The 57671-nt window shown below is 47.5% G+C and carries 43 protein-coding genes (1 of these 43 running past the window's edge); 16 read left to right on the top strand and 27 right to left on the bottom strand.

The annotated features are described in order from the left end of the window. Both HW447_RS15310 and HW447_RS15305 read left to right on the top strand, forming a co-directional pair. A protein-coding gene (locus HW447_RS15310; protein ID WP_176256002.1) for a neutral/alkaline non-lysosomal ceramidase N-terminal domain-containing protein crosses the window boundary here: on the top strand, positions 1-828 show its 3' portion. The gene continues 396 nt to the left of window position 1, outside the view; the window shows 828 of its 1224 coding nt (coding positions 397-1224); its start codon lies off the left edge, out of view; the stop codon is at positions 826-828. A gap of 10 nt (positions 829-838) precedes the next feature. Further along, positions 839-1246: a PTS sugar transporter subunit IIA gene (locus HW447_RS15305; protein WP_176256001.1), complete on the top strand. Its 408-nt coding sequence runs from the start codon at positions 839-841 to the stop codon at positions 1244-1246. 79 nt (positions 1247-1325) lie between these two features. Here the strand turns inward: HW447_RS15305 and HW447_RS15300 are convergent, their stop codons facing one another. The 4 genes from HW447_RS15300 to HW447_RS15285 all read right to left on the bottom strand — a co-directional run bounded on the left by HW447_RS15300 (position 1326) and on the right by HW447_RS15285 (position 5076). Beyond that, positions 1326-2027 carry a response regulator gene (locus HW447_RS15300; RefSeq protein WP_176256000.1) on the bottom strand — a complete coding sequence of 234 codons (702 nt, stop codon included), beginning with the start codon at positions 2025-2027 and terminating at the stop codon, positions 1326-1328. 60 nt (positions 2028-2087) lie between these two features. After that, positions 2088-2735 carry a potassium channel family protein gene (locus HW447_RS15295; protein WP_176255999.1) on the bottom strand — a complete coding sequence of 216 codons (648 nt, stop codon included), beginning with the start codon at positions 2733-2735 and terminating at the stop codon, positions 2088-2090. Positions 2736-2753: 18 nt separating this feature from the next. After that, positions 2754-4097, bottom strand: coding sequence for a TrkH family potassium uptake protein (locus tag HW447_RS15290; protein WP_176255998.1), 1344 nt, complete (start codon positions 4095-4097; stop codon positions 2754-2756). A 148-nt stretch (positions 4098-4245) separates the two neighbouring features. Continuing rightward, complete coding sequence (locus tag HW447_RS15285) at positions 4246-5076, bottom strand: helix-turn-helix transcriptional regulator (RefSeq protein ID WP_176255997.1); 831 nt, start codon at positions 5074-5076, stop codon at positions 4246-4248. A 448-nt stretch (positions 5077-5524) separates the two neighbouring features. Here HW447_RS15285 and HW447_RS15280 point away from each other — a divergent pair, with 448 nt between their 5' ends. From HW447_RS15280 to HW447_RS15270, 3 genes are read left to right on the top strand one after another with little or no spacing between them, the layout of a single operon-like run. Continuing rightward, positions 5525-5743 carry a spore coat associated protein CotJA gene (locus HW447_RS15280; RefSeq protein WP_176255996.1) on the top strand — a complete coding sequence of 73 codons (219 nt, stop codon included), beginning with the start codon at positions 5525-5527 and terminating at the stop codon, positions 5741-5743. Next, positions 5736-6038 carry a spore coat protein CotJB gene (locus tag HW447_RS15275; RefSeq protein ID WP_176255995.1) on the top strand — a complete coding sequence of 101 codons (303 nt, stop codon included), beginning with the start codon at positions 5736-5738 and terminating at the stop codon, positions 6036-6038. Before HW447_RS15280 ends, HW447_RS15275 begins: the two co-directional genes overlap by 8 nt. Next, positions 6038-6655 (top strand): manganese catalase family protein, encoded by a 618-nt coding sequence (locus HW447_RS15270; RefSeq protein ID WP_176255994.1) that lies wholly within the window; start codon positions 6038-6040, stop codon positions 6653-6655. The genes HW447_RS15275 and HW447_RS15270 overlap by 1 nt, the downstream gene beginning before the upstream one ends. A 91-nt stretch (positions 6656-6746) precedes the next feature. Here the strand turns inward: HW447_RS15270 and HW447_RS15265 are convergent, their stop codons facing one another. From HW447_RS15265 to HW447_RS15175, 19 genes are all read right to left on the bottom strand, one after another. Next, the gene (locus HW447_RS15265) at positions 6747-7760 is read right to left on the bottom strand and encodes a hypothetical protein (protein WP_176255993.1); all 1014 of its coding nucleotides are present in this window, start codon (positions 7758-7760) and stop codon (positions 6747-6749) included. 24 nt (positions 7761-7784) lie between these two features. Further along, positions 7785-13205 (bottom strand): fibronectin type III domain-containing protein, encoded by a 5421-nt coding sequence (locus HW447_RS15260; RefSeq protein ID WP_176255992.1) that lies wholly within the window; start codon positions 13203-13205, stop codon positions 7785-7787. A gap of 275 nt (positions 13206-13480) precedes the next feature. Next, the gene (locus HW447_RS15255) at positions 13481-14692 is read right to left on the bottom strand and encodes a phosphopentomutase (protein ID WP_308464094.1); all 1212 of its coding nucleotides are present in this window, start codon (positions 14690-14692) and stop codon (positions 13481-13483) included. Continuing rightward, positions 14692-15855, bottom strand: a complete 1164-nt coding sequence (locus HW447_RS15250; RefSeq protein ID WP_176255991.1) for a YhfX family PLP-dependent enzyme — start codon at positions 15853-15855, stop codon at positions 14692-14694. The genes HW447_RS15255 and HW447_RS15250 overlap by 1 nt, the downstream gene beginning before the upstream one ends. Next, positions 15856-16950 (bottom strand): aminotransferase class V-fold PLP-dependent enzyme, encoded by a 1095-nt coding sequence (locus HW447_RS15245; protein WP_176255990.1) that lies wholly within the window; start codon positions 16948-16950, stop codon positions 15856-15858. Between the two features lie 16 nt (positions 16951-16966). After that, the gene (locus tag HW447_RS15240; RefSeq protein WP_176255989.1) at positions 16967-17857 is read right to left on the bottom strand and encodes a phosphotriesterase family protein; all 891 of its coding nucleotides are present in this window, start codon (positions 17855-17857) and stop codon (positions 16967-16969) included. Positions 17858-17887: 30 nt separating this feature from the next. Further along, positions 17888-18940 (bottom strand): amidase family protein, encoded by a 1053-nt coding sequence (locus HW447_RS15235; RefSeq protein ID WP_176255988.1) that lies wholly within the window; start codon positions 18938-18940, stop codon positions 17888-17890. Then, on the bottom strand, positions 18937-19293 hold the full coding sequence (locus HW447_RS15230; RefSeq protein WP_176255987.1) for a DUF2620 domain-containing protein: 357 nt from the start codon (positions 19291-19293) through the stop codon (positions 18937-18939). Before HW447_RS15230 ends, HW447_RS15235 begins: the two co-directional genes overlap by 4 nt. Positions 19294-19304: 11 nt before the next feature. Continuing rightward, on the bottom strand, positions 19305-20624 hold the full coding sequence (locus tag HW447_RS15225; protein ID WP_176255986.1) for a YhfT family protein: 1320 nt from the start codon (positions 20622-20624) through the stop codon (positions 19305-19307). A gap of 64 nt (positions 20625-20688) precedes the next feature. Then, positions 20689-21000 (bottom strand): PRD domain-containing protein, encoded by a 312-nt coding sequence (locus HW447_RS15220; RefSeq protein ID WP_176255985.1) that lies wholly within the window; start codon positions 20998-21000, stop codon positions 20689-20691. A 154-nt stretch (positions 21001-21154) separates the two neighbouring features. Next, positions 21155-22087, bottom strand: a complete 933-nt coding sequence (yhfZ, locus tag HW447_RS15215; RefSeq protein ID WP_176255984.1) for a GntR family transcriptional regulator YhfZ — start codon at positions 22085-22087, stop codon at positions 21155-21157. A gap of 357 nt (positions 22088-22444) precedes the next feature. Further along, complete coding sequence (gene gdhA, locus HW447_RS15210) at positions 22445-23779, bottom strand: NADP-specific glutamate dehydrogenase (protein WP_176255983.1); 1335 nt, start codon at positions 23777-23779, stop codon at positions 22445-22447. A gap of 155 nt (positions 23780-23934) precedes the next feature. Further along, positions 23935-26994, bottom strand: coding sequence for a glycoside hydrolase family 2 TIM barrel-domain containing protein (locus HW447_RS15205; RefSeq protein WP_176255982.1), 3060 nt, complete (start codon positions 26992-26994; stop codon positions 23935-23937). Positions 26995-26999: 5 nt separating this feature from the next. After that, the gene (locus tag HW447_RS15200) at positions 27000-28787 is read right to left on the bottom strand and encodes a phospho-sugar mutase (RefSeq protein ID WP_176255981.1); all 1788 of its coding nucleotides are present in this window, start codon (positions 28785-28787) and stop codon (positions 27000-27002) included. Positions 28788-28808: 21 nt separating this feature from the next. Continuing rightward, positions 28809-30803, bottom strand: a complete 1995-nt coding sequence (locus tag HW447_RS15195) for a glycosyl hydrolase family 28 protein (RefSeq protein WP_176255980.1) — start codon at positions 30801-30803, stop codon at positions 28809-28811. Positions 30804-30848: 45 nt separating this feature from the next. Beyond that, positions 30849-33287, bottom strand: a complete 2439-nt coding sequence (locus tag HW447_RS15190; RefSeq protein WP_176255979.1) for a hypothetical protein — start codon at positions 33285-33287, stop codon at positions 30849-30851. 75 nt (positions 33288-33362) lie between these two features. Continuing rightward, the gene (locus HW447_RS15185; protein ID WP_176255978.1) at positions 33363-34229 is read right to left on the bottom strand and encodes a carbohydrate ABC transporter permease; all 867 of its coding nucleotides are present in this window, start codon (positions 34227-34229) and stop codon (positions 33363-33365) included. A 10-nt stretch (positions 34230-34239) separates the two neighbouring features. After that, positions 34240-35154 (bottom strand): carbohydrate ABC transporter permease, encoded by a 915-nt coding sequence (locus HW447_RS15180; protein ID WP_176255977.1) that lies wholly within the window; start codon positions 35152-35154, stop codon positions 34240-34242. A gap of 114 nt (positions 35155-35268) precedes the next feature. After that, a complete protein-coding gene (locus tag HW447_RS15175) occupies positions 35269-36675 on the bottom strand; it encodes an ABC transporter substrate-binding protein (RefSeq protein WP_176255976.1) in 1407 nt (468 codons plus the stop codon). Between the two features lie 254 nt (positions 36676-36929). On the opposite strand from HW447_RS15175, the gene HW447_RS15170 reads away from it, so the two are divergent. From HW447_RS15170 to arfA, 5 genes are all read left to right on the top strand, one after another. Continuing rightward, entirely contained in the window at positions 36930-38534 is a 1605-nt protein-coding gene (locus HW447_RS15170; protein ID WP_176255975.1) for a response regulator transcription factor, read from the top strand. A gap of 20 nt (positions 38535-38554) precedes the next feature. Next, positions 38555-40360, top strand: a complete 1806-nt coding sequence (locus HW447_RS15165; RefSeq protein WP_176255974.1) for a sensor histidine kinase — start codon at positions 38555-38557, stop codon at positions 40358-40360. Positions 40361-40486: 126 nt separating this feature from the next. Then, a complete protein-coding gene (locus tag HW447_RS15160; RefSeq protein WP_176255973.1) occupies positions 40487-40720 on the top strand; it encodes a NifU family protein in 234 nt (77 codons plus the stop codon). A 66-nt stretch (positions 40721-40786) separates the two neighbouring features. Next, complete coding sequence (locus HW447_RS15155; protein WP_176255972.1) at positions 40787-43765, top strand: alpha-mannosidase; 2979 nt, start codon at positions 40787-40789, stop codon at positions 43763-43765. A gap of 1 nt (position 43766) precedes the next feature. Beyond that, complete coding sequence (gene arfA, locus HW447_RS15150) at positions 43767-45260, top strand: arabinosylfuranosidase ArfA (RefSeq protein ID WP_176255971.1); 1494 nt, start codon at positions 43767-43769, stop codon at positions 45258-45260. A gap of 32 nt (positions 45261-45292) precedes the next feature. On the opposite strand, the gene HW447_RS15145 is transcribed toward arfA, so the two are convergent. Continuing rightward, complete coding sequence (locus HW447_RS15145; RefSeq protein ID WP_176255970.1) at positions 45293-46528, bottom strand: RtcB family protein; 1236 nt, start codon at positions 46526-46528, stop codon at positions 45293-45295. A 120-nt stretch (positions 46529-46648) separates the two neighbouring features. On the opposite strand from HW447_RS15145, the gene HW447_RS15140 reads away from it, so the two are divergent. Further along, positions 46649-47914 (top strand): WYL domain-containing protein, encoded by a 1266-nt coding sequence (locus HW447_RS15140; RefSeq protein WP_176255969.1) that lies wholly within the window; start codon positions 46649-46651, stop codon positions 47912-47914. After that, on the top strand, positions 47901-48908 hold the full coding sequence (locus HW447_RS15135; protein ID WP_176255968.1) for a WYL domain-containing protein: 1008 nt from the start codon (positions 47901-47903) through the stop codon (positions 48906-48908). The genes HW447_RS15140 and HW447_RS15135 overlap by 14 nt, the downstream gene beginning before the upstream one ends. Positions 48909-49004: 96 nt before the next feature. On the opposite strand, the gene adhE is transcribed toward HW447_RS15135, so the two are convergent. Both adhE and HW447_RS15125 read right to left on the bottom strand, forming a co-directional pair. Then, on the bottom strand, positions 49005-51617 hold the full coding sequence (adhE, locus tag HW447_RS15130; protein ID WP_176255967.1) for a bifunctional acetaldehyde-CoA/alcohol dehydrogenase: 2613 nt from the start codon (positions 51615-51617) through the stop codon (positions 49005-49007). A 186-nt stretch (positions 51618-51803) separates the two neighbouring features. After that, positions 51804-52463, bottom strand: coding sequence for a Crp/Fnr family transcriptional regulator (locus HW447_RS15125; protein ID WP_176255966.1), 660 nt, complete (start codon positions 52461-52463; stop codon positions 51804-51806). 195 nt (positions 52464-52658) lie between these two features. Between HW447_RS15125 and HW447_RS15120 the strand changes: the two genes are divergently transcribed. The 3 genes from HW447_RS15120 to HW447_RS15110 are packed head-to-tail and all read left to right on the top strand — an operon-like array spanning position 52659 to position 55035. Continuing rightward, positions 52659-53372: a GTP-binding protein gene (locus tag HW447_RS15120; RefSeq protein ID WP_176255965.1), complete on the top strand. Its 714-nt coding sequence runs from the start codon at positions 52659-52661 to the stop codon at positions 53370-53372. After that, positions 53360-54103 carry an ATP-binding cassette domain-containing protein gene (locus HW447_RS15115; protein ID WP_176255964.1) on the top strand — a complete coding sequence of 248 codons (744 nt, stop codon included), beginning with the start codon at positions 53360-53362 and terminating at the stop codon, positions 54101-54103. Before HW447_RS15120 ends, HW447_RS15115 begins: the two co-directional genes overlap by 13 nt. Further along, positions 54100-55035 carry an ABC transporter substrate-binding protein gene (locus HW447_RS15110; RefSeq protein ID WP_176255963.1) on the top strand — a complete coding sequence of 312 codons (936 nt, stop codon included), beginning with the start codon at positions 54100-54102 and terminating at the stop codon, positions 55033-55035. Before HW447_RS15115 ends, HW447_RS15110 begins: the two co-directional genes overlap by 4 nt. Here the strand turns inward: HW447_RS15110 and HW447_RS15105 are convergent. Continuing rightward, the gene (locus tag HW447_RS15105; RefSeq protein WP_176255962.1) at positions 55022-55834 is read right to left on the bottom strand and encodes a MerR family transcriptional regulator; all 813 of its coding nucleotides are present in this window, start codon (positions 55832-55834) and stop codon (positions 55022-55024) included. The genes HW447_RS15110 and HW447_RS15105 overlap by 14 nt on opposite strands. Before the next feature lie 221 nt (positions 55835-56055). Here HW447_RS15105 and HW447_RS15100 point away from each other — a divergent pair, with 221 nt between their 5' ends. Further along, on the top strand, positions 56056-57498 hold the full coding sequence (locus HW447_RS15100; protein WP_176255961.1) for a cell wall-binding protein: 1443 nt from the start codon (positions 56056-56058) through the stop codon (positions 57496-57498). The last annotated feature ends 173 nt before the right edge of the window (positions 57499-57671 follow it).

Below are 57671 nucleotides of genomic sequence, written 5' to 3'. Positions count from 1 at the left end.
TTAGAGGTCACCCCTTACATGGTAAAGGGAACCATCAAGGATGTCTACGGTAACCGCAATTATAAGGACAAACCCAGCGATAAAGAGATCAATATGATTCTTTTCTGCAGTGACAATCATGTAGCAGCTGGTATATTTCAGTTTACCTGTCATCCTACCGTCCTTGGCATCCACAATATGAAAATCAGTTCTGATCTTCTAGGAAATATTGGAAAATCATTGGACGATAAATACAACTCAGTTTTTATCACCATCCAGGGTGCCTGCGGAGATATGGGAAACAGGCAGTACCGCAAGGGGAATGACGAAAAAGAGCTCTGGAAAGTGCGGGATGAAATTATGAGTCAGATATCTGTTTTCGAGAAAACCCGTGTTCCCATAAAGCTTAAGACAGAGAGCATAAAAACAAGCGAGTACACCATTTGCGGGTCTTACGATCTTAATTCATTAAAGCAGCAGCTGGCGCAGGACGAGAAAAAACTGGCATCCGCCACAACGGAAGATGAAAAAAAGCTTCTTTGGTCCGGGATACGCCATTTAAAGAAAAAGCTGGTCTGTGGCGGGGTAAACACTGCTTTAAAGTCTGTAATCTACCATCTGGGCGATCTGGAAATTGTCACAATCCCTGGCGAACTTTTCTCCACTTTTGGAATGGAGATTAAAAGCCATTTAAAAGCACCTGTGAGGATGATCTGGGGATATGCAAACTACAGCGCCGGCTATATTGTGGAAAAGAATGAGTTTGGAAAAGGCTATGAAAGTATGCAGACACCTTTTCCTAAAGGCGAAGCAGAGCTTTACGTCAGCCATTTAATCCAGGATCTATAAGGAGATTACCATGAGAAGATATATCATTGCATCCCACCATCTGATGGCTCACGGCCTTGCAGACACCCTGCGTTTTCTGACCTCCAGAGAAGACATCATCGATATCAGCGCCTATATAGATGACTCTGACCTTGAAACGATGATCCGAACCGCTTTTGAAAGCTTTGATCCTGAGGATGAGGTGGTTATTATGACCGATATGCTGGGCGGAAGCGTTAATCAGCAATTCTGCCCCTATGTAACGGAACGGCATCATCTGATCTGCGGAGTCAATCTTCCCTGCGCTTTAAGCCTGATGCTGCAGCCTGAGAACATCCCTCTGACCGCCGATACCGTACGCAATATCGTAGAAGAATCCAGGCAGCATCTGATCTATGTAAATGAATACTCTGACGGAGTAAACAGCGACGATGAGTAGCAAATACTCTTAGCGTTCCGATTTCTGAGCATACAAAAGACGAGAACATACCTGTAAAGGGCATTGTCCTCGTCTTTTTTTACTCCACCTTCATCATCCGATACCCCACTCCAATGTGAGTCTGGATATACTGGGGGGAATCGGGCTCGCTTTCCAGTTTCTTGCGCAGGGTTGCCATAAATACACGCAGGGAAGCAATATCATTATCCCAGCTGCTCCCCCAGACCTTCTGGGTGATGTACGTATGGGTGAGAACCTTTCCTACGTTTTGTGCCATCAGGCAAAGCAGCTTATATTCAATGGGCGTCAGGTGCAGTTCCTTATCTCCAAGGTACGCGCAGCCGGCGCCGTAGTCGATACGCAGCTTTCCGTTGGTGAAAACCGATTCTCTCCCCGTCATATCACCGTTCATTGCCGCCAGACGCCTCTGGGTCACTCTCAGCCTCGCAAGAAGCTCTTCCACAGAGAACGGTTTTGTCAGGTAATCGTCGGCTCCTGCATCAAGGGCGTCGATCTTGTCTGAGTCCTCGCTTCGTGCGCTGATTACAATGATGGGCACATTGGACCAGGAACGGATGCGCTGAATCACCTCAATCCCGTCCATATCCGGCAGACCCAGATCCAAAAGAATAATATCAGGATTCTGTGAAGCGGTAGTCAGAACTCCGGCTTCTCCGGCCGCGGCTGTCTGGAACCGATAGTCGTGCGCTTTTAATGTTGTGGTAATCAGGTTGCGAACCGGCGCGTCATCCTCTACCACTAAAATCAACGGTTTATTCATGCAGTGTTACCTCCTTGCAGTCAGTGTAATTGTACATCTATCCCCTTTAGAGTCCTTAAATCAGATCTTAAAACATTTCTGAATGTCCTTGCTTTCTCCCAGCACCAGCATGGTTACATCCCGATCCAGCATGGTATCCGGCCGGATAGCCATATCCAGACTCCCTTTGCGTTTGAGCGCCATGATATTGATGTTGAATTTCTTTCGTATATCCACCTGCCCGATGGTCTTTCCCACCCAGTTGTCCGGTATTTCAATCTCAAAAATAGCGTGGGTTTCGCTTAACTGCACATAATCAAAAATGTGCTCCGAGCTGTAGCGGATAGCCGTCCAGTTTGCCACCTGTTTCTCCGGATAAACAATCTCGTCCGCTCCATTTCTGAGCAGAAAACGGGCGTGTACATCTCTGGATGCCCGTGAGACAACCATTTTTGCGCCAAGATCTTTTAAGTAGGCTGTCGTCTCAAGAGAACTCTGAAAGTCGCTTGCGATTGCTACAATGCACACATCAAAGTTGCTTACGCCCAGGCTCTCCAAAAACTCCATATTCGTGCTGTCACCGATCTGACCGTTGGTAACATACGGAAGAACAGCTTCTACCCTGTCCTCCATCTTGTCTACTGCCATCACCTGATGGTTCAGCTCATATAATTTCTCCGCCACATGACGGCCGAAGCGTCCAAGACCGATCAGTAAAATTGATTTCATAATTCCTTCCCCTTTCATTTATCCCACAGTTATCTTTTCCTGAGGCAGCCGCGATACATGGGGCTTTACCCCTGAGATGGCCGCATACACCAGCGTCAGGCCGCCCACTCTTCCGCAGTACATCAAAAGAATCAGTATTATATGTGAAACTGGCCCAAGTCCCGGCGTAACACCTAAGGTCAGACCCACGGTAGCGATTGCGGAAGCGGTTTCATAAATACAGGTCAGCATGGGAAGTCCCTCCACATAGCTGATGATGATCGCACCGCCTACACACAGGGTCAGATACATGATCATCACCACCGCCGCATAGCGCACCGTTTCCTCAGAAATGCGCCTTCCATAGCACTGGGCATCTCCCTTACGGCAAAACACGCCCCAGGCTGAAAGCAGGATCACTGCCAGCGTAGTGGTTTTCATACCGCCGGCCGTAGATCCCGGCGAACCGCCAATCAGCATCAGGATCGCCATTAAAAGCTGTCCCGGTTCGCTCATAGATGCAAGATCCACCGTATTGAAACCGGCTGTCCTTGGTGTGACAGACTGAAACAGGGAGGCCAGGATCCGCGTTCCGTGATTCTGCCACTGAGGGCCGTTAAACTCACAAAAGTAAAAAATTACAGCCGGTATAATAATTAAAAGAACCGTGGTCGTAAGGATCACCTTGCTCTGCATCCTGTATTTTCTCCAGCACAGCTTATTGGTCCGAATATCCTCCCAGGTCAGAAATCCCAGGCCACCTACCACAATGAGCATCATAATGGTAAAATTGATTACCGGATTCCCCACATAGGAAGTCAGGGATGAGAACGGCTCCCGCACTCCCATCAAGTCAAATCCCGCATTGCAGAAGGCGGAAATCGAATGGAATACAGCATACCATATTCCCTTTAAAAATCCGAAATCCCTGATAAACCAAGGCGCCATCAGCACAGCGCCGGTCAGCTCCACCAAAAAAGTACCTTTCAGAATAAATCCGGTAAACCGGACAATCCCTCCCACTTTGGGGGCCGAAATAGCGTCCTGCATGGTGCTTCGCTCCTTAAGGCCAATCTTCTTGCCGGACACCATGGCTATCGCCACCGCCACCGTCACTACCCCCATTCCTCCTACCTGAATCAGGGCAATGATCACGACCTGGCCAAAGGCAGTCCAGTAAGTAGCGGTATCATGAACAATAAGGCCCGTTACACAAACGGCAGATGTGGATGTAAATAATGCGTCTAAAAACGATGTTCCCCCCGGCCCTTTGGAAGCAATCGGCAGCATTAAAAGAAACGCACCGAACAGGATCACCGCCATAAAGCCAAATATAATGATCTGAGCGGACGTCAGCTGTTTTTTTCTGCCCTGAACATTCATACTACATACCTCCGGTTTTTACACAATACAAGACTCTATCATCTTTATGCTGTCTTTATATTGTCTCTGTAATTGTTAATTATGACATACAATTTAAAAAGATTGCGTTAAAAAGAAAAACGTCTGTATAAAGATTATATTAAGACATTTAAAAGTCTCCGCTCTTATCCATGTCCGGAAGCTCCATAGCCGATTTATCCGTAGGCGCGCAGCCGAACATTTTCCGATATGCCCTGAAAAAGGTGGAGTAATCTCCGAACCCGGCTCTGGACGCCGCCTCTGCCGCCGGCGTTCCCAAATCCAGCTCCTTCCTTGCAATTACCATGCGCTTATAAAGGATGTAACGGGCCACCGTAGTCCCTGTTGCCTGGCGGAACAGAGCCGTCAGATGGTTCTTGCTCATAAAAAACCGCTCTGCAAGGCCCTCTAAGGTCAGTGTCTCCCCCAGATGGCCGTTAATATATCGGATCACTTCCTGAGCCTGGCTTTCTGCCCCATACGTTCTTCTGGGGTCTTTTAAATATATTGCAGAAATACAGGCCAAAAGAGACAGGATTCGTGCGCGGATTGCAATATCCTGTAAATCTTTTCCATAGCTCCCGCAATCCTCGATGGCATGAAAATACCATTCCAGAGCAAACTGTTCTTCCAGACAACCCCAGCTTTTCCCAAATGGCTGCAGAAGCAGCTCCCGCTCCCTGTCGCTTAAGATCTCTCCTGCAAAGTGAAGGCGAATCCGGTGATATTCATTTCCATCTAATACCCGCAGACCGTGAAAGCAGCCGGGAGCAATCACCAGAAGGCTTCCCGGCCTTGGGCGGTACGGCCTTCCCTCAAGAAGATACTCTACATTTCCTGTAATCATATAGTAGATCTCATAGCTGTTGTGGCAATGCATCTTGTACTCCATATCCGCCTCATCGCTGCGGGTATGGGCGTAGACTACCTGCTCTGTCTTAAAACTGGCTTCCTGGTACACCTCATTCCCTCCTGTCTGCCGTGCGCCATTGTGGTGTTTTATGGGGCCGCACATTTTCACTGTTTATAAGTTTATCAGAGTTTGGGCGATTTGCAATATTTCTTTTTCGTTTCACAATGGAAATCTCATTTTTGATATACTATAATATCTCATGTAAGCAGAAAACAGTTCACACAGTTAAAACCGTGAATCGTTAAGCGCTGATTGCAAAAATCGAAAGGGCCCTCCCCCTTTCATACATTTTATCCCCCCTTTATACACATAGAAAAGACCAGGTATCCCCAGTACCTGGTCTTTTGCTGTACAAAAATTAAAATATTTCCATCCAGATTATTCTCAAACCCGGACATACTAACTGTAACGCACGTTTTCTATGCGCCAGGCAATAAACATGGTATGCATATGTCTTCTATTGCCGTCCATCAAAAGAAAGCGAGGTGCCATAACTATGAATTTATGCAGCTGTGATACCAAACCCGCCGCTCCAGTCTGCGGCTGCAAAAACCAGCTCCCGGCTCCCGGTCCCGGGCTTTCCCTGGCCATTGCCACTATTCCTGTGCAGCCCTGGGAAACCCCCTCTGAGCCTGCTGCGGGACTGAAACAGGGAAGCATCTTTCCCAGCCTGATTCTTCCATTTTATAAGGAAGGGGGAAAGGAAAATGTCTGACCGAAACGCAATACTAAAAGAAATCACTGAGATAAGCTTCACTGCCGACGATCTGACCCTGTATCTGGACACTCACCCTCTGGATGCTTCCGCTCTGGAAGCATTCAGCCAGGCAAATGCCAGACGAAAATCCCTACTGGAACACTACGCCAATGAATTTGAGCCTTTGACACGAAACTGTGTCTGCCCTGACACCAACAACCAAACCAATAGCCATACCAAATACCCCGGACAGAAACATTTCACATGGAATGACGGGCCTCTGCCCTGGGACCAGCAAGGAGGTGCTCTCTGATGTGGACCTATGAAAAACGGCTTCAATACCCTGTAAATATCAAAAAAACCTGCCCTAAGACTGCATCTCTTATTATCAGCCAGTTCGGCGGGCCTGACGGAGAGCTGGCCGCTTCCATGCGCTACCTCTCCCAGCGCTACACCATGCCATGTAAGGAGGCCGCCGGACTGCTGACGGACATCGGCACAGAGGAACTGGCTCATCTGGAAATCATCTGCGCTATGGTCTTTCAGCTCACCAGGGATCTGACCCAGGAGCAGGCCAAAACTGCTGGTTTTGATGCTTATTATATTGACCACACTACCGGTCTGTGGCCTGCCGCGGCTGCCGGAATCCCTTTTAACGCCTGTGAATTTCAGTCCAAGGGCGACGCTATCACGGATCTCCACGAAAACCTGGCTGCGGAACAAAAAGCCCGGAGCACTTACGAAAATCTCATACGCGTGATTGACGACCCGGATGTTCTGAACCCTTTACGGTTTTTAAGGGCCAGGGAGGTGGTTCATTTCCAGCGGTTCGGAGAAGCCCTGGAAAAAATAAAGGATACTCTGGACCGCAGGAATTTTTACTACTTTAATCCTGAGTTTGATAAACAGGTTGCAGCCGGGAAGAAATAGGCCGCTTCTCCTGTTTATAAAAAAGCAGTCCCAGGCCAATTCCCCTCAACGGGCTGGTCTGGGACTGCCTTTCTGTCATTGATACGCTGGATTATGATGCCGTCTGTTCTCTTACCTGTACGCTTCCATCTACGGTCCATTCTCCATTTTCATTCACCGTATAACCGTCCGGCGTGGTTCCATTTTTCATCATGGAACCGGCAGGCCGGGCAGCGTCAGGCGTATCCTGGAAATAGTAGCATTTGCCGCCGATCCAGTGCCAGCCGGTGTACATTGCGCCGGCCTGGCTGTCGTTCTGATCATGGAGGAAGTAGGTGTTTCCGTCACGATCCGTAAACCATCCGCTGTTCATATAGCCGTCAGCATTGAAGTAGTACCAGGCTTTAAATCCGTTCCAGGAGCACTCATACCAGGTATCTGCAGGGCAGGTTCCATCCAGGGCGGCAAACCGCCAGCCCTTTTCATCCTGCATCCACTGGCCGTTTGGCTCGGGCGCTTCCTCTGTCTTAAGCTGGTTCTCATACTCATAGTCGTCGTCGTCACTGTCCTCGCGAGAGGCCGGAGCGGCTGTTTCCGGAGCAGCGGTTTCTGCCTCCTTTTTGAGAATCATTTCATATGGCTCATAATCGCCAAATTCTGTGATCTGTCCCTTCTCGTGGAAACGGTCTACCGTCTGAAAATCGCTCTGATCCACGGAAACAGTCACATTCTCATCCGACTGTATCTTAATGGTTCCAAGAAGAACCCTTTTTCCCTTTTCAATAACGGGATTTCTGCCGGCTACATACAGGGTCATGGTCTGAGCATCCCCGTCATATCGCTCCTGACGGACAGATACGTTCTTACTGTTAAAATCCGTTCCGAATTTAAAGACCGGTTCTTCTGGAAGATTCTCTTTACTGTCAAAATTCAGCTTCAGGCTAAATGCAGTAATATCTTGTACAGACTCGTTTTCCTGAAGCTCCAGATACATATTTACAACGTTTTTGCTCTTCTTCTCCCAAGTGATCAGGCTATACTTTTCCGCCCGTGTGAGCATGGGCGGAAGCAGTATCAGAAGAAGGCAGATTGTAGCCAGACAGCTAAAAATCGCTTTTTTCTTCATGTTTCTATCTTTTTCTCCATTATTTTATGGTTGGCTGGTAATTGTAATCTCAGGAAGTGATTCGGGAACGGAAATCAGCTTCGTGTCGCTGACCAGACGGTCTTTGTCATTGGTCTGGGCATCCTGTGTGCGGTATAACTCTGCCCGTACTTTGTCCGGCAGAGTCAGGCTGTTCTGATCCTCTGGACGGATATAGTAGATCCAGGTTCCCTCTGTGATCTCTCCCAGCTGTCCGTCTTTTGGATCAGGAGCCAGGATCAGTTGATCCGCTACAATGGCTCCTGTGCTGTCCTTTCCGCCTACTGCGCTGCCGGACGCATCATAGAGAAGAACCATATTATAGGCCGGATTTCCTTTATAGCGGCCGGTAAATACGATGGATTTTTCAGGAATTATGGTTTTTCCGCTTTCCGTATCGCCGCTGCTGTTATTTCCAGAGTGTTCAAACACCGCGTCCTCTGCCAGGATTCCGATCTGATCCAGCTCTACCTTGTCTCCTACCGGAGCCAGCAGATCCAGTTCTGCCGCCGCAAAGCGGTCTGAGCCGTCAGCCGTAAGCCTTACATAGGCTGCATCGTAGACATTGTACCGGCTGTCGTTTTCCTTATCAAAGTAAACTGTGGCCGTTCCATTTTCCAGGCGGAAGGTTCCAGATTTTATCTCTGTCCAGTCGCTGCCGTCATCACTGATGGATATGGTGTACTTTTCAATAGGAGAATCTCCCTCATATGTATATTTCAGGCCTGCAATGGTTTCCGTCCTGCCAAGGGAGATCACAGCCTGGGCGTCCTCCGTCCTGGAGGCGTCTGCGTCCTCTGTCTTTCTCACTGTTCCGTCATAAACAGTACTCCGGTCATTGTCAATCATGGTCTTTGCGCTGCTGATGGTATCAGAGCAGGAAAGATTGCCCTCATCCTCTCCGGTCACTTCCTCATCCTCTTTTGACCAGGTATTTACTGTGATCTTCCAGCCAGACTTATCCATACTTCCGTCATGTGAAATCTGAATCTCATCTTCCAGACGGCCGGGCTTTGTGGGTTCCATACACCAGTCAATTCCTCTTACCTCATAGCCGACCACCCGGTTATTCACGGAACCGATCACATCGGTAAATGTGTCTGTCTGTGTAAAGCCAACTACCTGGCGCTCTTCCTTGCCATAACGGCGCTGGATACGGGTGATCTCATAACCGAACAGATCCTTTCCAATATCCGATCCGTCCTCAGCGCTGGCCTCCATGGTCAGCGTCACACGGTTGGGCTCTTTTTCATCCTGTTTTGCCGTCACGCTTACCTTAACAGAATCCGCAATGCTGGTTCCGTCTGTTACACGGTACTCTCTGGCTGCGTCATTGATATAGTAAATGGCTCTCTCTTCTTTATTAAACTGAGCTGCGTACTCCTTTGTTTTTGCATCCGGAGTCATTCCCCAGCGGACAAAAAATTCAAGGATATTCTTTTCTGCCGCCGCGCAGGCCAGACGCATCAGCTTATTGTCTTTATCGGCTCCGTCTAAGGTCAGCTTCACGCCGCCCGGTGCCGGGGCGCGGCTTATGTCTCTTGCGTAGGAATCAATTCTCGCATAGATCAGGTTCTGTCTCTGATCCTCATAATTCTCATAGGTTTTAAAGTTAAATCCATTGTCATACGCCAGATGAAGCTGCCAGTACATTCCCAGCTGGTCGCTGCTTCCTCCCTTTGTGCCGGAGGTTACCTTCCTGTAGGCATCCTCATAGCTGAAGCGGACGGAATCGTTGGTGTCCTTTGCCTGAGCAAGGATGGCATAATAGTTATTCGTTACCTCTGCCACTGCATACGCGCCCTCATTGATGATATGGCCGATCTCGTGAGCGATTCCCCAGCCAAAATAACGTCCGCTCTGATACTTGCCGTCTGCATCTGCCTCAACAGGCACAGAACCGCCAACCAGCCCTACGGAATCCCATTCAATGCCAATGTGAAGGCCGCCTGCATACATAAACGCTCCGTCAAACATTCTCTGATAACGGATGTTTAACCGGCTGACCGGCAACCGGTCTTTCTCATATGTAGTATCGCCTGCCACAGGATTATCGCTTAATCCCTTGTGCTGATAGAACAGGTGAACCATTCCGTCCATGGCAGCAAGAGACTGATAAAGCCGTTCTGCGGCCTCCTCCTGTGTTTCACCATTCTTTGTCAGTTCCTCGTACAACGGCTGAATGGCAACGGAATACATCACCTGATCCAGAACAATATCCGTTGCTCCCAGGATACAGTTTTTCTCATCATATGGCAGCCCGCAGATGCGGCTGTGAGAGGTTTCGCTGTCCGCGTCTGCGTTGTGCAGCTCCTCGATCCGGCTTACGTATTCCGCCATCTCCGCCACATAAGCATCCACCAGCGCTCTGCGCTCATCCTCTGTGGCAGCCTTTGTTACGTCTAAAATCGGGTATTGAGATCCGCCGCTCACACGAACTCCGTAGGACTCTCCGGGATCATTTCCCGTATATTCCACATAGAGAGCGCCTCCCTTTTCCGTATCCAGGCTGGAAACCTTTGGAATCGTAATCTCGTTGATTCCCACCTTTAAGTCTGCCGCCTTGGTCTGGAAATGGCTGTATTCCCCATGGTACTGAGTAGCATAAAGATCCAGGTTTGTGTCGTCTCCGGGCTGTTTTCCGGGAGCGCCTACATAGATGATCACCTTTTCACCTGCCAGCGCCGCTGTGCCCAAAGGCTGCCATGCGTTCAGTCCGCTGCTGAATGTGATGTGACTGTCATATTTTTTGGAAACAGAAGTGTCTATTGAGATGACCTTCTGAACGGTGCCATCCTTTAGTATCTGTTCCGCTGTATCAAGTTCCTTTAAGATCAGATCTCTCTTGGGAGTGGTTTCCCCGCTGATCTCATCCACCTCATCTGCGCGCGCCCGCAGCGCATTGATGGTGTCCATGGTAACACCGTTTTGAAGGGTCAGGTGAAGATCATCCGTATACAGTGCAAATACGTCATTTAAGAGGACATCATACTCATAAAAACGCAGCTCTGCTATGCTCATATAATTATTATTGCTTGGCACTGACAGATTGATCTGAACCTTGTCTGCCGTAAACGGCTTATTTGCAATAAATTCGTAGTAATTTTTTCCGTTTTTATCAAGACTTGGCTGAAGGGACAGACGGCCTTTTATAATCTGCGGTTCGCTTCCCTCCCCATCCCAGGCTCTGATGCAGTATTCCCTAAAGTTCGCTTTCTGATTGGGGCCTGCAATAAAGGCGATGGTGTCCATTGTATAGGACTGATCCAGGGTTACAATGGGGCCGCGGTAGTTTTTATAAACACCGCCGGAATCCCAGTCATTGAACTCCCAGCAGGAATAAGGATCCCCGTCTACAAGATCTCCGGCCGCATTTGTCACAGATCCGGCTACAATGGATACCTCTTTAATATGATCCGTCATAGACTGGCCTTCTTTCGGCCCCACATTGATCAGCCGGTATGCAGGCATCTTTGCCGCCTCTACCGTAATCGTGCTGCCGCAATACATTGCCGAATGGGGGCTGTCTCCCAGAGGATTGTGACCGATCATATAAATCTCATACTGCGCCTTATCCTCCAGACCGCTTATGGTCGTACTGGTTCCCGTCAGGTCATCCACCGCTTTAAACTCTTCGGTTCCTGCCTGGCGGTAGAAAAGACTGTATGTCTTTGTATCATCCATCTTCTTCCATGATACATGAAGGCTCTTATAACCGCCCTCAATGGAGATATTCTCCGGTGCAGGCGGCGGACCGTCAGGCTCAGGCATAACGGAGATCTGCGCGCTGTAGCTGCTCTTCCAGTTTCCGTTGACAGACCGTACTTTTACCAGATACGTCTCATAATTTATAAGCTCTTTTTCGTTAAATCCGTTTACTGTCAGCGTATTTTCTGACGTTTCCAGAATCTCCGTACGGCCTCCATTTGTAATGGAAACCTCGTAGCCGGTGACATTTACCTCTTTTTTCCAGGTAAGCGTAAATTCTCTGCTTCCAATCTGTGCGCTTACATTCTCAGGAATATTCTGCACTGGCGGCGGAATCCGATCCTTCATATCGCCCAGAAATTCTACCTGGCTGATCTCTGCCAGATTTCCTTCCGATACGGTTCCTGTTATCCGAATCCGTACCTTTTTCACTGGTTTCTGATCCTTTAAGGTAATCAGAATGGAACCGTCAGAATCTATCACCGCTTCAGCGGCAGCAGATCGAACCGAACGGCTCTTTTTACCATTTGCGTACCGAGTGATCTTGGCAGTGATCACCGATCCGTCGGTGGTCTCCACCTCTACCTCTCCAGTACTGATGGCTCCCTCAGAATCCTCCGGCGACTGGATCACAAGTCCTCCGGCCGTAACGGGTCTGGCCGACAGATCCAGTTCCAGTTCCACGGGATACTCCTCAGAAATAGGCTGATCCGTATCCTCCCGCTCCAGAGTGACAGAAGTGTCATTTTCCTTATTAAAAAGGTCGTCTACCGAACCTTCTACCCGTACGGCATCACTGGAAGATGCAAGCTTTACATCTCCCTCCTGAATCGTGATGGAACGCTCTATCGTAGATGCGGGATATTTATTATCACTTCCCTCTTTTCCGGTATACAGGCTGGCAAAATACTGAAGATCCGTAAGATCCACTTCGCCATCCCGGTTTAAGTCCATGCCTTCCTCATCCATACCTGTGATTCCGCCTTCATAAACGGCGTCCACCAGATCATCCAGATCGTCTTTGTCGATGACGCCGCTTCCATTTACATCTCCCATACGAATCATTCCAGGATGGGCGGAGGAAGAATACTCATAGTCGCCATAGTCATTTAAAAGCATGATCTTGCAGGTATCATCCTTTACCTCTATGGTCTGCTCATAGGGCAGATATCCTTCGGCTGTTACCGACAGCTCATAGGTTCCGGCAGGAAGATTCTCAAATGTGCCTTTTCCTATCTCTGACTCTTCTGAGTCTTCCTGGGGCAGCAGGCTGATCTGCGCCGACTCCTGAAAGACTTCCGAATCTTCACTGGATCTTGCCTTTCTGGATACTTTTTCGTTCAGTTCAATCTCAAAATCCACAGCGGATTTCACCGGAAGAATAGTGCGGATCTCTACTGTTACTGCGCCCCTGTGCTCATTTTGAGGCTTTGTGGGCTGACTGGGGCTGGCGATCGGAACAATGTCTGTGTCGGATGCGTCCTCTTCGTCCTCCTGACGGTGGGCCTCCGATGAAGTAGCGGTAAAATGCTCCTCTCCAGAACCTTCTGCCGAATCTTCTTCTTTGGTCTGGTTCCCATCCTGAGACAGGTCATTTTCCGCCTGTGTTTCCATCTGTTGTGCAGATTCCGGCAGCTGCGCTCCGTAGGCGTTTAATGCGCCAAGCGGAAGCTGCAGGCCGATCCAGGCAGCCAGCAAACATACTAGTTGTCGTTTCATTTCTGCTTTTTTCTCCTTTTTTGTATCGCATTTGTAACCAAAAACAATTTAGTATATCAGGAATTTTTTTTGTTTTCAATTTATTTTTTTAATAAATGGGGATTTTTTACTGAACCTGTTATCTAACCTGTGTAACCGATCAGGAAAAGAAGATTTTCACATCATCTGCCAATGTGTGTGTAAAAACAGAAAATAAAATCGGCGGCCATCTCTGACCACCGACAAAACTTTCTTCTTCCATTTTTTAGTAAAGGCAGAATCTGCAAAACTGATTTTTATTTAAGCAGGCAGTCCATAAAGGAACAGCCATTTTGGGGCGCTCTTACACCAAAATAATCACATACACTTGCTCCTACATCCGAAAGTGTTTTTCTGACTCCCAGACGCTTTCCGCTGATTCCCTTTTTGTATACAAGCAGGGGCACACACTCTCGTGTATGCTTACTATGTCCTATGTCTGGATCATTTCCATGATCCGCCATAACTACAAGGATATCGTTATCTGTAAAATTTGAAATCAGTTCCCCGATTCCCCGATCCGCCGTTTCCAAGATCTCTTTATATTTTCCTGATGATTGGGAATGGCCCGCCAGATCTGTTTCCTGTATATTTGTGCAGATAAATCCTGTTTCCATACTTTTAAATTCTTCCAGAGTATATCTGATACACTCTTTTGTGGGAACACATGAGATACGTTTACCGCCTGCATTTTGCACAATGTCGGCTACTTTTCCGATTAACGTAACAGCTATCCCCATATCTGTAAGACATACAGGAACCTGTACCGATTCATCAACCCCATACCCCATATGGATACATTGGTATCCTCTCTCATATGATCTTGATTTTGCTGAAGCTATTCCAATAAACTGACCATTTCTAATCTCTTCCGCATTCCACAGATCTGCCATTGTATTTCCAATCCCACCAAATACAATCACGCGTCCTACTGTCACAACCTCCCGCACCAGCCTCCCAATCTCACATTCCCTTTCAAACGATATAAAATCTAAAGGCGCTGTTACGTTGTAACACATTCCCAAATCCGCTTCCAGATTATCGGCTATTGTCACATAGTCATCACAAAGCACATATCTCAAACCCTGTTTTTCAATGATGTTTACTTTATGCCCATATTCCCTCAGATGGGCCGCTACAATATCTGCACTCTCCTGAAAAGGATGAATCGCTGGCTTTCTAGGCTGTGTACCCATAATTTCCTGATGCCCCATAAACGTGTCTGCGCCAAAATGCATCAGCTCTGCCTTTCCAAAATTGGCTCCATCCGACCTTTTCATTTGGCTGCTTTCTTTTCCGTAGGCATTCATAAGTCCGAGCCGTTCCAGATTTGGGAGGTTCATCTGCGGAAAGTCCTTCAAAATACTCCCCAATGTGTCTGCCCTCTCGTCTCCCGGCCTCGTTTCTGCCGTATCCTTCATTGCCCCTATTCCAAATCCATCCAGAACCAGTACAACAAACCTCTTCACTATAGATCCTTCCTTCTTCCCTGGCTATCATAAATGCCGACAATTACAGGATTTCCTTCCTGTATCCCCTTTACTAATGCCACATCGCTTCTTGTAACAAATATCTGGAACCGGAATGCCATAACTGCCGTATCCCCTACTGCACACTTGTCCGTTATGCCGAAATGATAGTCAATACTCTCATCAGACGGCGGTATTACGGTAAGTTCTCTGCTGTTTTCAAGCCCGGTCCCTACCAGCACCTTTTTTACATGGGAGCGCCTGTAATGTCCGCCTCCAAAGCAATATGCATTTCCCATAAAATTATGTGAAATCTCACTGACATATACAACCGCCGGCTTTTCTTCCATCTCCTTTCGGGAATGCATCGGTGTTGTTCCGCTTAGCCCGTGTCCAGGCTCCCCGCAATTCCCGCCAAATTTTAACATCTGGTCAATGGTATGGCAGCAGGTAGCAGACGGAGTATTAACGAACGATATTTCCGCCCCGCAAACCTTAAGTATTTCTGCCGCACGCTTCACTGTTTCCAGATTGGGGGTCGGAAGTATTTTCGCTTCCGCTTCATTGTAAAGATAACAGGGAAAGGAGGTTACGCCTTTTATGTCAAGGTGAGGGCATTCTTTCCTGATCCAGGCGGCCGTTTCCTTTAGTTCATCCAGCTGGAATCCTGCCGTCTGTCCGGAATATACCATATCATGATCACTATATACCCGCAGCATTAGGGCTTGTCGGCATTGAAGCTCTGATGCTGCATTTTCAATCTGACGAATCTTTTCACGTGAATATACAGTTATTACCTCTGGCCCATACTCCAGTAGTTTTTTAACCATTGCCCTGGGAACCTGTACCAGATGGCCTGCATTTCCTATGGGAATATGATGCTGCATCATTACCATAGCTTCTCTAAAGTCCACAGTTACTGCACCTGGGTAACCCATTTCTATCAATGCCTTTGCAAGATAAGGATTTCTACCCATCTGTTTTAACATAAAATACAGCCTGATATGATTTTTTTCTGCCTTTTGAAGCAGCCTGCGCGCATTTTCCAAAAACATATCCACATCTACTACATATGTGTCTGGAAGTATATGACCGCCCTGATGAAGGAGAAATGCCGTTTCCACCAATTTACTATTTGTACGGATTGTCTGGTCAAGAAACATTTACTTCACCCTTTCTACAGATTCCTTTATAATTCTTAAAATTGTATCCGCTCCCGCGCGCATGGGATTAACCCGTATCATACGACGCTCCAGTCCAGGATCAATTTTTCGGACAGTACCCGACACCCGATAAAACATGGGCGCTATTTCATATTTAGACTCTGCTCCCACCGGATTTGGAGCCGCGCCGAGTTTTTCTGCCTCCAACAGCACCCGTTCTGCAATATCTTCCTTAAATTCAATTAAAAGTACCTTTGACTGGGCATTTGCCAAATATACGTCTTTTACCTGCGGGATCTCTCCGCCTTTAAGCCTTTTTACACATTCCTCATTCACCTGGGCCTGGACTGCCAGCGCCACTGGCGCATATGTCAGCCCATAAAGCACGTCCAGCGCCTCATGCCCCTGGGTCTGCATTCCTCCAGAATAATTTTCTTCCACCAGAAGTTTTATGTACTTCTCTTTTCCTACAATAATCCCTATTCCTTCCGGCCCTAACAGTTTAAATGATGAAAAGCAGGATAGATCTGCACCGCACTGCACGCCAATATACCTAACCTTCATTGCTGCATAATTATCATCGGTTAAAATCGGAATATCTCGAATCCTCTTGATAGTCCGTACCACCTCCTCCATATCGTAACTGTCATCCAGTTTCTGTCTGGTGTACTGCACCAAAGCCCCCTTGATATCCGGATTATCCTTTAAAACTTCCCCAAGCTGAGACAAATCATTAAAATCCGCTTCTACCTGTATCAGGCCCAGCATTTCAAAGGAAGTCCTGGTTGTGCTGTATACAGGAGCTTTGTGTATTAGGATCTTATCTCCACATTTTAAAATAGAATGCAGTCCGAGCCGTATGGCTCCACTGCCGGCTCCTCTAACCAGCATACACGCCTCTGCATCAAAAATACGCGCAATTACCTTTTCTGCCCGATTGGTAGTAATCGGCTTATTCAGTCCGGGAACTACCCCCATATCTCCCCTGTTCAGAATTTCATGTCCTTTAAATTCTCTTGTTATACAATCCGTCACTCTGAACTGAAGTTTTACAGCTTCTTCAAGAGACAGACTGCTTAATGGATACGTCTGCATATATGCCCCTCCCTTTTTATGGTGTAAGAAGAATCCGTCTGGGATTTTCTTTTAAAAGCATATCGATCTGTGCCTGTGTGAACCCTTCCTTTAATAAAAGCGGAATAAATTTCTCAAACAGATAGGAGTATCCAATTCCGCCCCTGTATGACAGATGAGACTTTCTGGTTATATCCATAGAAAGGACTACCTGTGAAAGCATTTCCTTTTTCGCAATCTGTCTCAGCGCCTCCGCCCGGAATGCATCCGGGCAATAGTTTGTTTTTCCGATGGTGTCAAACCCTATATTAACTCCCTTTTTCAAAACGGAAAAAATTATATCCATATTCTGTGACAGATCCATATGGCCTATAATAATATTTTCCGGTTTTACTCCGTGAGAGATCAGATAGTCCGCCTGCTCTTCTCCAAACGTTCCCAGGGTAGTATGAGTGGTGACTCGCGCTCCCGTTTTCTTCGCTGCGATTGCCGCTGCATCAAATACCTTTTTTTCCGTGGGTGTCATGCGATTTTTGCCTGTTCCAAATTCGCCGATTACAGCTGCATGGATATCGCAGCCTGTGGCCTCTTTTAATCCCGCGTTCAGTTCCATTTCCATAATCTGCGCCAGTTCCTGCACCGACTTCGTATACACATAATCAGGGAAAAACGGTTCCTTGTAAAATCCTGTAGCAGTAAGAATATGGATCCCTGTTTTTTCTGAAACCTTCCTGACATATTCTACATTCCTTCCCATTCCCAGATTGGTCACATCTAATATGTTTCTTACTCCAAATGCATACAGACGTCTAAATTCCTCTATTGTTTCATCCAGGCAGTCAAGGCGGCAATCCTCATCTCCCTTTACACCAGACAAATCAATTGTTACGTGCTCATGCATCAATGTATAGCCATCTGTCAGTCTCATCCTCACTCCGTCACTTTATGATGTTTTTATTCATTCTCCCAAAAGGCCTTCCTCCAATGCGCCGTATGAAAAATACACATCTGCATTTCTGAAATACCGATCTGCTAATTCATCCCTTACCATTGGGAATTTCTCTGCTATTTGAAACAGCTTTTCAATTTTTTCTGTTTTTGATTCACATATCAGCACATAGCCGCTTGCAAGAGCCGTATCAGGAATACACAGAGCAGTTGCCCCTGCCATATTGACTGCCCGAACGAAAAACTTTCCGCTTTTTAACTGCATAGCCTGAGTTTCTTCATCGAAATGGCCGAAAATGCTGTCTCCCATTCCATTGACATCGATTTTTTTCTCATAACCTATCAGAACGTCACATTTTGGCAGGTTCTTCCTGAGAAAATCGATCATTGGATCCCTCCTGTTATCAAAATCCGGGAATACAAGGGAGTCTGCCTTTATATCTGCCTTTTCAGCCGTCTGTCCCAATTGTTTCAGTTTCTCTTTTATTGTTTTCTGGTATAAAATTTGAACAGGCGCATTATTTTCCTTCAGGTTCAGGCAAATTTCAGCCGCCTTCTTTATTACGCTTAAATCCCTGGAAATAAATCCCAAGGACGGTGTAAAACAAAGGCCGTCCGTTGAATCCCTCTTATACTTTTTCATATGTTCCTGCTCAAGCTTCGGACTGATAAATCCATAACATTGTAGGCTCATTGCCGGAGCAAGAACAGATCCTCCCCCATCCGTTCCAATTCCCAGATCATTGATTCCCAGAAAAACGTTAATAGCTGTACCGCTGCTTGATCCCGTCATCGGGTTCCCCGTGATTGGATTGCGCAGCTGCATATCGATGGCTCTTCCATTGATACTGCACCTGTCTATAGTATGCAATTCATATCCGTGAACCTTTAATTTTCTAATCAGTTCTATCGGGATCTGAACCACATTTTTTATACCCACATAATAAACCTTTTCTTTATTTTCCACCGTATGGATTGCCTGGGGATAAACCCGTTCTACCGAATGATATGGATTTTTCATTGCGAGAAATGTTTGCTGCGCGTGTCTAATGATCTCATTCATTTCAGTATTCCTTTCATTATTACAGGGATCACGCCTGCCGCTGCCTCTGGTACAAATCCGAACGCTCTTTTTCCATCGCGTACTGCCTGTAAAATTTCTTCATCACTCAGTACCCTTCCAACCATAGCCACTGTAATACATTTGTCCATTCCATTCATCGCAATGGCCATTCCTAATGCTCCGCCGGCTCCCGTCTGGCAGGAGCCAAAATAATAGTCTGCCTGTCCGTTTTTAAGTGCAAGCGCAGCCTGTATATCCTGCATAATCTGCACTTCAACCTGTCCGTTTCCATATGTTTCAATCAATTCAGCATTCTCTTTTTTATTCAGCGCTCCACCAACAACAATCTTCATTTTGTACCTCCCTATACAATCGCAAGTCCCAATAATTTAATTAAATTTGCTGCAAATCCCATGGCTATTGTAACTACAGGCCCTACTGCCATTGGAATCAAAAATGGTTTCTTTGCACATTTGTTCATCATCCATACCATCATAACAATCATTGAACCGACATATGACATTCCAACCTCATTCATAATCGCAGCTGAAGCAGTGAATCCGCCGACCAGCAAAGCAACCTCAAGAATCTGTGACATGGCATTTCTGATGTGATCCCCCAGTTCCCTGAGTGCCGGAAATTTATCAAGCATATTTCCCACACTTCCCAGAAAAAATGTCTCTAATGTGATAACTGCTGCTCCGCTCACAAAGGACACAATACAGGTTACGGGAACAGAAAATCCCAATGAAGCGCAAAACATTCCTGCTGCTATGGAAAAATACGACCCTGCTGGTGAAAATACGCCTGTTACAATTGCTGTGGTGTAAACTAATGGTATATAACCAATTGCACGGACACAGGCTACCAACGCCGCCTGCGCAAATTCGTTCTTCATCATCAGCGGCCCGGAGATTACATCTGTCGTAAGCAGACATTGCGAAGCTGCCACGGATAACAAGCCGCCCATAACAGAAAAATAAATCCAGTTCTTTTTTATGCGGTTCACATTTTCAGAAAAAATATTGGTTAGGTCTGCGCCAATTGCCTCGTTTTTCGTTCTGACTGCAAAAAATATCATCACAATCGTCCCTGTAAGCATTGACATTCCATCCGCATTCAGAGAAAGCTTCAATTCTCCAATATTAAACACACCAAAGTTTTTAACCAGGATATACGCTGCCAGCGTTATAACTGCAGTAATCCCGCCCTTTTTTATTCCATGCTGATACGCAACTGCGAGAGATGGAAAGACAGCAAACGTTGCCACTACAATATCTGCTACATTTCCTATATAAGGAAGAAAATTGACGGGTAAACCGGAAAAGAGATTTGCAATTGAGGACATAAAGGCAACAACCATAACTCCCCAAATGGCCCCGATTATCACCGACAGGATCGTTCCCTTTGGTGTATCCGGGCACCATGTTCCTATGATGTCTCCCATCAATAAAAACGTATGGATAATAATGATTCCCATAGCGATAGAGTTTGTAAAGCCAAATCCTACAATCAGACCAAAGCTTACCGCAAAAGACGTTGCCGCCAGAGATTTTCTATCCATTCTTCCGCTGAAATACTCCGTATACACGGGACGGAAACCATCGTTATACACAGCAACATTCTTATTTGCCAAAAGAGCCGACATTGCACCTATTGCTGCCGCTAATAAATAATTAAGCATTTTCATTTCCTCCTGCATTTTTGTTTTGTGGAGTTGGATCCCCTTCGTTTTTCATATGCCCGTTTTACGGCATCAGTACATTACAGATATGAACCGTCAGGAAATCTGTTTCTGTCTGCGTAAATTCCAATTCTGTCAGCTGTAATATCTGCTGCTGTACAGAACAGGCACATTTATAAACCTCTTCTTTTTTCACCTCCTCCAAAATGTCAGGACTTATCTGAATCTCATTGTCATTTCCTTTTTCCATTCGGTCTGCCGCCATGGCCAGATGTGTAATGAACATATTCAGCTTCTCCTCATCCGCATCCCCCTTTTCTTTTAAAATCATCCCTGCTGCACTGGTGCAAAACACAGCTACTTTTTCAGAAATCATCCCTGCATTCTCCATAATTTTGAGACGTTCTGTGACCGACTTCCGTGTGCACATCTTTCACCCCTCCAATATACATTTTTTTGTACTTTGCAAAATATATGAAAGAGCGGCAGTCGCGCTCTTTTATATCGTTCTGGTGCTTCAACCCCTTTTATTAAAAATAAGGTTCTCTAATTCCACTTCTTACCTCACTTAATATTTTCAAAGTTACTTCTACGCTTATATTCTTTCTTAACAGTTCCGCCAAATACTGATTTCCCTTTTTTATCACCATTACAGCTGTGGAAAATAAGCTGCTGTATTCGTTGTCCTTTAAAAATATAATCTTCAGATCATTCAGATGGTGATTCTCAATTATATCATCATAATTCCAAACGCCGGCATCAATTGTTCCATCTAATAAGGCTGAAATCGTCTGCTGCGTTCTCAGCTTTACTAACTGAACATTTTTATTCTTTATCAGGTTGCTTGTAATATGACTCTGATCCAGGGAGTCTTCATCATAAGCAACTTTCATCCCCTCCCGAATCCCTTCCTCCTGTAGATCACGCAGCAGGAGAATATGCTTTGACAAAAAGCTGCCGGCTCCAAAATTTAACAGACATTCTATCTCACTTCCACAGGATATCGCATACTCAGCTGCATATTGAGATACAATCGCAAACTGATATGCTCCTGATTCAACAAGCTGAATCCTCCCTACGGCGCCTCTCGCATAAGCCATATTAAATTTCAAAGATCGAAACTGATCATAAATTGCTGTAGCAAATCCCTCATATGTTTGAGAATAGGGCAAGGGCATAATTCCCATAATCTCTCTTTCCAAACAATTTTCCTGAAGCTTTTTATAGTCTAATGCCCTTATATAGGTTCCCTGATGTCCATGATGCGCCAAAGAAACTGCACCGATATCTTTTAAATAATTAAATGCATTCTGCATTGTTCCCCTGGATACCTGAAATTCCTCCTGATAATGTGAAATCGGAGCAACACGGTCACCCACATCCTTTGAAAGCAGATCCAAAGCCAGTTTACTGATCGTTACACCTTTTTTTTGATATAAAATCTGATCATTCTCCGGCTTCATACATCATTCTCCTCATAGTTTTCTAATATTCATTTTTTTGTACTTTGTATGTTCTTATCATACCAAAACATTTTATTTATGTCAATAGCAATATTTATCTGTATTTTTCATAAAATTTTATGTGCATTTTTCATAATCCACCTATCTTTTGACAGCAACAGTTTTTGACTATGTCCCCGTATCTGATTTCTAACTGAACGCACAAAATCCCGTATATGTACTGTACCCAGCCACGTACGGGATTTTTATGATTAAATGTCACTTATTTTCACATCGGAGATTCCTCCGCTGCTTCTTGAATGACGAAAGATTCAAGAAAATTCCTCACCCTGAATTGTTACTTTAAATATTTATACGTTAGCACACACCCTGGCCCATCATAGCCTCAACCACTTTCTCAAAGCCAGCGATATTCGCACCTGCTACATAGTTTCCGGGAACGCCGTAGCGCTCTGCTGCATCTGCCGCCTTTGCAAAGATATCAGCCATGATCTTGTGGAGTTTTTCGTCTACCTCTTCAAAGGTCCAGGACAGCCTTAAGGCATTCTGGCTCTGCTCTAAGCCGGAGGTTGCCACGCCGCCTGCGTTTGCAGCCTTACCAGGCATAAACAGGATCTTCTTCTCAACAAACAGATCCGTTGCTTCTCTGGTGGAAGGCATATTTGCTCCCTCTGCCACTGCAAAACAGCCGTTTGCAAGAAGAGCCTTTGCATCCTCCAGATTCAGTTCGTTCTGGGTCGCGCAGGGAAGGGCGATATCGCATGGAATAGTCCAGATACCCTTTCCTTCTGTATAGACGGCAGAAGGAACTGCATCTGCATACTCCTTAATCCGTCCTCTGCGTACTTCCTTAATCTCCTTTACTGCATCCAGCTTAATGCCTTCCGGATCGTATACATAGCCGTTGGAGTCGCTCATGGCAACTACCTTTGCGCCCAGCTGCTGTACCTTCTCTACTGCGTAGATGGCAACGTTTCCAGAGCCGGATACAAGTACGGTCTTTCCTGCGATTTCCTTGCCATTGTGCTTTAACATCTCATCCAGCATATATACGAGGCCGTAACCGGTGGCCTGGGTTCTTGCCAGAGATCCGCCAAAGGTCAGTCCCTTTCCGGTAAGAACGCCCTCATACAAGCCGGTAATCCTCTTATACTGGCCGAACATATATCCAACCTCTCTTCCGCCTACACCGATATCGCCGGCCGGAACGTCGGTATCCTTGCCGATGTGGCGGTAGAGCTCCGTCATAAAGCTCTGGCAGAATGCCATCACCTCACGGTCTGACTTGCCCTTTGGATCAAAGTTGGAGCCGCCCTTGCCGCCGCCCATGGGGAGACCGGTGAGAGAGTTCTTTAAGGTCTGCTCAAAGCCAAGGAACTTAAGAATGCTCTGATTTACGGAAGGATGGAAACGAAGTCCGCCCTTGTAGGGTCCGATGGCACTGTTGAACTGTACTCTGTAGCCCTTGTTAACCTGCACATTCCCCTTATCATCCACCCACGGTACGCGGAAAGATATGATGCGCTCCGGCTCGGTAAAGCGCTCCAGGATGCCCGCCCTGCGGTACTTCTCCTCGTTTGCATCAATCACCAGCCTTAAAGAATCCAAAACTTCCTTTACTGCCTGATGGAATTCCGGCTCGCCGGGATTCTGTGCTACCACTCTCTCATAGATCTCATCAACGTATGACATGGTATAACTCCTCCTTTGGTTTTTGTCTGAAATGTGCATCCGGCCGCGAGCCGGACGCCTTGTGGGATGCTCCATCTTTTGATGTACATTTTACGGAAAGTATAGCAAGTTAATTTGTTAAAGTCAAGGAGGAATTGCGGTATTTCAGACCATTCTCAAATGCCGTCCTCTGACACAGACCACGGATACAGCGCCAGTTTCCACTCAAAATGCTTCTCTGATAACCGATATTTTTCAGCCAGAGCCGGCCCGCAGCTGTTGGATCCAATGCCGCTCTGGCGGTAATCCAGACAGAGAACCGTTCCATGTAAGGGTTCAAGCTCAAATCGGTGACCCTTCTTTGTCAGCTCTTCCTGTGTATAATGGGAAGCGTTAAAACAGATCGTCCCCTCTCCCATAACGAGAAGCCCCTTATCCGGCTGCTTTAAACAGATATAGTCGCAGTCCCAATGGCTCCCGTTTTCCTGCGGTCTGATATAAGGCTCATACAGATCGGATACGGCCGCCTTAAATATTCCGTGCCATGATGCCTGGTGCTTGTCCTCATAGCTTTCCATTGGTCCGGTTCCGCAGTATTCCACCTGGTTCATCCGCTCAGGCAGGAACATACGCAGCCCAAACCGCGGGAGAAAGGGAAATTCCGGATCTTTGCATACTGTCAGCTTCACCCTTACAGTGCCTGTATTCTCCACCAGCCAGTTAGCCCGAATCCTTAAAAACGGCTGGATATGAATTGCCGCAATAGACAGATCCGTCTGTATCCTGATTCCTTCCTCCGCAAGCTCCGCCTTCGTTGTATACGTCCTTACCTTAGCTCTGTCGTAACCGGCCCGCTCCCACTCCAGCCGGATCCGTCTGTCGTTGTCCGCGGGTGCTCTCCAGATATTATATTCCATGGGGCGCACAAACAGTTCTTTTCCGTCCAGCTCCATGGATGCAAACGTTCCCAAAAAGCAGTCATAGCGGTAAGAAAAATGCCTCCCCTTCACCAGTATATACCGCTCCCCCTGTTCCAGTGCTAAACCATGATCACTGGATATTCCTGATTTTTCCAGTACGTTTTTCCGTGCCGCGGCCTGAATGGACTCCCTGTTCCAGAAGGGGAGAAATTCGTCTATTCCTAACTCATGTCCCGCTTTAAGGCTTCCACTGTCCTTTTTCAAAATATATCGGATGCGGATTCCGTCTATCTCCTCCGGCAGTTCTTTTTCAAAATAGACCACTCCCTCTGTATGGGGCCGAACAGACTGCGGCAGTTCGAGTTCTGTCTCTCCCGCGTCTTTTCCGTTTTTTACGAAAATACAATAGATTTTCAGATAATCCTTCAGGTCTGTAAAATCCATATAATTGTGAATCAGGATCGCTCCGGCTCTCAGATCACAGGAGACCATTCGGGCCGGACGGTACACCTGCTTAAATTCCAGCAGTCCAGTATGAGGACGCCGGTCAGGATAAACCAGCCCGTCTACGCAGAAATTGCCGTCATGGGGAAATTCCCCGCTGTCTCCTCCATAAAGATATCGTTTCGATTCAGCTTCCTTAAAATCTGCCAGAACTGCGTGATCACACCATTCCCAGACAAAGCCTCCGCACATTCCCTCATACTGATGAATGATCTGAAAATAATCCTCCAGATCTCCCGGCCCATTTCCCATGGCATGGGAATATTCGCACATAAGATACGGGTTTTTATGACGCCGCTTGAAATACTGATGGATTTCCTCAAAATCAGGATACATACGGCTGTACAGATCCAGCAGGCTTCTGTCGTATACCCGGTGATCAGACACATATCTGGCTCCTTCATAATGAAGCAGACGGGTGTTGTCATACGCCGCTGCCCATTTAAGCGCCTCCTCAAAGGTACAGCCATAAGCACACTCATTTCCCATAGACCAGATCACCACTGCCGGACGGTTCTTATCGCGTTCCACACACCTTTGCACCCGATCCAGAGTAGCTGGTATGAACGCAGGATTATCAGCAATCAGACGTCCCCATTTCTTCACATGGGTATCCCAGTCGTCTGTTTTTTTGTACCCCTTATCTGTGCCGTGGCTTTCATTATCTGCCTCGTCAATCACATAAAATCCATACTCATCATAAAGATGATAATACTGAGGTGCATTGGGATAATGGCTGGTGCGGACTGCGTTTACATTATGTTCCTTCATCAGGGTCAGATCCCGGCACATCTGTTCCTTTGAAATTACAAAGCCCGTTTCAGGATCACTGTCATGCCGGTTGACTCCATGAAACTTTACCGGCGTCCCGTTGATGTAGAGCACTCCGTCTGCAACGTGTATTTCCCTGAATCCGACACGGTCTGTGATCACCTCATCCGACGTACTGAGAATCAGCGTATACAAATAGGGCTGCTCTGCATTCCAGTATACGATCTGTTCCAGCTGTACCTGAATATGACCGCTGCAGTTTCCTTCCTGAAAGCATCGGCCCTGGGCATCCATCAGACAATACCCTGCTTCCTTAAGAGTTCCGTAGAAATCCAGATCCAGACAAAACTCTGCCTTTCCCTGACCTACAGGCACCGCTCGGATACGGTAATCCCGGATTCCCGATTTCGGACGTTTTAAAAGATATACGTCTCTGAAAATTCCGCTCATGCGAAATTTATCCTGATCCTCCAGATAGCTTCCGTCACACCATTTCAAAACCAGAACTGCCAGTGTATTTTCACCCTCATTAAGAAGCTCTGTCACATCAAATTCACTGGTAGAGTGAGATACCTGAGAATACCCCGCAAACCGCCCGTTGATCCATACATAAAAGCAGGAATCAACTCCCTCAAAGTTCAGGTATGCCCTGGGAGCTTCAGGCAGACAATGATATAGAAAAGAATGGACATAGGCTCCGCATGGATTTTCTCTGGGTACATACGGCGGATCCAGGGGAAATGGATACCTGAGATTTAAATACTGATTTCCATCCGCTCCGTACATCTGCCACATTCCGGGAACCGGCACATCCTGATATCCCTCTAAATCTGCTCCCGGTTCAAAAAAACGCTGATCAAAGTTGCTGACAGATGGCTCATAATGGAATTTCCAGATCCCGTTTAAGCTCTGAAACCGGTCTGAATTTTCCCGATCCACTCCGAAAAAGCCGCCGCCTGAAGCAGGGATATAGTACGCTCTGTTTGGTTCTGTCCCCACATGAAGATTATTAAGATCTTGAAAATATGGTTTTACAAGCATATGTCCTACGGTTCCTTTCTGTTGTTCTCTGCAAAAAATAATCCTTCCATCCAGGCTGTGAGCTTTTTCTCTTCCTCACAGGCCGTTTCCCTGTCTTTTGCGCTGACAGAAATATAAAGTTTAAGTTTAGGCTCTGTTCCTGAAGGCCTTACTACCACAGAGGAATTTTCCTCCAGTCGGATTTTCAGCACATCAGAAACCGGCAGTCCATTGATCGTTTCCCGGCCTCCATCTGCCAGAAAAATGTTTCCGCACAGATAGTCCTCTGCCGCCTCTATCCGTTTTCCTCCAATGAGCATCACCTCCCCATCACAGATCCGACTGCACATGGCATGAAGGCGTTCCATAATGCCCTTCATCCTCTCAAATCCCTCCATTCCTTCAAATTCATAAGAATGAAGTGTGTTTAAGCAATAACCATACTTCTGATACAGGCCTTCCAGAACTTCTAACAGCCCCATTCCTTTTGATCGGTAATAACCGGCCATTTCGCAGATCAGAAACGCCCCGTCTACCGCGTCCTTATCCCGGACATAGCTTCCGCTCAGATAGCCATAGCTTTCCTCAAATCCCAGAATATAATCTCCCTCTCTGCCCTCTGCCTCCAAACATCCGATCTGCTCTCCAATAAACTTAAATCCTGTCAGCACATCCACAGTTTTTACACCGTAATCTGCCGCGATCCGGGACGCCATATCCATAGTCACAATCGTCTTTATAAAGACCGGGTGTTCCGGCATTGTTCCCAGCTCATTTCTCCGGCTGCATATATAGTTCAAAAGTAAAAGTCCTGTTTCGTTCCCTGACAAAAGCACATACTCCCCGGCTTTATCCCTCACTGCAATTCCAACCCGGTCACAGTCAGGATCTGTAGCCAGCAAAAGGTCTGCATTGCATTCAGCCGCATACTCCATTCCCAGAGCCATAGACTCCCGTATCTCCGGGTTAGGATAAGGGCAGGTGGGAAAATGGCCGTCCGGCGCTTCCTGCTCTTTTACAACAGTAATATTTGTAAATCCGCTTTCTTTTAAGGTCCTTAATACAGGCTTTAGACCCGTTCCGTTTAATGGGGAATATACGATTGCCATATCCCTGTCTATCTGTCCATCCAGCTCCCCGGCCAAAGACTGATCCTTTACTGCCTCTATAAAAGAAGTAATCGTCTCCTCCCCAATGTAAGAAATCATTCCACTGCCAAGCGCTTTTTCAAACTCTGTGATTCTTACATCCATAAAGGCATCCGTACACTCAATGCAGTCCAGAATCCTGGAGGCTGCTTCTGTGGTAATCTGGCAGCCATCCGGCCCATAAACCTTATATCCGTTATATTGGGCCGGATTGTGACTGGCCGTCACCATCACGCCTGCTGCACAGTGAAGCCTGCGGACGGCCCAAGACAGCATCGGGGTCGGCATCAGTTCACTGTATATAAAAACATGGATCCCATTGGCCGCAAAAACCTCTGCCGCCCGTCTGGCAAACAGAGAACTTTTGATCCGGCTGTCATAGCTGACTGCAATCCTGCGGTCCGTTCCATAAAAATTCCTGTTGATATAATCAGCCAGTCCCTGAGAGGCTTTTCCTACCGTATAGATATTCATCCGGTTGGTTCCTGCCCCGATCACTCCCCGAAGCCCTCCTGTACCAAATGACAGATTCTGATAAAAGGCATCGGTTATTTTATCTGGATTCCCCGCCATTTCCTCCAGCTCCTGAACCAGCTCCGGATCCTGTAACGCGTTCTCTCTCCACACCTCATATCGCCTTTTAATCTCTTTATAAAGAGAACTCATCTTTATTTCCTTCCTTTCCCTTCAGTCCGTATATTCCCGGACAACCGCCTCTCTGGTATTCATGGTTCTTGGAATAACCTCCCAGTCCTCTAAGCACACTCCCTCTGCATGGCGAATGTAAAATCCATATGCCGGCACATCTCCAAACGCATTGTTTTCCGGGTAATCACGAACGTTTTCATAAACAGGATTTCTAATGTCCAAATCCTCTTTGTTATCCCGGTAAACAGCCTGAAAGTCACGGATCTGAATATCCTTTATCCGCCTTTCAATTACCCTTCCATTCTCTTGTGTCTGAAAGCCCGTAAGGATACTTGGAACCTCTGTCTGGAAAGCTCGAACGTGTTCAATGACAATATTCTCAATCGCTCCTCCGTAATATTTCTCTTCCCTGTCCTCATCGTTTAAGAATCCGTACTTATTGCGCATATTCAGGCAGATGAATACAGGACAGCAAACCTTATCCATCTCAATATTGCGGATCTGGACATTCTGGATATGACTCCCGTCTGCTGATTCAATGGAAATACCGGAAACAGTCCCCGGATAGATATCAGGCAGCATAAAACGGCAGTTTTCCACCGTTATGTCCTTAATATCAAAATAGGTCTCTGTTCCAATCTTAAATGCATTCATTACGGAAACCACTGTGCAGTCCTTAATATGGATCTGCTCCGTACCTCCCATTTCAGCGTCAGCATCCTCAATGTTAATCCCATCATGCCCCTGTTTCATAGGGGCTTTCACGCAGATCCCATCATCCGCGCAGGATACGAAGCAGTGATCTACCTCCACCTGACTGCTTCCCATGATGTCAATACCGTCTGTATTTGCCACATGGCGGTTTCCATTGATTACCAGATCCCGTACTCTGACCTGACGGCTGCAGTCTACGCACAGCGTCCAGTCAAGGGCATCCTCGATGATAATATTTCGGATCGCCACATTCCGGCTGCTGCGGATCCAGACTGTGTACATAGGCCGTTGGATAGGCGGCAGGCCTTCTGCATAACGGTCCTCAGCATATCGAATACGGCTGCGGTATGTATATCGGATGGAATCTACCGGATACCCCATGGGATCGTACAAAAATGGCGGAAGCTTTGTTACCTCCATTGGAACAGTAAGCGGCGGATTTTGGGGAAGATATACGAAATATTCTCCTCTCCCGATTATCTTTCCTCCTCCTGTAATCGTTACAGCTTCCGCGCCTACGCAGCCAATCAGAGCATCTCCATAATTCTCCAGATCACGTGAAGCGCAAAGAGCGCTGTCTGAATGGATCCAAAGCGTTATCCCAGACGCAAGATGAACAGCGCCCACACAGTAATATCCTCCTGATACCAGAACCGTACCTCCACAGGTTGCGGCTGCATCCACAGCGGCCTGAACAGCCTCTGTAGAAAGCGTCTCACCATCAGAAACTGCGCCAAAATCACGCACATCAAACACTTTTTCTCCCGCCGGCAGCTCCTCAGGATGAATATACTCGCTAAAAGGAATCGCCGGATAATAATCACCCTCATAAATGACGCCATGACCGGGATATGTGGGATGATCCTTTAAAAAGCTCTGCCAGTGAGTCAGGTCCCGACTGACGGCAATACCGATGCTTCCCTCCGTCTCGTCATCTGTGCCATTTACAGGCCGGTTTCCCTGATAAACAGCCAGATACATATGAAGCTGAGGATCCCACAGGGCATTCGCGCTGCAAACTCCGGCTGACGCCCAGGAAAACCGGCTCCAGCTCTCACTGGCCCGAACGTCTTTTCCCTCTTCTCCCTCCGGCCGGCACTCCGATTCTAACGGCACCGGCACGGTCCAGCTGATCAGGTCCCGGCTCCGGCTTACAACTCTGCAGCTTTTTACCTCTTCCCCCTTTTTATAACAGCCTGTAAAGACCAGCGTCCTCAGATCATCCTTAATATAAAGCTTTGGATTACTCCAGCTTATCTCCTTTGAGGCTTCAAAAAGCAAGGGGGCTTTCACTCTGGTAAGATCTACATTACAATTCATTCTGATTCTCCCTATATATTCTGTATTTATGATTTTTAAGGTAATCTATAAAAGATACTGCGTATCATCCTGAGACAGCTGATATGTAAGTTCAAAATCAGCACCTGCCCTCAGACAGCCTTTTTCGCTTTCATAAAACGGTTCCAGGCTGCCAGCCCATGCCATAAAGCTATCCAATGTATCCCACTGCTGTCTGCTGCCGCAGATGCACAGATAAGCCATTTGGCTTCCATAAGCACGCAGTTCACTGTCAAAGACCGTATCGTCAAAGGCTGTCAGCTGTTCACTGCACCATAAGCCCATAAAGCCCTGAGCTTTTTGAAGAAACAGCCATTTCCCTTTCTGTTCTGCCCGGTCAAACCGGCTTTTGGGACAGTACACATGGGTAAAATGAATCGGATGGCTTTCAGGGATCTGATAGATGACTCCCAGTATCCCGGGAACCTGCTTAATCGCAGGCATAACCCCATTTCCATACCAATACCCCGGTCTCATATCAGAATCCTCCGCTGTTGCGCCGGGATGGTTGGTGAAAATGACTGCCTCCGGCGAAAGAGCGCCATACCACATATGCTGCTGATATCCGTAAATTCCCGGCCCAAAGGCTGATGTGCCGTGGAAACACTCGTTTAAAGACTTGATAAACATATGGGTGCGGGACGTTTCTCCTCTTTCCCTGCGTATATTCTTCCAGCGGTCATCTCTGTCTTTTCTGGGCGATTCCACCGAGGTGAGACAGTAATTTTCTGTTTTTTCCAATACAATTTTTGCATTTCCTGATGTATACCGGCAGCAAACTTCCTGCTCCATCTTTTCTGTGAGCCCTTGCGGAAAACAGTAGGTACTGCCTGTCAGAAATGCCAGCCAGCCTTCTCCATAGGCCCAGGGAGCCGACGGATCGATACAGTGAATGATGGACTGCGCTCCCTGGCGGAAGGGGTAGATAACCTCTCTGTAAACCCTTCCCATAGGAGCGATCACCGTTTTCTTAAAGGTCTGCAGACAAAGCTCTTCCACCAGCCGATCCTCAAGTGCCCTGGCTCTGTCTGAAAGGTCCTTTTCACAAAAATCAATCACATTTAACAAAGCTGCAAAGGTAACGCACATATAAACCGTACTTAAAAACTCCTCAAATCCACAGGTTTCCGTATCATCCAGCCACTGACACAGGCGTTTTCTCCCCCACTGATACAATTCGCTGCCCAGCATTCCCGCCCTTGGAAAATATTCTTCCTGATAAAGACGTCCTGCTTCCACAGCTGCATAGTAAAACATAAGAGAATGGTTTTCACTCCAAAAACACATGGCATCTGCTCCATCCATATCCATCCAGTACCGATAATTTAAGAGCACCTGTTTTGTCCGGTCCTTCAGCTCCTGATCCATCTCATACCGGTGCATATACCGCATAAGACCGCAGACCAGAAAATCCGAACAGTCTACCCGGCGTTCAATGAGTTCCAGCATTTCAAACAGCCGCCCTCTGTCCTTTGGATCCTGAATCCCCAGCTGTTTTCTTGCCAGAATATTAAAGATCGGAAAGCCAAAATCGCCTCTGTTTAAACTTCCCACCTCTCCGATTTCCCTTAATATTCTGTTCCAGTTTTCTTCTCTGGTCACAGTTGGAGAAGGATGTACCGGCACTCTGCGTTCCGCAAATTCCAACTTCCGTTTCAGCACATAGCCCGGACGTTGGATTCTGATGGACAAAAGCGCCGTTTTCTCTGGAATACGCTCCCGCACTTTTCCCTCCAGAGCCGTCCATACCTCTGGACGGCGCATTACCTCATAGTCAGGACTTTCCCTGTGATAACATACGGATACTTCCGGCCCTGCCTCTTTTGGCATTGCCAGCTCCCCATGCTCCAGCTTTAACTGTCTTATAAATTTTGCATCCTCAAACACCTGGTTTTGGCAGTCCAAATCAGGGAGGCTCACTCTGATTCTGTCTCTGTGATCCATGATCTGAATTCCCAGCAGATTTCGTGTATCTCTTACTCCCAGGTTCTCACAATCGCATAAAATCTGGTTTCTTCCCTTCTTTAAGTGAAATACCACATCCTGATACTGAATGGGCTTATATACCGGTCGTTGCACCTCTCCTGCCAGCTCCCCATTGCAATAAATCCCTGCAGCCATATACGTCCAGATCCTGGCCCGCACAGGTCCTTCCTCTTTGGCGTTTAAGCAGACAGCTGCCGTCAGTGTTATCCGCTGAAGGGTAGAGTAAAATTCCGATACATCAATAAAGCAGTTGTTTCCCTGTACCCACACAGACCATAGACAGCCGTTTTGAGCCCTTTCTCCCAGTTTCGGGGACATCTTCAAATATTTTTTCTTAGGCGTGACAACGCACGCTCTCAGCCTTGCTTCCAGTTCCAGCTGATTTTCAGCCCGTTCCTCCGCCTCAAACGGATCCGCCTGAGGACCTGCGATCATATATTCCATCACAAACCCGTCGTTTCCCAATTCCCATTCCTTCATTGATCTTCTCCTTTACAAACGAAGCCGCCTATACAAAGATAAGCGGCTGTTGAATCTCCATAGCATGAGGTGTTTTTATCCCTTTACCGCACCAGTCGTCATACCGCCCATAAAGTATCTGCTGAATATGCAGTAAGTAATGAGCATAGGAATAATGGCTATGGTCGCTCCGGCAAACATGATATTCCATGCAGCCGCGCCGTCCCCGGCATTTTTCAGCATATTTACGCCCACGGTCAGGGGTCTTAATTTATCATTTGTCATGGTAAATACCAACGGAAGAATATATTCATTCCAGCCCTGTCTAAAGGAAAGCAGGGCAATGGTTGCCATAACCGGTTTTAAAAGGGGCATGATTACCAGACGGTAGGTCTGAAAAAAAGTGCATCCGTCTATTTTTGCTGCCTCATCCAGTTCCCTGGGCAGAGAATTAACAAACCCGCGGCACAGGAAAATATACGTAGCCTGCCCTGTTCCCACGGAAATAAGAACAACAGAAAGCAGATTTTTGTTCATCTTAAGCTTTACTGCCAGTTCAAACAGCGGCCTTAAAGAGACGGAGCCTACATTGATGAACATAAAGGCTACAAACAGGCTGTAAAGGACTTCTTTTCCCCAGAAATTCCTTCTGGAAAACACATATCCCGTCATGGTAGAAGTGATCAGCGTAATGATCATAACCCCCAGAGCCAGGAAAATACTGTTAAGGGTATATGTGGCGAAATTTGCCTGCTTCCAGGCATCCGAATAATTGGTAAATACCCATTTGCTCGGAAAAATATTGGTGCCGCCTACTAAAAGTTCAGAATTTTCCTTAAAGGATCCCAGTACAATATATAAAATAGGGAATACCATAAAGAGCGCCAGAATCAGCATAAGGATCCAGACAACTCCCCTTAATATTTTTGTTTTGGTGGAATACACCGCATGACCTTGTTTCATGGCAGCCTCCTTATACGACATCATCCAGTTTTCTGGATACAAACAGATAAATGACTGTGATTATGCCTACTACCAGCGCAGCCACAACGCTGAGAAGCGCACCATATCCAATCTGTGCCTGAGTGGTTGTATTGGCTGTTCCGAAAATAAGATTATAAATATACAGGAACATAACCATTGAACGGTTGCCGGGGCCTCCCTGCGATAGAACCATGATCGCTTCATAATCCTTAAACGCGCTGGTAATTGCCAGCATAAGAACTACCTTTAAGACAGGCGACAGCATTGGCAATGTAATATAGAAGAATGTCTGCACCGCATTGGCTCCATCTATCTTAGCCGATTCATATACATCCTCTGCCACACTGTTCATTCCTGTGGTAAAATAAAGCATATAGTTTCCAAGACCGCCCCAGACGGCCAGAATCGTGACTGCAACCATAACCCAGTCCTGACTTGTGAGCCACTTGATGGGCGTTTTAATCAGATTCATACTTAACAGAAGTTCATTGGCAATACCATTCTGCGTAGCGAAGATGAAAGCAAATATCATACCGGAAATAGAGGTACTGATAACCGTAGGCATAAAATAAATTCCTCTGAATACATTGCTTCCTCTCATTTTTGCATTTAAAAGCACTGCCAGTATCAGCGCCAGCGGAATAATAAACGCAAGTTTATAGGCCGCATATTCCATCGTATGGCCCACACTTCCCCAAAACGCCTTATCTGCCAGCATTCTGGTAAAGTTCCTGCTTCCCGTAAAGTTAGCCGTAAACCCATTGTAATCAAAGCAAACGTACCGGAAGATCCAGATAAAAGGATAGATAGAGCATACTGCCAGGAGAATGGTGGACGGTGCCAGCATAAGGGCGGAAACAACCCCATCCCTTGTGATCTTACATTTTTTCTTTTTTGTGTTCATGCGAAACCTCCCTGTATACAGGTCTTAACCAACAGAACTCACGCCGGACAGGCGGCCTTCTGCTGTTCTTAATAACAGTAAGGGGAACCGGTATATCCGCCTCCCCTCCTGCGTTTATTTATCCAGATATGTGATCGTTCCGTCATTTGGATGAAGGGGATCATAATCGGAAATAACCAGTCTTTTTGTGGATCCAGAAGCAACATCTGCCTCCAGCGCCTCATTGTAACGGGTATTCAGATCTTTAATGGCTTCATCCGTATCTACATACCCCATAACCGCATTCCACAGCACCACCCGGTAATCATCACCCGTCAGGTTGATCACTGGAGGCTTTGGATATACAGATTCATAATCCAGAAGAGAGAAATCAGCCATACGTCCGATCTTTGTCTTATCGATCACACCGTCCATATAGGAGCTGATGGGAAGGCAGTAACCGCTTTCCAGATAGCCCTTTAAGAACTCTTCTGACTGGAAATACTGAATGACCTTCCATGCCTCGTCCTTATGTTCAGAGGTTGATACGATACCATATGCCTTAGACGGCGTTGTCTGCAGTGCGCCCTTGATCTCACCGGTCAGAGAAGGAACCTCTGCCACGCCCCAGTCAAACTCTGTAATCGGGATCTGATTGGTGAATACGCTGGCCTCCTGGGAAGCGTTGCTCCACAGCGCAAACTGTCCTTCCGCAAACAGCGCTCTCATATTGTCAACGCCCTGCTGGTCAGGATATGCGATATCCTCAGAAATAAAACGCCTGCCCAGCTCTACGATGTCCTTATAGCCGCTGAAATCGTATTTTCCATTTACATAGTCATAGTAGTAAATGCCAGATACCTGCGCGCACATTTCCAACAGACGTTCAAAGGAAGATGCGGAGGTGAAACCGATTCCATAATATTTTCCTTCGCCTTTTTTGGTAATGTCCTTTGCCATATCAATGTAATCCTCCAATTTAGAAGGAATTTCTGTATAGCCGCACTCACTCAGGATATTTTTGTTATATTCTACACGTACGCCGGAACGCATACCGCTGTATACAAAATATATATTTCCGTTTCTTGTATTCTCTCCCTCATAGGCGTGCTCATAGGGTTCATTTACCTTCTGGAAGGTCTCATCCGAATCAATGTAATCATTTAACGGCATCAGAATTCCCGTATCTGCAAATGTATTTAGCGGAAGGCTGTTAGCCCCTACCACATCCGGAGCGGTTCCTCCGTTGTATGCCAACGCCAGCATATTCTTGTAATCCTCTGTAATAACGGTCAGATTAATAAAAATTCCGTCCTTGTTATTCTGATTATACTGATCGACCATTTTCTCCACATACTCCAGGTCGTGCCGGTCCTCCGTCCATACCTCTACGGTAGTAGCCCCCTCAGGAGCCTTGGAGTTCTCCCCCTCTGCCTGTGTATTCTCCCCGTTGGACGTGCTTTCGGAGCTGGACCCGCAGCCTGCGATGGAAACCGCCATAGCTGCTGCCAGAACAATACTCATAATTCTTTTCTTTTTCATAATTACCTCCTGTTAATCTTTTCTTCCCGCCTTGTATCTTGCCTGTTGATGGCATAACTGTATCATTTATTTTCCACAATCAAAAGGACATATTTTAATTTTCATGTAACAGATTTTATGTCTGACTGTATCATATCCCCCATACTTGACAGCATTTTGTCTCATGCTATAATTTAACATATTAACGAGCCTTCCTTCTGAGTTCTGCCTGTATCATCCCGTTTAATTTCCAAAATACTTCAAAGGAGAAAAGCATGGAACACCAAACTGCCATTGAATTTACTGCCGTTTTAGCCGATGACGAGCTGTCTGTCCTGGAAGGCGTAAAGACTGCTATTGACTGGAAAAGTCTGGGGATTCGCATCGCTGCCCTGGCCTCTAACGGCCATGACGCCCTGGATGCCATTATCAAACATAAGCCGGATCTTGCCATTATTGATATTCGTATGCCCGACCTTACGGGAATTGATGTGATCCAGCGTTCCCGCAATGCCGGTATCCGCACGGACTTTATCATCCTGAGCGGATACGATGACTTTTCCTATGCCAGAGATGCCATGCGCTACGGAGCAAAAGCCTATCTGCTAAAGCCTTTGAACGGCTCTGAACTAAACGATGAGATCTGCCGGATCTTCTTAGAGCGCACCAGCCAGAACCGCGGCACTACCCGCCGTCTTTATCAGGATCAGTTTAACCTCAACTTTTTCAATAACCTGATTGACGGCAAGATTCTGGAAGCCGCAATCATATCCCGTATGCTCTGCGACACGAACCTGCCTTTAAGCGACAGTTCCTGCTACGTCTGCGTTTTTATGTTTGAGGAATCTCTGCCGGGAGCCGGCACCTCTTTTTCTCCGGAACCGGTCATAGAACAGCTGAATCAGGAATTTTCCGATGAAAAACATATTTTCTGGAAGCATGATCCCAAACAGCTGGTGGGAATCTTCAATACCTCCAGCCTGATTCCCTTTCATACTGCCCTTCGCTGTCTGGACACTCTAAAGAACTCCCGGCTTCCTCTCCCCCTCATAGGCGTAGGGGATACGGTATCCGGCCTTATGGAGTGCTCCTACTCCTATAACCGCGCCCTGACAGCCATGACCTACCAGCTTTACGATTCCTCATCCCATATTTTTACCTATGAAGTTATCTGCTCCACTCCTCCAAGGACACGGCTCTCCGATATCGACTGCCTGCCCTTATTCCAGTACATTGTAAAGAAGGATACGGACGGAATCAAAACGTACTGCAACCAGTTTATTGACAGCCTTTTATATGTGCCCATGCCGCCGCCAAACTATGTGTACAGCTTCTGCTATGCCCTGTTCCACCAGATTCAGCAGGAGTTTGCCGAGTTTTCTCACGGTGAGATCTCAGAAATTGCCACTGCCAGAGATCTTTACCATTTTAAACAGCTGTCCCAGATACGCCAATGGCTGTGCAGTTCCTTCTGCCAGCTGTCAGAATTTATTGACGCAGTATACGGCTACGCTACCCCTAAGTACGCCCATGTACAGGAAACTGCATCCAGGACAGACGACCCCATTATCCGCCAGGCTAAAGAGTTTATACGCAGCCAGATTATAAATCACATAAAAATTGAGGATATTGCCAGGGAAGTACATCTAAGCCCATCGTATTTTGCTATTTACTTTAAAAATAAAACCAATGTGAATCTGAGGGATTATCTGCTGACAGAAAAAATGGAGTACGCCCGGAGGGTTCTTATGAATCCTGGCGCCTCCATCAGCGATGTTGCCTATGACGTAGGATATGGAGATTACCGTTCTTTCTCCCGTGCCTTTAAAAATGTTCACGGTATTACGCCATCCGACTTTCAGGCAAAATACAGATCTTAACCATGACAGGAGACTCTATTGTGAAAACACGAACACTGATTCATTTCAAGGATTCCCCTCTTATGGGGAAAATAAATATTGTCATCGGAGGCCTTACGCTGGCTCTAACGGTTCTAATCACAGCAATCTCCATTTTTTACTACAGCTTTATCCTTTCAGACCGGTTGTATGAGCGCACCAGACAGACAGGCAAAAACGCGGCAGAGACCCTCAATTTCAATTATAAAAATATTATGGACCGGCTCACAGCTATATGCGGCACTGTAGAATTTGCCTCTGATATCCGTACCCTGACTTCGCCCTCTGTATCCTACACTGTCAAAGAACGGCTGGTGCAAAATGAACTGTCTGATCTGGCGGGCTGCAATTATCTGGTTCAATCCTCCCTGGTTCTTTCAGGAGACGGGCAAACCGCCTATTCCCTTTACCGGAATCCTCTGCCGGATTCCGCACAGTTTTTTACCAGTGAGGATCTGGATGCCGTTCAGGGCGTGACCTGCCTGCCTATACGTCCAAGCCCCCTTCGCAGCAGTGTTCCCGTACTGCCTCTGGTCGTCCCAATCAGTGTCGATTCAGCGGAATACGCCATCGTGGATCTTTCAGAGGATACGCCGGACATCTATGTTGTGGTTTTCCTGGACTGTACAAAACTCCACCAGAGCCTGACTCTGGCAGGCACGGGTCTGGTCAACGGCACCTACTACATATTCACGGATACCGGAAAGCCCTTAAGCGCTGCCTCCCATGATAAAAAAGTAAACCCTCTAAAGCTGCCGGAAACCTCCGCTGTGATACACTCCCTGACTGCAAACGGGCTGTCTGAGACTTCTGCTGAAACCTCAGACTTTTATCTGGCAGCTTCCAGTATGCCAAGATCCGGCCTTATCCTTTTAAACTGTGTTCCCAAAGAACCTCTGAAAGACATTTTCGGCCCAACTATCGGTATCCTTGCAGCCGTGCTGTGCCTTGTAGTAGGGCTGCTCTTTGTCCTTTCGCTTTTGATGACCCGCTATATTACCCAGCCGGTAAAGCAGCTGGTATCCATTGTGGAACTGATCCGGGAAAATCATTACCACGAAAAGCAGACGCTGGAAACCGGTGATGAAATCGGCCATCTGTGCATTGCCATTAATCAAATGTACGATACCATCCAAAAGCAGATGGAACGCATCAAACAGGAGGAATCAGAAAAATATCTGGCGGAAATCCGGCTTTTGACCGAACAGATCAATCCCCATTTTTTATATAATACATTAGACTGCATCCAGTCTGAGGTGAAGCGGGGAGAATCCGATACTGCAGCCAATATGATTCAGTATCTGGCAGAATACCTTCGGATCGGCCTTTCTAACGGCGCGGATCTGATTCCGCTCTCCAATGAGATTCGCCATGCCAATGCATATGTGTGTCTGATGAACCAGCGGTTCGGCCAGTCCATCCGTTTTATGTATCATTTGCCCCCATCTCTCAGCAAGCATCTGATTGTAAAAACCATTCTGCAGCCCCTGGTGGAAAATTCCATCAAACATGGTTTTGGCGTAGACGCACCTGGAATCCCCATTTCCACACCTGCCATTGAGGTAATTATTGCTGCAGAAGAAGAGACGCTTGTAATCAATATTAACGACAATGGAAGCGGCTTTGACACACAAGAACTGGAACAGCTTCTTGAAAGCAGCTCCGCCGTTCAGAGCGGCCATGTAGGGCTTTTAAATGTATATCACCGGCTTAGCGCCTATTATGGGAAGGATCACGTTCAATTTTCATTCAGCTCCATCCCCTATTACTGTAACGTAATTTCCATCCGCCTTCCCCTCACTGCTTAGTGTAAATACACGGCAGACACACAGGACAGAATCCATTAGAAAAGGTCACCCATTTCATGGATTTTGTCCTGTTTCTATATTACGGGGATTTATATAATGGTGATAATAATATACCAGGAGGCTGCTATGGAAAATTATATCTGCAATACCATTGGTCCCCGTATTCGCGGCGACGGAGGCTGGGTAGAATTTGTTTCCTATGAGGATCACTGTCTGACGCTGATCTTCCGGGGTGAATGTTCCAAATGTGCGATCCTAAACCGCTGTCTGGACTGGATCCGCCAGGAGATTTTAAGAGATCTGAAGGAGGAGGTTACAATCAATCCCATCTGCAGAAAACCATTTTTCTGGGATCAATGATCTTTTCCCTCAATATATATCAACCGCAGCTGCCGTGTACAAACGGCATTACAAGATGGAGGAGCCATGGCTTTTGTTGAAGTTATCAGAAGAAGTATGCGTCCTGAGGAATGGACCGATCTGCGCTATTCATGGATCAAGCGCAGCCTAATTAAGACAAAATATGAAATCACCGACCTTAAGATCCGTGACGCATTCCAGACCGGTGAAAACGAATATACCTATACATCAGACTACCGTCCTTTAAGGACAGGGGATATGTATTTCAGCCCGGACGGCACTGTCTTTATTCAGGGCCATGCCCTGATTCCTGAGGAACTGAAGGGAAAGGAGATCTGGTTCACCCTGCATACAGCTGCGGAAATGATTGTAAAGATCAATGGACGCTATGCAGGAGGAATCGATCCTAACCGGGATCGGATCCTTGTCAATCCATGGCTGGATGAAAACAGTTCAGAACTTTTTATTGAAATTGAAGGTTACAACCGTTCCAAGCCGGATGATGAGCGAAATCCTGACGCAATCGCCTCCAGAGGCTGCCGTCAAATCTTTGAGGGAGCTTATCTGGCCGAGATCAATCAGCCTCTTTTATCCCTGTTTTATGATCTTACTATATTGCTTGATATTGCAAAATCCAGCCATTTTGATGAGGACTATCGGGTTTTCTTAAACAGAAAACTGAACCATGCGCTGAATCTGGTGGATTTTGATACATGGGAGGGCGTAGAAACCGCACTTTCCTACATAGAAACCCACATTTACCAGAACACCGATTTTTGCTCCAGCGGAAATGTAGCTTTGGTGGGCCACTCTCATCTGGATATTGCCTACTACTGGCGCAGGATTCATGTAGTCCACAAAAATGCCAGAACCATACTGATTCAGATGCGGCTTATGGATCAGTACCCTGATTTCAAATATGCTCATACCCAGCCGTATACTTACGAACTTCTGGCTGAATATTATCCGGAGCTTTTTAAAGAACTCAAAGAGAAAATCCACTCCGGCCAGTTTGAACCCGTAGGGGCCATGTATGTAGAGCCGGACTGCAATATCCCTGCCGCAGAAAGCCTGATCCGGCAGTGTCTCTACGGCCAGCTTTATTATCGGGAGGCATTCGGCATTACCGTAGATAATGCCTGGCTGCCAGATGTATTCGGAAACAGCTGGATCCTTCCGCAGATCCTAAAAAAATCCGGTGTAGACTATTTTGTATCCAATAAAATGTCCACATGGAACGACACAAACCGCTTTCCGCACAACAATTTCCTGTGGAAGGGAATTGACGGCACCCGCATCTATGCCTGTGTGCCTCCCACACATTTTATTACCTGGAATATGCCCAGCCAGATTCAGGAAAACTGGGATGCCTACCAGGATAAGGAAACCGGAGGGCAGACTTTATCCATGTTCGGCTATGGAGACGGCGGCAGCGGCGTAACGGAAGAGATGGTAGAACTAATGCACCGTTTTGATAAACTGAGCATCATGCCCAAAACAGAACATATGAGGGCCGATGAATTTCTTCACCGTAATTTAAAAGAAAACAACCCGTTGGAAACCTGGGATGGCGAGCTGTATCTGGAAATGCACCGGGGGACCTTTACCACCAAGGCTGTATTAAAAGACTATAACCGCCGTCTGGAAACCAAGATGCGCGCGGCCGAACTGCTTTGCGTCCTCCGTATGAAAAAAGGAAAGGAATATCCGGCAAAGGAGCTGCGCAGCTGTTACAAAAAGCTGCTGTTAAATCAGTTCCACGATATCCTTCCAGGCAGCCACATCCAACCCGTATTCTGTGATGCAATACAGGATTATGAAGCATTAGAACAGCGTCTGGATGCTGTGATCGGATCAGCCGGATCCCTCTTTTTCAACACACTGAACAAAAAACGCCGGGAGTTAAGCTTTATCCCATCAGCGGACGGCGCGTTCCGGCGCAGAAATGTCAAAGGATATTTTACGCATACCTATGCGGATCCCCTTTCGCCTGTCCGTATATCTCCCTGCAGCGGTAAGGCCGACTGGTTTACCGTTTCCCCACAGGATAACGGCCTGACAGTAAATACACCTCTCTATGAAATCCATTTCCAGACCGATGGCTCCATCAGCAGTCTGTATGATAAAAGTCTGAACCGTGAATGGGTAAAGGGAGGCTTTAATAAGCTCCATCTATATCAGGATACCCCCGGAATGTATGATGCCTGGGATATTCTTCCAAACTACAAAGATGTAGAGTATTCATTTACAGTAGAATATCCTCTGCACTTACAGAATGCCGACGGTGAAACCGCTGAATTTGCCTGCATTCTAAGTACTCCCGGCAAAAAAAGCTCCTGGACGGTGATGGTACGTCTCTTCCTCTCATCGCCTGTAATCGAAGTGGAGCATATTGTAGACTGGAACGAAAAGCACAGACTGGCAAAGGCTGAGTTCTCCTGCAATGTACTCTCCAGAGAGCTTGTATGCGACACCAGCGCCGGTTATATTAAACGTGAGACACATACCAATACCAGCTGGCAGAAAGCCCGATTTGAGGTCTGCCATCATAAATGGTGCGACTTCTCTGAGGAAAGCGGCGGTATCGCCCTGATCAATGAAAACAAATATGGTGTGGGAATAGAGGAAAACGGAATGAGCCTGAGCCTTCTGCGGGCCAATATCCGCCCGGATATCCAGTCTGATATCGGCCATCACGACTTCTGCTACGCCATCCTTCCTCATAAAGGCAGCGCTGTTTCTGCAGGCGTCAATGACAGAGCCCTGGAATACAATCATCCTGTAATACAGGCTGACGAGGAAGCTCCTGGCTGGGACTTTGGAGAGCTTTATCTCCAGGCGGTTAAGCTGTCTGAGGATGGAAGGTACGTTATCTTCCGCTTAAGTGAACAGGATGGCCGCCGAGGTACCTTAAAGCTGCCTTGGACCATGACAGTTATGAATCTGCTGGAGGATGCGGAGGGCGAAACAGATACCCTCTGTTATACTCCGTTTGAACTGATTACCCTTGGACTGCCTGTAAAAGATTATCTGGGAGGAAAATGAAATGAAAGCGTCTATCTGCATTGATAAGCATTTTACCGCAGGCACGGTTGACCCTCGTATCTTCGGTTCCTTTGTGGAGCATTTGGGACGGGCCGTTTACGGCGGCATTTATGACCCTGGAAACCCTCTTTCCGATGAAAACGGTTTCCGTAAAGATGTCCTGGAACTGATTCGCCAGATCGATGTCCCTGTAGTACGCTATCCGGGAGGCAACTTTGTCTCCGCCTACCACTGGGAGGACGGGGTTGGCCCCAAAGCCTTACGGCCAAATCGACTGGAACCCGCCTGGACGGCCATTGAGACCAACGAATTTGGATTAAATGAATTTATGGACTGGACAAAAGCAGCTCACACCTCGCCCATGATGGCGGTGAATCTTGGTACGCGCGGCGCTGAAGATGCCAAAAACCTGCTGGAATACTGTAATATAGCCGGCGGCACTCTTTACAGCGATATGCGCCGCTCTCACGGCTATGAAGCTCCCCACAATATCCGTCTCTGGTGCCTTGGAAATGAAATGGACGGCCCCTGGCAGATGGGCCACAAAACCGCCGGGGAATACGGGCGGCTGGCGGCTGAAACCGGACGGCTGATGAAAATGGTGGATCCCGGTATCGAGCTGGTAGCCTGCGGCAGTTCCAATCGAAAAATGCCGTCCTTTGGTTACTGGGAGGATCAGGTTCTTGAGGAATGCTATGATCAGGTGGATTATCTTTCTCTTCACACCTACTATGGAAATCCTCAGGATCAGTCACCTGACTTTTTAGCCTGCTCTGCTGATATGGATGCCTTTATCTCCTCTGTAGTGTCCATCTGCGATTCTGTTAAGGCAAGAAAGCGGTCGAAAAAGCAGATCTGCCTGTCATTTGACGAGTGGAACGTATGGTATCACTCCAAGGAGCAGGACAAACAGCTCCCCCGCTGGATACAGGCCCCGCCTCAATTAGAGGATATCTACAATTTCGAGGATGCTCTTTTAACTGGAAGTATGCTCATCACCCTCTTAAGACACGCCGACCGTGTAAAAATTGCCTGCCTGGCACAGCTGGTAAATGTCATTGCTCCTATTATGACGGATCAAAACGGCGCATGGGTTCAGAGTATCTTTTACCCTTATATGCACGTCAGCCGTCTGGGACGGGGCACCGTACTGCAGACCCTGATCCAGTCCCCCCGCTATGAAAGCCAGTACGGCGATGTGCAGTTTCTGGACGCTGTGGCCGTGGAGAACGGGGAGAACGGCTCACTGACTATTTTTGCGGTGAATAAGAATCTTTCTGAGGATATGGATTTAACGGCCGACTTAAGACAATATTCCAATTATCACGTGCACCGCCATATCGTAATGACCCACCAGGATCTTAAAGCCGCCAATACCAGAGAGCAGCCTCACCAGGTATTTCCTGAAAATTCCGGTGTTTCCAGTCTGAGCAACGGAATTTTAACCTCCCGGCTGCCCTCTAAGAGCTGGAACGTAATCATTTTAAAGCATTAAATGCACTGCATGGGACAGGCAGACGCCGCAAATCATCCTTTCACCACGCCTACGGTCTTAAGACGCTTTACAGGAATCACCAGATCCTGCTGGGCGCTCATCACCGCGTCAATATCCTTATAGGCAAACCGGCTTTCCTCCGCTACGTCCGCCTTTCCCTTCTTTCCAAGGACAACCCCCTGATCCCTCAGGTCACGGATCACATCCTCACAGGAGAATGCCGCCATGGCCCCTTTTCTGGAATAGAGCCGGCCGGCCCCATGGGAGGAGGAACAAAAGCTTTCGGGATTTCCCTTTCCCATAACTACATAGCTGTAAGATCCCATGGCTCCGGGAATCACTGCCAGCTCGCCGTTTCCTGCCCTTACCGCTCCTTTTCTGTGAACCCATACCTCTTTCCCGTAATGTGTTTCAAGGGCCGCGTAATTATGGTGGCAGTTTATATCCCCGGAAAATTCCAGTTTCAGATCCGTGTATTTTCCAATATATTTTTCTAAAACGGCCTTCACCGCCAGCATCATTTTCTCACGGTTTTCCTTTGCAAAGTCCATGGAAAGCTGCATCCAGCGAAGATACTGACGCCCCTCAGGGGTGTCCACAGGCAGAAATGCCAGTCTGTATTCGTCGGGCACCTGGCTGAACCATTTGCTGTTGAGTTCACGGGCCTTATTGTGAAAATAATCACAAACTGATTTTCCAAAATGCCGGCTGCCGGAGTGGATCATCACTGCCAGCATCCCCTCATCATCCGTCTGCAGTTCAATGAAATGATTTCCGCCTCCCAGGGTTCCTACCTGAAAGCATCCAGCCTCCAGCTGTCCTAACAGTTCTTTGTCCTCTTCATACAGATCAATTTCATCAAATGCCCGGTCCATGGTGTAAGAGGGCATCGCCAGCTTGTGATGGGCGAAGCCCACTGGAATATTTCTCATGATATCTCCGATTATTGCCTGAATCAGCGTCCCATTCCCCGTCTGGATCCCGCGAATGGCTTCTACAGGGATATTGGTCTCGGTATAGGCCATGCCGCAGCCGATGTCCACTCCTACCGCATTGGGGATGATCACGCCCTCTGCGGCGATTACTCCTCCAATAGGCATCCCCATTCCTGCATGGGTATCGGGCATCAGACTCACCCACTTATGAAGAAATGGCAGCTGTGCCAGGTGAAGGGCCTGTTCCCTGCAGGTACTCTCCAGATCCTCATTCTTTTCCAGCCATACTTTTACCGGCACCTTCATATTTTCCTTCTCATACATAACAAACATATCCTTCACATCCTTTCATTTTGTATCATGGCTTTATATTAGCCCGAATTTCCATTTTTATCATTTAAAAAAAGGTGCGAACTCTGTATAATGAAACTATATTATGAGGGAGGCAGGCTTATGGCAGAATTTCAGGAGCTGATTAAAAACTTTGATCGGATACGGGACTATATGCGTCAGTTTTACGTCTATGGTTTTAAGGTGAGAAATGATTTTGATGCCCGCAGCGCCCGAACCTATGATAACGAACGGCGGCGGATCGAGAGTTGGCTGGGCGGCTGCACACGTTCCGGCTATACCTCCAAGGGCAAACAGGTCTACATCAATATTGACAGCAAGTCGGTTCCCCAAAATCCCCTCTATGCCGCCTGGAAATCAAAAAGCTTTACCGATAACGATATCCTGCTGCATTTTTTCATACTCGACCAGCTGTTTGAGCATACGGAAGGCCTGGGCGCATCTGCTTTAAGCGATCAGATCTCCCTTGCTTACGGAGCCGTCTTTGATCCCCAGACGGTACGCTTAAAGCTGAAGGAGTATGAGACCTCAGGCCTTTTATGCTCCCATAAGGAGGGAAGGAACCTGATCTATCAGCTGGTTTTGCCCCGTTTTCCCAGGGATTCTCCTTTATGGGAACCGATTCTTACCGCCGTATCCTTTTTTCAGGAGGCTGCCCCGTTCGGTTTTATCGGAAGCACCATTTTAGACTGGAAGAATCGGAGAAACCAGCTGTTTCAGTTCAAGCATCATTTCATTGTACATACCCTGGAGGACAAAGTACTTCTGGAGATCCTTACAGCCATCCGGGAGCACCGCCGGATCACCTATGAAAATAAAAGCTTTCGCACCGGGAGCATCACCACCCAGTCCGGCGTTCCCCTGAAGATCTTTGTCAGTACCCGTACCGGACGGCGGTACCTGTGTCTTTATCTTCCATCCCTCAGGCGTTTCCACAACGCCCGCTTAGACTCCATTGTCTCCGTAACCAGAGAAGAGCCCTGGGAGGACTATGAACGCATCCTCCATGCGCTCCTGGCTAATTTAGACCGCTGCTGGGGTGTATCCTTCGGAAGCGGAAGAAGCCGTATGGAAACGGTCTGCCTGCGCCTTTTCATTGACGAGGACAAAGAGCCCTATGTGTTAAACCGGCTTTACAGGGAAGGAAAGGGCGGAGAAATCATTAAGATACGGGAGCATGAATACCTGTACACAGGAGCTTTTTTTGATACCAACGAGCTTTTGTCCTGGGTAAAATCCTTTACCGGACGCATCCTGGATATCCAGGGCACCTGCCAGCCGGCCATTCTTAAAGTGACAAGAGACTGGGAACGGATGTATCAGATGTACTTCAAAGAAGAAAAGGAAAAAACAGATGGAACTTTTTAATGAAATCTACAGCTGCTATTACCAAACAGTCCGCCGCATTCTGGAGCAGGCCGCCGAACGTCCGATAAGCGTAAAAGAGATGGAACAGCTCTGCCGGACATGGGCCTTTCAGGAGACATCCCTGTCCGTGCTCCCCAGGCTTACCAAAGGGGACTGGCCCCTTCTAACCCACCTGGAGGATGCTCCCTCCACCTACAAAAGCGTCCTTTCCTTCCCGCCGCCCGAACTTCCCCTTACGGACCTTCAAATGTCCTGGCTGGCCGCTCTGGCGCATGATCCCCGTTTCCAGCTCTTTTTTACAGATGAAGAGCTAAAGAGGGTTTTGGATGGGCTGAAGGACTGCAGTCCCTTATATTGCCAGGAGGACTTTCATTACTATGACCGTTTCAGAGACGGAGACTCCTATACCTCTCCTTCCTACCGGGAGCATTTTCAGACTGTTTTAAGGGCGCTGCGGGAGCATCGTGCCCTTTTGATCGGATATGAAAATAAAAAGGGGATCTGCCGGCTCCTTGAGGCGGCACCTTACCAGCTTCAGTATTCCTCCAGGGATGACAAGTTCCGCCTATGCTGTCTGCAGCGCCGTCATGAAAGCTATTGTTTAAACACCATTCTCAACCTGGAGCGAGTCCGCGACTGCCGCGTATCCCCGGATGCCCTTCCAGCCCAAACTGTCCGCATCCTCCCCCGCCTCCGGTTTTGTCCCGTCCGCCAGACAAAAGAGCCCGTTCTCCTGAAAATAAGCGGGGAACGGAACTCTCTTGAACGCTGTATGCTGCATTTTTCCAGCTATGAGAAGCATACGCAGTACCATGAGGAAGGGGACTGCTGGCTCTGCTCTATCTACTATGATACTGCCGATGAGACAGAGCTTCTCGTCGACATCCTCTCCTTCGGACCCGTGGTGGAGGTACTGGGGCCGGAGCGTTTTCTTAAGATGGTAAAGGAGAGAGTGAAAAGGCAGTATGAGCTGCTGTATGGAACCTTAAGCTGATTTTTTTGCAGATCATACGAACAGGCCGCCTGCCCAACCGGACAGACGGCCTGTTCCAAACACAAAGGATAAAGGTTTCACCCACAATGGGTTCGATTATTTTCCGTAATAAGCTCTTAAATACATATCCTTGATCTCGCTCATGAGAGGATATCTTGGGTTAGCACCAGTGCACTGGTCATCGAAGGCCTGCTCAGTCATCTCGTCCAGTCTGTCTAAGAAATCTTTCTCATCAATGCCGTAGTCTTTGATGCAGGACTTCACGCCCACTGCCTTCTTAAGCTCCTCGATCTTCTCGATCAGCTTCTTAACAGCCTCTTCATCGCTTCCTGCATTGATGCCGCAGAATCTTGCGCACTCAGCATATCTTGCCATGGTATGCGGATACTGATACTGAGAGAAGGTTCCCATCTTGCGCGGATTCTCAGCGGCATTGAAATCTACTACAAGAGAAATCATCAATGCGTTTGCAATACCGTGTGGCAGGTGATGGAATGCACCCAGCTTGTGTGCCATGGAATGGCATACGCCTAAGAATGCGTTTGCAAACGCCATACCGGCCATACAGGATGCGTCTGCCATCTTCTGACGCGCCTCAACGTTGTTTGGCTCATTGTAAGCGATTGGAAGATACTCAAATACATTTTTCATGGCCTTTAATGCAAGGCCGTCTGTATAATCTGTAGCCATAACAGAAGCATATGCCTCTAATGCATGGGTCAGAACGTCAACGCCGGAAGCGCTGGTTAAGCCTCTTGGCTGGCTCATCATATTGTCTGTATCAACGATAGCCATATTCGGCAGCAGCTGATAATCAGCCAGCGGATACTTGATACCTGTCTCCTGATCTGTGATAACAGCAAAAGGAGTAACCTCAGAACCTGTACCGGAGGAGGTAGGAACAGCTACGAAGTAAGCCTTCTCACCCATCTTCGGGAAGGTATAAACTCTCTTGCGGATATCGATAAAGCGCATTGCCATATCCATGAAATCTGCTTCCGGATGCTCATACAGCACCCACATGATCTTTCCGGCATCCATTGCGGAGCCGCCGCCCATTGCGATGATTACATCAGGCTCAAACTCTTTCATTAATTTTGCGCCTGCCTGTGCGTTAGCCAGAGTAGGATCCGGCTGAACATCGGAGAATACGGTATATGTGATGCCCATCTCGTTTAAACGGTCTGTAATCACGTTTGTATAGCCGTTCTTGTACAGGAAGGAGTCGGTTACGATGAAGGCTCTCTTCTTGCCCATTACGTCCTTTAACTCTTTCAGTGCAACAGGCAGACAGCCCTTCTTAAAGTAAACCTTCTCAGGTGTACGGAACCACAGCATATTCTCTCTCCTCTCAGCAACAGTCTTAATGTTCAGCAGATGCTTTACGCCAACGTTCTCAGATACAGAGTTTCCGCCCCAGGAACCGCAGCCCAGTGTCAGAGAAGGAGCCAGCTTGAAGTTGTACAGATCGCCGATACCGCCGTGAGAAGAAGGAGTATTTACCAGAATACGGCAGGTTTTCATTCTCTCTGCGTGCCTCATCATCTTCTCCGTCTCATTTACATTGATGTACAAAGAAGAGGTATGGCCGTAGCCGCCGTCTGCTACCAGACGCTCTGCCTTATCCAGAGCCTCGTCAAAGGTCTTGGCCTTGTACATAGCCAGCACCGGAGACAGCTTCTCATGAGCAAACTCCTCGCTGATATCTACTGACTCAACCTCGCCGATGATGATCTTTGTATCAACCGGAACATCTACGCCGGCCAGCTTTGCAATGGTATGTGCAGACTGTCCTACAATCTTTGCATTTAATGCGCCGTTGATCAGGATAGTCTTTCTTACCTTCTCGATCTCGCCCTGCTTTAAGAAATAGCAGCCTCTGTATTCAAACTCCTTCTTAACAGCCTCGTATACAGACTCCAGAACAGTTACAGACTGCTCGGATGCACAGATCATACCATTATCAAAGGTCTTGGAATGGATGATGGAGTTTACTGCCATACGGATATCTGCTGTATCATCAATGATAACAGGAGTATTTCCTGCGCCTACGCCCAGTGCTGGCTTGCCGGAAGAATATGCAGCCTTAACCATGCCGGGGCCGCCAGTAGCCAGGATGATGTCAGCGTCTCTCATAACCTCATTGGTCAGTTCCAGAGAAGGAACGTCGATCCATCCGATGATGCCCTCAGGAGCGCCTGCCTTAACAGCTGCCTCTAACACAACCTTTGCAGCCTCAATGGTGCTCTTCTTTGCTCTTGGATGTGGGGAAATGATAATCGCATTGCGTGTCTTTAAGGAAATCAGAGTCTTAAAGATCGCTGTGGAGGTCGGGTTCGTAGTAGGGATAACGGCTGCGATCAGGCCGATGGGCTCTGCAATCTTCTTAATGCCGTACTCCCTATCCTCTTCCACTACACCAACGGTCTTTGTGTCCTTGTATGCGTTGTAAATGTACTCGGCTGCGTAGTTGTTCTTGATTACCTTATCCTCAACCACGCCCATGCCGGTCTCTTCTACTGCCATCTTGGCTAAGGGGATACGCATCTTGTTTGCTGCGCTTGCTGCCGCGAAAAAGATCTTATCTACCTGCTCCTGTGTGTAGGTAGCGAATACCTTCTGGGCCTCGCGCATTGCCGCCATCTTCGCGTTCAGTCCCTCTACGCTGTCAATGATCTCCGGAACTACCTGCTCGGTTTTCTTTGCCATTTCCATTTCCTCCATTTTCCTTGTGTTTGTGTCAGGGAGCCTTCTATAAAAGGGCTCTCAGGTTTACAATTCATTTTACTGATTGTCAATTTATTAACAATCTCACTATCCGCATTATATATCATCGTTAAAAAAATGTCAACCCACTTTTTAAATTTTTACGTATTTTATGAACCGTACCTGTTGTCATCTGTCCATCCGGTCTTCCATTGCCTCCCGGTTCAGCACCTGTATCCTTCCCCGTTTCTGACAGATCAGCCCTTCCTCCTGAAGGGCTGCCAATTCCCTGAACAGCGACGCCCTGCTGATCCCCAGCATAGAAGCCATATCCTCTCTGGTCCCGGCAGAATCCACACGGCCTGACGGGCCTGATGAGGAAAGCAGAAACTGGATGAGGCGTTTTCTGCCGGAATACATGGTAAGAAATTCGATTTTTCGGATCAGAAACTGCATTTTCCGGTTGCAGAGCACAGCGTAGCGGAGCGCCAGCTCCTGATCTTTCTCCACAGCCTTTCGCACTTCCTCTCTTGGTATCAAAAGCAGGGTCGCATCTGTCCTGCACTTTAAAACCGTAGGTATCTCCGTTTCCGTCATCAGGTTGATGATGCCGAAACAGTCCCCCCGTTCCAGACTGGACAGGATCAGTTCTCTCCCATCCATGGCAATGCTGTATACATCCAGACTTCCTTCTGCCACCAGGCCGACAACGCGCTCATTGTGCCACCGGTCGCTGACAATCTGCCCTTTTTTGCACACACGGACCTGCACACAGCTCTCCTTGATCCCGCTTCCCTGAAGCACGGACGAAGCTTCCATTACCTCCCGTATCTCCCTGTATCCCATCATTTTTTGCCTCTCTTCCAGTATCCGGCGTCCTCAAAATGAGCGCCCAAAGGTTAGTTATAGCTAATCAAAATGATATCACAGGTTCTTTCCTGATTCAAGCCGGAAAATTTTCCTGAAACGTCTCACATGATACTGACAGCTCAGGGGATTTCTGATACCCTTTGAGAAGAAAATTTCTGAAAGGACGTAACTTACATGATCCAGAAAATGATCTTCTTTTCCGGTTCCTCTGCCGTGGGAAAAACTTCTGTGCTCTGCGGCCTTCTTCCTGGCCTGTTAAAAGAGGGCCTTAAACCCATGGTCTGCAAAATCGACTGCATCCATTCCGATGATGAGAAACGCTTTAAGGCGCTGGGAGTTCCCGCTGTTACCGGGCTCAGCGGCGATATCTGCCCGGATCATTTCCTTGTATCCAATCTTCCTGAGCTTTGGAGCCACGCAGACCGGCAGGGCTGCGACCTTCTTATCATCGAAACGGCAGGCCTCTGCCACCGCTGTTCTCCGGCCACGACAAAGGCGGTTGCCGGCTGTGTGCTTGACTGCACCGCCAGCTGCCGGGCGCCGGGCCAGCTGGGGCCGATGCTGGCAAATGCGGATTTTATTGTTCCCACCAAAACAGACATGGTTTCCCAGGCTGAACTGGAGATCATATGCTGGAATCTGAAGTCCCTCAACCCAACAGCCCGAATATTCCCCACAGACGGGCTGGAGGGCTATGGCACAGAGCTTTTGGGAAGCTGGATCTGCTCCCTTCCCGCCATTGAAACCTATGAAAATGACCGCCTTCGCCACACCATGCCTGCAGGCGTCTGCTCCTACTGCGTGGGAGAACAGAGGGTAGGAACGGCCTTTCAGCAGGGCGTGGTAGGCAAGATCGATTTTAAGGAGAAATTTTCATGGAGCATATAACCATTTATCCTGGATATGACAAGAACCGCAGACCGGAAGCATTTTCCCCCCTGACGCTGCAGGCCGGCGAGCTGTGTGCCATTGTAGGCAATACTGGCTCTGGAAAAAGCCGCCTTTTAAAGGATATGGAGCAGCTGGTAGACCGTGACTCTGTTACCGGACGCCGAATTGCCCTTGATAACGCCGTTCTCCCGCCCGCCAGACGCCTTGAGCTTTCCGGCCGTCTGATTGCGCATCTGTCCCAGAATATGCGCTTTGTCCTGGACCTTACTGTGGAGGAGTTTCTGCGTCTCCACATCAGCTGCCGGAAAAAAGATATTTTGCCGGAATTAGTCATTGCTGCGGCCAACACCATTACACCGGAGGCGATCTGCTCTTGCGTCTCCTTAAACCGCCTGAGCGGAGGTCAGAGCCGCGCGCTGATGATCGCCGACATCGCCATGATCTGCGACAGTCCCATTGTCCTTGTGGATGAGATTGAAAATGCGGGAATCAATAAGAAAAAAGCCCTGGAACTTCTTACGGGAAACCAGAAGCTGGTCTTTATCGTCACCCATGATCCTCACACCGCTCTCATGGCTCCCAGGCGTCTTGTAATGAAAAACGGGGCCGTAGCCTCGGTGATCCGCCGGACGGATCAGGAGCTTTTACAGTTTCATCTGCTGGATCAGATGTATGAGAAGCAGACTGCGCTGCAGTCCCTGCTTCGGAAAGGAACACTGCTTATATGATATCTGTACATCTTTACTGGAATAATATCTGCATTCTCCACCGCCAGGAGCTGGCATTTCTGGAACAGATCAAAACCCGGCTTAAGCAAAACGGGATCGACCTGACTGTTACCTGCTTTGGCCTTGGCTATGGAACGCATATGTCCGACTATTTAAGAGAACCGGAGGCCGTAATTCCTGATATGATCGTCTCCACCGACCTGGAGGTTTTCGAGGATGAACGGATCTTTGACCGTTTTAAGGGTGATCTTCTGCCTTTGGCAGATCTCATTCCACAAAAAAAAGACCCTGTCACCGCTGCGCTGCGGCGCAAAGCCTCCCTGCTCCCCTATTTGGCCATTCCTCTGGTCTTTTATGCAGACAAACGGATCTGCTCCGGCTCCAGTCCCCTCTCATTTGACACTCTGTGTGAGTCAAAAACCCCGCCTGTATTCGGCGGCATCAGCAACTCCGCCGCTAAAACCGTTGTAAAGGCCCTGTGGCAGTCCAAAGGCTCTCAGGCGGTCAAAACCCTGCTTTCCTCTGCTGTCATCACCGATATGCCAATCCAGGCTTTTAGACGGGTACAGACCGGCGAAAGCAGCCTGGCTCTTGTGCCCTCGGTCTATGCATTAAGAGCAGACGGCATATCCACCGCTGCCCTTTGGCCCGCTGACGGCGCAGTTGCCATTCCATCTTATATATGCGCCAGAAATACCATTCCTGTCATAGCTGCAGCGGCTGTGGTTAAAGAGTTATTTTCACAGGAATTAAGCAGCTTTTATGTAAAAAACGGCAATCTCATCAGCTGCGCGCCCGAAAGCCCCTGTCCGGACTTTTCATCCCTTACCTCACAGGAGCATCCCCCGCTGCGGGTCCTGTCAGAAGAGTTCTTAAGCCGTCTTTCGGCTGAAGAGTTTTATCAGATCTACCAGAGTATCACCTCTCATTAATAGGCAGATACAGCCCTATATAGTAAAAGGGTCTTTCTGTTCCGTCCCGGAAAATAGGTACGTTGGACCAGCCCCACGGCTGAGGTTCGTATCCGTTCTGAAAGGCCCATTCCTCCATTTTCCTGAAATCCTCTCTTGTAACCTCGTCATTCTCTTTTCTGACCACTGTATACACGCATGGCGTCTGTTCCATCTGTATACACTCCTTAAACGCCTCCGGCAGCTTTGCCTCCTGCTCTGCTTCCTCATAAAGAAGAAGGTCTACCTTAAACGGGCAGGTATCTTCCCCCTTAAGGGAATAGCTGCTGTGGAGATATGCCATATCCAGTCCCGGATACTGTTTTGCGATCTCATACCATTCCTTTATCGCCTGATGCTGATCGGGAAAGGAACTTAGAATACGCGCTGCCGGAAACGCTGCAATGGAGTATTTTCCCATATGCGTTTTTATGGAATCTATGTCCTGCACCGTCAGCAGCAGCCGTTTTATGATCCGTTCATGCTCCTCTATCACAGCTCTTTCCTTTTCCATCTGCGAAAGCACGTGCGCTTTAAACTGATCCAGAACATCCTCTCCCCCTTCATTTTTCAGTTCCACGATCTCCTCCAGTCCAAACCCCAGCTTGCGGCTGTAAATGATCCAGAGAAAGTTTCTGATATCCTCTTTTGTATAGTAACGGTAGCCGTTCTCCCCCTTTTCCGGCTTCATCACCTGCTTTTTTTCATAAAATCTGAGGGTGTCCGTACTGACCCCAAGTATATCCGCCATCTCACGGATACGGTATTTTTTTTCTCTCATGTCAGAGTATTTCTCCTTTGTTGTATGCTGCGCGTTTCCAATTTTAGCCTCCCGGCTGTTCCCGGTCAACCCTCGTTAAAAATTGCAATATTCTCGTAAGGATTCTTACACTTTTATAACCCCTATTGACTTTAGACCTGCTCCAAAGTTTATTATGTCCCCTGTCAAAAGCGCTGTGACAGAATAATCCGAAAACGCAGATACGAAAGGAATGATATACAATGAGAAAATTTTCAAAATGGCTGGCCATTCCCTGTGCGGCCCTCCTGCTGACAGCCGGAGGCGCCATGACCTCTCTGGCCGCTACAGGCTGGGCCATGGAGGATAATGAATGGGTCTACTATAATGCAGACGGAACCAAGGCCACCGATGTATTCAAGAAATCCGGAAATAACTGGTACTATCTTGGCTCTGATGGTTCCATGGTCTACAGCTCCATTGTAGAATATAACGATGATTACTATTATGTAAATTCATCAGGAGCCATGGTAACCAACGAATGGCGCGCAGTAGATAATGAGGATGCCGGGAGCAGCGAGGATGAACCTGACCAGTGGTGGTACTATTTACAGTCCAACGGAAAAGCCGTTAAACGGTCCGGAAGCTCCGACCATGTGAAATTCACTACTCTGAACACAAGCACAGGCCCCGCCAAGTTCACCTTTGACGAGGAAGGGCATATGCTCTTTGGCTGGCTTGATGAGAGCGGTGAGATGCAGACCGGCGATGACGCATGGAAAACCGGCATTTACTACTGTGGTGAAAACGGTGACGGACGTATGTCTACCGGCTGGAAATACCTGGAGGCTGTCAATGACGACGACCATGACAGAGAAGGCGACAGCTACTGGTTCTGGTTCGGCACCAACGGCAAAAAGACCACATCCGACGACTCCAAAAAGATCAATGGACGCAAATACAGCTTTGATGAAAATGGAGCCGCTCATTTTGAATGGTACAATAACCCAGGAGCTACCGGAAGCAATGCTTCCTCCTCCCAGCCCGGAAGGTACTACAACACAGAGGAACAGTGCTGGCTGTCTACCGGATGGTTTAAGGCAGTACCCGACGAGAATGCGGATCCAGAAGGATATGAGGACGGCGAGGCAGTGTGGTACTACGCACAGTCTGACGGAGATCTGGTAAAATCCCAGATCAAAAAGATCAACGGTCAGTCCTATGGCTTTGATGCGTTTGGAAAAATGCTTCACGGACTTTATATTATCCATTACGACACCGATGGAAAAACCATCCTGACCGCTGATAAGATCGAGGATGAGGGTCAAATTCCCGATGAAAATGATGATAATTCCTATGTCTACTACTTCGGCGACTCTCCAAAGGAGGGCGCTATGAAAACGGGAACCGTCACTCTTGATATTGACGGCGAGAAGTATTATTATGACTTCCAGTCCTCCGGCAGTAAGAAAGGCGCCGGCAAAGAAGGCATTGACGACGACTGCATCTACATCGAGGGACGCCGTCTGACAGCCGAAAAAGGCAGCAAATATCAGGTAGTTTCCTACAATGGAAATGATTATCTCATCGGAACCAACGGAAAGCTGGCAAAGAACAAGAAAAATATCAAGGACGCTGACGGCGTGTATTACAAAACTGACAAGAAAGGTGTGGTGATTGAATCCGGCGAAGAAAAACTTGACTGATAAGCGTAAAGAACACGCTTCTTCCTTTTAAGATTTTGAAATAATTGAGAATGTGAAACTTTTTCTGTAAAATTAACTACGATAAGGTCCTTCTATGATAAAATAAATATCATTAGGAGGGCTTTTTACTATGGCAAGACAAAAGAAACCGGTTCACAGAGTTGAAATGACAG

Origin of the sequence: Enterocloster alcoholdehydrogenati (assembly GCF_013282095.1) — a bacterium.
GTDB classification, from domain to species: domain Bacteria; phylum Bacillota; class Clostridia; order Lachnospirales; family Lachnospiraceae; genus Enterocloster; species Enterocloster alcoholdehydrogenati.
This window is presented reverse-complemented; position numbering and strand designations above follow the sequence as displayed.

Excerpts from the sequence above, each read along its gene's own strand:
- HW447_RS15170 (WP_176255975.1), top strand. The coding sequence starts at position 36,930 with ATGGAACACCAAACTGCCATTGAATTTACTGCCGTTTTAGCCGATGAC.
- HW447_RS15290 (WP_176255998.1), bottom strand. The coding sequence starts at position 4,097 with ATGAATGTTCAGGGCAGAAAAAAACAGCTGACGTCCGCTCAGATCATT.
- HW447_RS15295 (WP_176255999.1), bottom strand. The coding sequence starts at position 2,735 with ATGAAATCAATTTTACTGATCGGTCTTGGACGCTTCGGCCGTCATGTG.
- HW447_RS15185 (WP_176255978.1), bottom strand. The coding sequence starts at position 34,229 with ATGAAACAAGGTCATGCGGTGTATTCCACCAAAACAAAAATATTAAGG.
- HW447_RS15180 (WP_176255977.1), bottom strand. The coding sequence starts at position 35,154 with ATGAACACAAAAAAGAAAAAATGTAAGATCACAAGGGATGGGGTTGTT.
- HW447_RS15145 (WP_176255970.1), bottom strand. The coding sequence starts at position 46,528 with ATGTTTGTTATGTATGAGAAGGAAAATATGAAGGTGCCGGTAAAAGTA.
- HW447_RS15115 (WP_176255964.1), top strand. The coding sequence starts at position 53,360 with ATGGAGCATATAACCATTTATCCTGGATATGACAAGAACCGCAGACCG.
- HW447_RS15260 (WP_176255992.1), bottom strand. The coding sequence starts at position 13,205 with ATGAAACGACAACTAGTATGTTTGCTGGCTGCCTGGATCGGCCTGCAG.
- HW447_RS15235 (WP_176255988.1), bottom strand. The coding sequence starts at position 18,940 with ATGAATGAGATCATTAGACACGCGCAGCAAACATTTCTCGCAATGAAA.
- HW447_RS15110 (WP_176255963.1), top strand. The coding sequence starts at position 54,100 with ATGATATCTGTACATCTTTACTGGAATAATATCTGCATTCTCCACCGC.
- HW447_RS15220 (WP_176255985.1), bottom strand. The coding sequence starts at position 21,000 with ATGATTTCTGAAAAAGTAGCTGTGTTTTGCACCAGTGCAGCAGGGATG.
- HW447_RS15275 (WP_176255995.1), top strand. The coding sequence starts at position 5,736 with ATGTCTGACCGAAACGCAATACTAAAAGAAATCACTGAGATAAGCTTC.
- HW447_RS15195 (WP_176255980.1), bottom strand. The coding sequence starts at position 30,803 with ATGAATTGTAATGTAGATCTTACCAGAGTGAAAGCCCCCTTGCTTTTT.
- HW447_RS15205 (WP_176255982.1), bottom strand. The coding sequence starts at position 26,994 with ATGCTTGTAAAACCATATTTTCAAGATCTTAATAATCTTCATGTGGGG.
- HW447_RS15230 (WP_176255987.1), bottom strand. The coding sequence starts at position 19,293 with ATGAAGATTGTTGTTGGTGGAGCGCTGAATAAAAAAGAGAATGCTGAA.
- HW447_RS15175 (WP_176255976.1), bottom strand. The coding sequence starts at position 36,675 with ATGAAAAAGAAAAGAATTATGAGTATTGTTCTGGCAGCAGCTATGGCG.
- adhE (WP_176255967.1), bottom strand. The coding sequence starts at position 51,617 with ATGGCAAAGAAAACCGAGCAGGTAGTTCCGGAGATCATTGACAGCGTA.
- HW447_RS15300 (WP_176256000.1), bottom strand. The coding sequence starts at position 2,027 with ATGAATAAACCGTTGATTTTAGTGGTAGAGGATGACGCGCCGGTTCGC.
- HW447_RS15155 (WP_176255972.1), top strand. The coding sequence starts at position 40,787 with ATGGCTTTTGTTGAAGTTATCAGAAGAAGTATGCGTCCTGAGGAATGG.
- HW447_RS15135 (WP_176255968.1), top strand. The coding sequence starts at position 47,901 with ATGGAACTTTTTAATGAAATCTACAGCTGCTATTACCAAACAGTCCGC.
- HW447_RS15190 (WP_176255979.1), bottom strand. The coding sequence starts at position 33,287 with ATGAAGGAATGGGAATTGGGAAACGACGGGTTTGTGATGGAATATATG.
- HW447_RS15225 (WP_176255986.1), bottom strand. The coding sequence starts at position 20,624 with ATGCTTAATTATTTATTAGCGGCAGCAATAGGTGCAATGTCGGCTCTT.
- HW447_RS15200 (WP_176255981.1), bottom strand. The coding sequence starts at position 28,787 with ATGAGTTCTCTTTATAAAGAGATTAAAAGGCGATATGAGGTGTGGAGA.
- HW447_RS15125 (WP_176255966.1), bottom strand. The coding sequence starts at position 52,463 with ATGATGGGATACAGGGAGATACGGGAGGTAATGGAAGCTTCGTCCGTG.
- HW447_RS15270 (WP_176255994.1), top strand. The coding sequence starts at position 6,038 with ATGTGGACCTATGAAAAACGGCTTCAATACCCTGTAAATATCAAAAAA.
- gdhA (WP_176255983.1), bottom strand. The coding sequence starts at position 23,779 with ATGTCATACGTTGATGAGATCTATGAGAGAGTGGTAGCACAGAATCCC.
- arfA (WP_176255971.1), top strand. The coding sequence starts at position 43,767 with ATGAAAGCGTCTATCTGCATTGATAAGCATTTTACCGCAGGCACGGTT.
- HW447_RS15160 (WP_176255973.1), top strand. The coding sequence starts at position 40,487 with ATGGAAAATTATATCTGCAATACCATTGGTCCCCGTATTCGCGGCGAC.
- HW447_RS15100 (WP_176255961.1), top strand. The coding sequence starts at position 56,056 with ATGAGAAAATTTTCAAAATGGCTGGCCATTCCCTGTGCGGCCCTCCTG.
- HW447_RS15250 (WP_176255991.1), bottom strand. The coding sequence starts at position 15,855 with ATGTTTCTTGACCAGACAATCCGTACAAATAGTAAATTGGTGGAAACG.
- HW447_RS15240 (WP_176255989.1), bottom strand. The coding sequence starts at position 17,857 with ATGAGACTGACAGATGGCTATACATTGATGCATGAGCACGTAACAATT.
- HW447_RS15105 (WP_176255962.1), bottom strand. The coding sequence starts at position 55,834 with ATGAGAGAAAAAAAATACCGTATCCGTGAGATGGCGGATATACTTGGG.
- HW447_RS15245 (WP_176255990.1), bottom strand. The coding sequence starts at position 16,950 with ATGCAGACGTATCCATTAAGCAGTCTGTCTCTTGAAGAAGCTGTAAAA.
- HW447_RS15140 (WP_176255969.1), top strand. The coding sequence starts at position 46,649 with ATGGCAGAATTTCAGGAGCTGATTAAAAACTTTGATCGGATACGGGAC.
- HW447_RS15305 (WP_176256001.1), top strand. The coding sequence starts at position 839 with ATGAGAAGATATATCATTGCATCCCACCATCTGATGGCTCACGGCCTT.
- HW447_RS15120 (WP_176255965.1), top strand. The coding sequence starts at position 52,659 with ATGATCCAGAAAATGATCTTCTTTTCCGGTTCCTCTGCCGTGGGAAAA.
- HW447_RS15280 (WP_176255996.1), top strand. The coding sequence starts at position 5,525 with ATGAATTTATGCAGCTGTGATACCAAACCCGCCGCTCCAGTCTGCGGC.
- yhfZ (WP_176255984.1), bottom strand. The coding sequence starts at position 22,087 with ATGAAGCCGGAGAATGATCAGATTTTATATCAAAAAAAAGGTGTAACG.
- HW447_RS15265 (WP_176255993.1), bottom strand. The coding sequence starts at position 7,760 with ATGAAGAAAAAAGCGATTTTTAGCTGTCTGGCTACAATCTGCCTTCTT.